Raw genomic sequence first — 54,590 nt, forward strand, 5'->3', positions numbered from 1 at the left:
ATATGAAATTTGAAGAAATGACAGTCGGCGCATTCATAGACGAACTTGCCTCAAATTCACCGGCCCCCGGCGGCGGCAGCGTCGCCGCGCTCTGCGGTTCGCTGGCATCAGCGCTCACCGTCATGGTCGGAAATCTGACGGTGGGAAAAACTAAATACCAGGACAGTTGGAACGCTGCGGAAAACATTATCTCCGAGGGCAAAAAATTAAATTTAGAATTCATCAGCCTGATGAATAAGGACACCGACGCCTTCAATGTTTTTATGGCGGCAATGAAGATGCCTAAGAATACCGACGAGGAAAAATCTGTTCGCCTGGAGGCAATGGAACACGCCGCAAAGACTGCGACGGAGACGCCTCTTTCAACACTTGAAACATGTGTGAAGCTGATGGATTTTGTTGTGTTGGCAGCGAAATATGGCAACCAAAACGCAATAAGCGACGCGGGGGTAGCCGCTCTCCTTGCAGAGGCAGCCGGGAAGGCTGCCGCTTATAATGTAAAAATCAATCTGCCGGGGATAAAAGACAAAATCTTCGCGGATAAATGTAAAGAGAGGATGTTTTCGGCTCTGAAAGCGATAGAGTCTGGCGCCTTAGAGACTGCCGACATCGTGAATGGCGTCATTTAGAAAATCTGACAGAAATAGCGGCGGCAGGGGTGATTACCGAACAACATGCCTCTGCCTTCGCCTAAAGATTATCGATAACCAACGCCGCCAGGAGTTCTTTCTAATCGTAACACCAGAGAATAAAATATAATATCGGTTATATTTAGAGGAGATAGGACAGAATTACGACACGTCTGCCGCAAAATGAAAACCACCGATTTATGATTGCTGACTTGCAAATTATTGACATTTAACCTATACTCCGAAAATTACCTAACTAAAGTATAATTGCTTTATGTAGAAACGAACGGAGAAGGGTGAGTTAATTGGACAATAATAATACGTCTTACAGCAAGGAGAATACGGGGAAACGCATAAAGAGTTTTCGGCTTGCTCAAAATATATCACTCAGCAAACTGGCGGTGGAAATCGGCGTATCAAAGAGCTTGATCAGCCAGGTAGAACGGGGAGAGGTCTATCCCTCAATTCAAACGCTTGAAAAAATGTCCGCCGCGTTGAATGTTCCGTTAAGCGAGTTTTTTCAGATAAAAGAGGACCAACCGGACGAACAGCTAAGCTCCATTGTAATGAACGGAAAGCATAAAATTATCTTGATGCCTGAGACAAATAACCGTTACTATGTTCTGACTCCCAACGTCAGCAATAACCCGTTCGAGTTCCTGCTGATAGAGTTCCCGCCGCATGAGGATAAGGCGCAGGTAGATAACTCCGTACACAAAGGAGAACAATGTTTCTATATACTGGAAGGTGCGTTAACACTTAATATCGATGATAAAACATACAAGGTTTCCGCAGGCGACAGCGGCTATATAGCGTCATACAGCAAGCACTCTTTTTTTAACAACAGTGGAAAGATCGCTAAGGCCATAATCGTCACAACAAATTCTATTCTTTAGAATAGCAGTTCATGGGGCTGCGGTGAGCCGCGCTTAGATTTTTGCGTTTGTCGTGCAGCCTCATTATTGAGTTTTAGGTACCTTTATCTCACAAATTTGTCAGCCCCAAACATGTCATTTCCGCAATATCAGGTGTTTAGTATCACCACCGACGATAGCTTTTAGTAATGTAAGCACGTCAGTTTTTATATAATCTTTTCTTAAAAAACTTAACAAAGATATAATGGAGGTCAAACATGAGTTATAAGATTCCAGCAGAGATCGCCTCTGCGGCTGTTGATTCAGCGATAAAGAAAAGCCGTCTTCCCTTATTGTCCATGGTTGTTCTGGGGTTTCTTGCCGGTTCATATATCGCTATGGGCGGATATTTTATGACGGTAGTTACACAGGACGCCTCCGGCTTTGTAGGGCTGGGTATCTCAAAATTATTGGGTGGCATAGTCTTCGCGCTCGGCCTTTTGCTTGTAATTGCTGCCGGCGGGGAGCTATTCACCGGAAATTGTATTATGCCTATCGCAATACTTTCCGGCAAGGTATCATGGGCGGCGGCCGCGCGTAACCTTATCGTCGTGTATATTTCAAACCTTGTCGGCGGTATTTTTTTTGCATGGATTCTATATCTCAGCGGCACGATAACACCCTCCTGCGCTCAGACGGCGCTTTCAATCGCCGTGGCCAAGGTCAATATTCCACTCGGAGAGATGATAATTCGCGGAATTCTCTGTAATTGGTTCGTGGCGCTCGCCGTATGGATCGCATTTGGCGCGCTTGACATGAGCGGAAAATATATCGCTTGTCTGATGCCAATTTCAGCCTTCGTGGCGATGGGTTTTGAACATTGCGTTGCAAACATGTACTTCATCTCGCTAGGCCTCTTCCTGAAAAACGACGCCGCCGTCATGACACAGTGTCAGCTGCCGGCTGAGAAACTGATGAATCTCACTCCGTTGGGATATTGGAGAAACCTTATTCCCGTTACATTCGGAAATATGATAGGCGCCGCCGTGCTGGTTGGCGTTCTTTATTACATCGTGTTCAAAAAAGGACTGTCAAAGGATATCTGACCGTTACGTTACGGTATTCAGAAAAAATCGTGGATATGTCAAAGAAATACCGCCGGAGACTGATCCACGCAACTGCACGCTTACCATAATAAGTGTTAAAGATGAAATAAAATAAATGCGTAAGCTGCCCAGGATGTTATTCTCTGCCCGTGCAGGTCAGTTTCATATAATAGATGTTTGACAAACCTGCACGTGCATTCGCCAACATAGAGAAGACCGCTTTTCCATATCGGCATTATGTGCTATGCTGTCCGAACTCTATAAAAAGAGGAGAAATGAAGAAATGAAAATTACTGAAATAACAAGAAAAGACGAAAACACCATACAGAAGGTATCATTCATCTGGGAAAAATCAGTGCGCGCGACGCACCTATTTCTCACAGAGGACGACATGGCCGACATCTCAAAAGATGTCGACGAGGCGCTGGCCTCCGTCCCTACACTGCTGACGGCGGAGAACGAAGACTCAGAATCTGTCGCCTTCATGGGGATAGACGGAGACCGGCTTGAAATGCTCTTCCTTCTGCCGGAGGAGCGCGGGCAGGGCATCGGCAAAAAACTCATGCGCCACGCCATCGATAAATACTCCGTAAAGCGGCTCTGCGTTAATGAGCAAAACACCGCGGCGCTCGGCTTTTACGAACACATGGGATTCAAGGTATATAAGCGCACGGAGCGCGACGAGCAGGGCAATCCATTCCCGCTGCTCTATATGAAGCTGAAATAGAGGGCAGAGAACCCTTTTGAAAGAAAATAAATACGACGATAAGCTCTTCTTTGAAAAATACGCCGGGATGAAACGCTCTGTTGAGGGGCTGGACGGCGCAGGAGAATGGGAGACGCTGAAGAGTCTGCTGCCGGATTTCAGGGGGAAACGCCTTCTGGACCTCGGCTGCGGGTACGGTTGGCACTGCATCTACGCGGTGGAACAGGGCGCGGCCTCGGCTACGGGAATAGACATCTCCGAAAAGATGCTTGCCGTGGCGAGGGAAAAGACACACTATCCGCAGGTGACATACAAACGTATGGCGCTTGAGGAGATGGATTTTCCCGATGGCTCCTTCGATATCGCCCTCAGCTCGCTGGCCCTGCATTATGTCAAATCTTTCGGCGATGTCGCAAGGAGGGTGAACCGTTTTCTCAGCGACGGCGGCTATTTCGTCTTCTCGGCGGAGCATCCGGTATTCACCGCCGAGGGCTCGCAGGACTGGTATCGCAACGATACTGGGAAGATACTGCACTTTCCCGTCGACAACTACTTCTGCGAGGGGCTGCGTCACGCGCGTTTCCTTGGCGAAGAGGTCGTCAAGTACCATAAAACACTGACGACCTACATCGACGGGCTGCTGACAAACGGCTTTGAGCTGCTGCGCCTAGTCGAGCCGCAGCCTCCCGAAAGGATGCTCGATATCGAGGGCATGAGGGACGAGATGCGCCGCCCAATGATGCTTATCGTGGCGGCAAGAAAGAAAAGCGGCGGCAGATAACGTCCGCTGTCATGCCGCGCTTTGAGCGGTCCGGCTTTTTAGAGCAATCCGTTCACGCCGCTGACAAACAACGCATAATAAAAATGGGCTGCCCTTGTAATTAAGGGCGGCCCATTTTTATGTCGGTATTTTCGTATCCTAGAAGAGTCCTGAGACCTTACCCTGAGCGTCGACGTCGATGTTGCAGGCGGCGGGACGCTTCGGCAGGCCGGGCATCGTCATGATCGCTCCCGTGATCGGGATGATGAATCCCGCGCCCGCGGAGAGGCGAACTTCGCGCACCGTAAGTTTGAATCCGGTCGGACGCCCCTTTTTGCTCGCGTCGTCGGAGATCGAGGCCTGCGTTTTCGCCATGCAGATGAGCAGTCCGTCTTTGCCGAGGTCGTGGATCTTCTTGAGGTCTTTTTCCGCCTTGTCGGTGAAGACCACTCCGTCCGCTCCGTATATTTTCGTCGCGATGGTCTCGATCTTCTCTTTCGGCGAGAGTTTCTCGTCGTAGAGGTAATGGAAGCTGTTTTCTTTGTCACAGGCCTTGATGACCTCTTCGGCCATCTTGATGCCGCCCTCGCCGCCCTTCGCCCAGATGTCGGACTCTACTACGGGAACGCCGAGCTTCGCGCACTTTTCCTGGATGAATTTGAGCTCTTCCTCCGTGTCTGTCGGGAAGGCGTTGAGCGCCACGACGACGGGCAGGCCGAAGGAGAGCATGTTCTCGACATGCTTCTCAAGGTTCGGGATTCCCGCCTCAAGGGCCGCCATGTTCACATTGCCGAGGTCCTCTTTGGCCACGCCGCCGTGCATTTTGAGGGCGCGTATGGTCGCCACGATGACGACGGCGTTCGGCTTGAGTCCCGCGAGGCGGCATTTGATGTCGAGGAATTTTTCCGCGCCAAGGTCGGCGGCGAAGCCAGCCTCGGTGACAAAGTAGTCGGCAAGCTTCAGACCGTATTTTGTCGCCATGACGCTGTTGCAGCCGTGGGCGATGTTAGCAAAGGGTCCGCCGTGGATGAAGGCGGGGACATGTTCGAGGGTCTGGACGAGATTCGGTTTGATGGCGTCTTTCAGCAGCATCGCCATCGCTCCCTGAGCCTCGAGCTCCTTCGCGGTCACCGGTTTGTCGTCGTAGGTATAGGCGATGATTATCTTCGAGAGGCATTCCTTGAGGTCCTCGATGCCCTGTGACAGGCAGAGGATCGCCATGATCTCGGAGGCGACGGTGATGTCGAAGCCGTCCTGGCGCGGAACGCCGTCGGGCTTGCCGCCGAGGCCGATGACGATGTTGCGCAGCGCGCGGTCATTCATGTCAAGCACGCGCTTAAAGACGATGCGGCGCGGGTCTATATTGAGGAGATTTCCCTGCTGGATGGAGTTGTCGAGCATCGCGGCCAGAAGGTTGTGCGCCGAGGTGATAGCGTGGAAGTCGCCGGTGAAGTGAATGTTGATATCCTCCATCGGGACGACCTGGCTGTAACCGCCGCCGGCGGCTCCGCCCTTCACTCCGAAGACTGGCCCCAGGGAGGGCTCGCGGAGCGCCAGGGTTACCTTTTTGCCGAGCTTTGCCAGCGCCTGCGCAAGGCCGACGGAGGTCGTAGTCTTGCCCTCCCCCGCAGGAGTCGGGGTTATCGCGGTGACAAGAATCAGCTTGCCGTCCTTGTTGTCCTTTACCTTCTCCCAAAGGTCAAAAGAAACCTTCGCCTTATACTTGCCGTAAAGCTCAAGATCATCCGCGTCAATGTCGAGTTTTTTCGCAACATCTACGATGGGCTCCATCGCAGCCTGCTGCGCTATCTCAATGTCGCTAAGAAATGCCATTCTGACCACTCCTGTTTTATATTAAATTCGGGTATGGGCCGCATAAAACCAAAACCGCCGTTACGCGGCAACATTAGTATATTCTATACTATTTTGCCGATTTTTTTAACCGAGGAAATACTATTCGCCCTCCTGCCGTCAAATATCCGTCGAAAAATTAAAAGCGCCCCATTTTTTCGTAACTATCAGCCTAACAGATGCGTCTCTATTATCTGCTCCATCTCAAAACGGCGCACCCGCAGACAATGACGTATCACCTCTTCCAGCGCTGCAAGCGGCAAAGGCCCCACAAGCTCGGCATCGGCGATCCCGACGCCGTAGCTGTCGGCGAGAGACTTGATAAGGTCGTATACGACAGGAATCGGCGTCTTCTCAAAGTTGGTCAGGTTCATCGACACCTGCACCATTCCCCGTTCCTCAAGCGCAAGACCTATCGCGCGGCAGAAGCGTAACCCGCCGCTTGAGAAGCGCATACGCTTCGCGATGGCCTTTGCTATTTCGAGATCATCCGTCCGCAGGTTCACGTTATACGCGACGAGCGGGAAACGAACACCCGTGACTGTTACTCCGGACTTTGGTACGAAAGCGAACGGCCCTTCGTCCGGCCGCCACTCCTCGTTCTGCATCTTTTCGGGCAAAGCCTCGTATTGCCCTTTGCGTATATCGACCAGATTCTGACGCGACGGCTTTGTGGCGGCATCCTCATAGTAATATACCGGAACGCCGAGTCCTCCGAGGAATTTCCCATAGCGCCGGGCAATATCAAGGGCCTCTTCTTTCTCTACGTTACGCACGGGGACGAACGGGACGACATCTACGGCCCCCTGGCGCGGGTGGCTGCCGTGGTGCATGGCCATGTCTATCTCTTCGACCGCCTGCGCCGTAATATTCATTGCTCCCGCAAGCACATCCTCCGGCTCCCCTATCCAGGTATAGACGGAACGGTTGTGGTCGGCGTCTGAGTCGATATCCATTATCGTAATATTCGGGGTGGCGGTCAGCGACTCCGTTATCCGTTTGATCTTCGCTTCGTCTCTTCCTTCGCTGACGTTCAATTCGCAGAGCAGTATCTTTTTTGACATCTTTCTCATATCCTCTCTTATTGTACCGCGGCTTTGAGCCCGCAGGCCGACCGTGCCAGCTCTTCGTTTATCTCCTGCGTCTTTATGAGTGAAAGATTAGCCTCCACGTTAAGCGCCGTATCTTTAACGGCCATCTCGGCGAGCAAAACTCCCGCCTCCATATCCGACGAGGCCGCGGGGTTAAATTTTCCGTCCATCTCGCGGCAGAACTCCAGTATACGCAGGGCGGCGCGGCCGTTTTCCAGCGGCACATTGGCGGCCCTTATTGCCGCGCTCTCAATCGCCGCGCGGCGCGTGGACTTCTGCTCATCGGTGGCTTTGGGAAGCGCAAAGGCGGCCTTTATTCCCAGATATGAGCGCGTATCCTCTACCGCGCCCTCTTTTAGCTGTACGGCAAGTTCGTCAAGCTCCTCCGCGATCTCAAGATATCTTTCATCGGGAAGGCCGTATTCCTTACCGACCGAAAGACGCGAAACCATCCCCACAAGCCCCGCGGCCATCGCTCCGGCGACAGCGGAGGCCGAGCCTCCGCCAACCGTAACGTCCCTGCTGTCCATTATCTTTTCTACTACTTCATAAAATATTTTCATTTATATCTCCTGTATGACAGCGCCGTTCTGAACGCTTATCTTTCCGTATCTTATGACCGTGTCCACCGGGTTTTCTCCAAGACGATAGGCGATATCTTCGTAGGTCGGGATATCAAGAATTAAAATATCGGCCTGTTTGCCCGCCTCTATGGAACCTATACGGTCCTCCCGTTTCAGCGCGCAGGCGCCTCCGTAAGTGGCGGCGCGCAGGGCACGGGCCGGCGGCATCCCGTGCTGTCTGCAGGCGAGAGAGATTATGAAGGGCATTGAAGTACACCAGCATCCGGGACAGCAGTTGGTAGCCATCCCAAGCTCAAGCCCCGCCTCAAACATCGGACGCGGATTAAAAAAGAGCGGATGATTCACGGCAAAATCTATCCTCGGAAGGACGACGCCGGTAACCCCGCTTTCGGCAAGCTTCTCCAGTGCCGATATCGGAGTATAGTTAAGATGGTCCGCGGAATACATCTTCATCTCGGCGGCAAGGTCCTCGCCGCCGACATACGAATAGGCTCCCGCATGTATCTTAGGCTCCATTCCGTGTTCGCGTCCCGCCTCAAGTATCTTCCGGCACTCTTCTTTTTCATAATGCCCGGAATCGCACCAGATATCGCAGGCCTCGGCCAGCCCGCTTCTCCCGACCTCCGGGATCATCTCTTTAATGAGCATATCCATGTACGCCTCTTTCGTCATATCGGGAGCCCAGCCGTGCGCGCCGAGAAATGTCGAAGATATATCTACCGGTAATTTTTCCGCGAGTATGCGGTTTATCTTAAGCTGGCGCATCTCCCCCTCGGTATTAAGGCTGTAGCCGCTCTTGCTCTCAAGCGTCGTCGTGCCGCTCAATATCATCCGGCGCACCCGCTCTGCGGACTGTTCGTAAAGCTCTTCCATCGGTAGGTCTCGTGTCGCGGACAATGTCACCATGATCCCCATCGGCACTCCCCGGCGTTTCAGCTCGTCAAGGTCGTCGGTCTCCAATCTGGCGCAATACTCCTCCACGCGCGTTCCTCCGAATACCACATGGGTGTGACAGTCGACGAAACCAGGCGTGACGACTTTGCCGGAGGCGTCGATGACCCTCGTCGCCGCGTCGATCAGCGGCGCGATCTCGCTCCGGCTGCCGACGGCCGTTATCTTACCCTCGCCTATCGCCACGGAACCGTTTTTGATAAGCCCTATATGGTCCGCGGCATCTTTTTCACAGGTCAGTATCTGAGCGGCGTTTTCAATGACTATATCCGCTGCCTTTTTCTTCAATTGGACCGCCTCCGTTCAAATCAAAGCCAGGGGAGCCGAAAAATGGCTCCCCCGCACTTTATCTTTCAGTTCACGCAGATTACGTGAGCAGCCAAACCGCACAGGTTCCGCTTATAGTTTATCGCTTCCGTCGGGGCCGAAGGTGACCTTGTCGGCCGGCTGCCACCAAAGGGGAACTTTGATTCCCTCCTTTGTGAGCTTGCCTTTGCCGTTCGCGACATCCTTCGCGGAGTCGTAACCGGCCTGGGCATGACGGATAACGCCGATTCCTGAGTCCACCGTCATTGCCACTTCAAGACGGATATCGGCGTCGGCGGTGCCGTCCGCGATCTGGGTAACGCCGGTGTGTACGGCTTCACCCATTGAGTAGTTGGCCTGAATGGCTATGAGGTCGCACATGCCGCAGGCGTTGAGCAGACCGTTGAGCATCGGCCAGTCGGAGATGAGGTCGCCGCCGTCCGGCATACGCTCGGATTCAAATGTCGGGTTGACGATCGAACCGGAGTCAAGGTTGTCGCGGGAGAAGGCCACGGGGCCCTTTATCTCACCCTTCTTAATCAGGTCGTTGACCGCGAGCGCGAACTTCTTTCTCTGGCCGAACCCCATGTAGCAGATACGGGCCGGCAGCGCCTCGATCGGAAGATGCTTGCTTGCGAGCGGAATCCAGCGACCGACGATCGGGTCGTCTCCGAAGAGCTCCATCGCCAGTTCGTCGGTTCTCTTGAGGTCCGCGGGATCGCCGGAGATGCAGGTCCAGCGGAAGGGGCCGCGGCCTTCGCAGAAGAGCGGACGTATATAGTCGGCGACAAAGGCCGGCAGTCTCATCGCCTCGGCTTCGGGGAATCCGGCGTCGCGGCACTCTTTACGGATGCTTGTGCCATATTCAAAGGTGGGAACGCCCTTATCGAGGTATTTAAGCATCACCGCGAGCTGGCGCTTCATTGTCGCGCGGGCCAGTTCGAGATATTTATCCATATCGGTGTTACGGAGCTCTCTCGCCTGCTCCGGCGTATATCCTGAGGGGATATATGACACCGGGTCGTGACAGGGGCACATCTCCGTCACCACGTCGGGCATGAATCCCTTATCAAAAGCCTCTTCAAAGAGGTCCGCAGCGTTGCCGACGACTCCGAATGAATGCGGCGTCTTTTCCGCAACACACTTCTTAGCCTTTTCGATGGCCTCGTCAAGCGAGCCCACGATCTCGTCGAGATAGTTCTTCGCGACGCGGCGCTCGAGCGTCTCAATGTCGGCGTCGATAACGATCGCCACACCGCCGTGCATCTTCATCGCCCAGGTCTGGTTTCCGCCCATTCCGCCGGCTCCCGCGGTGAGGAGTATGCGGTTTTCCATGCTGCCGTCATAGTGCTTGATACCGACCGCGGCGAGCGTTTCGAAAGTTCCTTCGATGACACCCTGCGTTCCGATGTACTCCCAGGGAGCCGCCGTATACTGCGCAAAGATTGTAAGGTTTTTAGCTTCGAGGTCATAGAAAGTCTCCCATGACGGACGCATAAAGTTTGTCGTCGCCATCACGACCACGGGGGCATATTTGTGAGTCTTGAATACCGCTACCGGCATACCTGACTGTACGACCAGGGTCTCGTCGTCTTCAAGTTCTTTAAGGCTCTTGACAATCGCGTGGTACGACTCCCAGTTGCGCGCGCATTTGCCGTTGCCGCCGTAGATTATCAGTTTTTCCGGGTGCTCCGCGTTCTCCATATTGTTTTCTAGCATGCGGAGGATCGTCTCCTGACGCCACCCCTTGCATCTCAGTGTATTCCCGCGCTGTGCCTTTACCTCGTAGAGTATCTGTGCGTTGCCTGCCATTAAGAACATCTCCTTTGTGTTATTAATTGCCTTGCGGCACGTTTTTCTTAACTTGACAGGTTAATGGTAAAACAACGCTATCAAAGAATCGTCAGGTCAAAAAATTTTTTCCCTACCGTTATTGATGGAGGGGCAGAACGTTTTGATAAAAAATTAATGGTAGATATCTATATTTTTGATATTGAGAAATTATTCAAATAACTTAATTAAGGAAGGGAACAACAATGACAAAACAGCTGCAGTACAGCCCGCTCAAGTTTTTGTTTTTCAGCGCAATCGGAATATTCATGTTTTTCATCCCGATAACATTCATGGGAAAAAACAGTATTCCCATCGACCATGTGATAACTTTGATAAGAAAAATACCGCACCTGGGGTCTCTCTATGTGGTCATCGTCACCATCTGGGGGGTCGCTCGCGCGGTGCGGCTGAAAAAATACGCCTCTTCGTTCACAGACGCGTTTTTCTTCGTAACAAACCTCATCGGCACGGCATTCTGCGCGATGGTCTATTTTAATATCGGACCGGAATGGTTCTTAGACAAAAATATCGCGCCATATATATTCAACGCCGTGGCGGTATCCGTTACGATGCTGATACCGATAGGCTCAATATTTCTCGCCTTTCTCGTCAATTACGGCCTTATGGAGTGTGTCGGAGAGCTGATGGTCCCGGTCATGCGCCCAATATTCCACACGCCGGGCAGAGCCGCGATAGACACCGTCGCCTCTTTCGTAGGCAGTTATTCGGTCGGGCTCATCATCACAAACAATGTTTACAGAAAGGGCGGCTATACCGCGCGTGAGGCGGCCATCATCGGAACCGGTTTTTCCACGGTATCCGCGACATTTATGATAATCGTCGCCAAGACACTCGGGATCATCGAGCACTGGAACATATATTTCTGGGTTACTCTGGTCGTCTGCTTTACCGTAACGGCAATCACCCTTCGCATTCCGCCGCTCTCCCGCGTGCCTGATACATTTTATCCCGGCGCGGTACCGGAGGGAGATATCATAGAGGAGAGCGGCGGCCGTTTCGAGCGCGCGTGGAAGATCGGGGTAAGAACGGGAGCGACCGCCCCGGGACTTTATGAGATCGCAAAAGACAACTTCACCTACGGCATCGTGATGGCCTCGGGAGTGGGCGCCGCGATAATGTTTTTCGGCGTGAGTGCGCTTCTCATCTCAAAATATACGACGCTCTTCGACTACACCGCCTGGATATACTATCCATTCTTTAAGGTCCTTGGAATGCCTGACGCCATGCTGGCCGCCAAGGCCGCGTCGACGTCGATCGCGGACATGTTCCTGCCCGCGATATTATGCAGGGATTCCGCTTTGACAACGCGCTTCGTCGTCGCCGTCATCTGTATCTCGGAGGTGCTCTTCTTTTCCGGAATGCTGCCCTGCCTCACGGGAACGGATATTCCGCTGAAGATGCGGGAAATTTTCATCATCTGGTTTGAGCGTGTGGTATTTTCAATACTGATCGCAACGCCAATCGTATATATACTCTTCTAAAGAGGGCAGACAAAGACATCCACCCCCGGTCGGAGGGTGGATGTTTCGTTTAGCCTTGCCTTATTGTCAAGCTCCCGCCAGCCGCAGGCGCATTCAAAATCAGAGGCCGAAGCGCTCCCGCAGCATTCTCACCCGATGCGGGACAGGGATCTTCGCGTAAATAGAGACGGCCTCTTCGGCGTACTCCTTCGAAGATTTTTTAAGTATTTTATTGAACTGCGGCGGCAGGCCGCCCTCCTCCAGCATTTTCGCAAGATAGGCCTTGGCCATCGCGTGAACCGATATCCATGAATGCTTTCTTATCGGCGCGGAGAGCAGCTCACCTATCTCAAGCGAACGATAGGCGTCTTCATAACGTTTCTGCTCGGCATCCGCGATCGACTTCAGGCTGTAGAGTATGGAGCCGCAGCGCCCGCCCTGACAGCGTTCAAAGACCTTCGTGCCACGGTAGATATTCTCGAACATCATCTCCATGTCCCCAAGGTCAAAGGCGACATCCGCAAGATGGGCACGGAAATGGCTGCTGCCCCAGAAAAGCCCCTTCTCTTCGCAGACACTTATACAGTGGTTGAAATGCTCCACCGCCTTCGCGAAATCACCCTGCCAGTGATAATTCTCTCCGATGTAGCACTCCGCCGCCAGCATGCTGAGCGTATAATTCTTGCCCAGCAGCGCCTGTTCCTCAAATATGGCGATCGAGCGGCGCAGCACCTTTTCCGATTTTTCATAATCCCCCATAATTTGGAAGGCGACGCCGATATAGCGCAGCGCGATACCCATATACTTCTCCCGTTCATCGTCGCGTGCCGCGTTAAGCATCTCCCGCGCCGTGCGCATCAGAGGCTCCGCGTTGTCCGTCTGTAGGAAATAATGCCCCATATTCGAAAGGGAATGGATGTATATCGTAGAGAAAGAATGTTCGCGCGCTATCTTCATCGCGCGGTTCAGGAGAACCCTGCCACGGTCATATTCTCCCCAGCAGATCAGGTACCCCCCGCACAGCTCCAGATAAGAGGCCTCCATCCGCAGTACCTCTTTCTCGTTATCGGCCCGCATATTATTTCTGATATCAGCCAGCAGGGCACTCATATCGTCCATTTTCTTCTCCGTATCCGAGCGGTCGTTATACGGGTGCGTACAGGAATAGAGCACATCGTCCTGGATGAGCGGAAAAAGGTCGTGGTTGAGGGTTATATCGAATATCATCTCGCGCAGATGCTGATTCAGGACATTCTCCGGCAGTCCTGCCTTAGTATAGTGGTAACAAAGCATCGAACTGAGCGCGGGGTCCCATTTCCTTGGTGAATACTGCCCGTTAAGCGTGTCCGCGACCTTTTTATGGTACTCGCTGAGTTTGAAGCCGGGAATTGCATCGTACACGCAGCTCCTTAGCTTGGCGTGGCTGAAATCGACGTGCACGCCAAAGTCTATCGTCTTTATCTCTTTGATCAGCATCTTGCGCAGAAGCTCTTCCGCCACCGCGGAGACTTCCTGGGGCGGTTCCCCCATTACTTTGGCAATCAACGAAATGCTGGCGCCGTTTGTAAATACAGACAGCACACGCAGAAATTCCCTCTGCTTTTCCGATATCTCGCCAAATCTGGCGAGCATGACGCCGCCCAGACCGCTGACGGTAAATTCCGCCTTTGAATTCGCCCTGAGCAGCTTTACCATCTCAGCTACCAGCAGCGGCATGCCCTCTGTCTCGTTATAGAAATAGTCTTTATCTTTTGATTCCAACAGCTCTTTATCAAGAAAATGGCTGCAAAAAGAGGCCGTTTCCGAGCGGTCGAACGGTTTGAGGGGAATATGAAGAAAATTGATCGCTCCAGCATCCTTAAGCCGCGTAAGCGTGCGCATTATGTAATCGCTCTTTTCCGGACGGCTTGTAATAAATATCGTGGCCGGTACGGAGAGGTTTTCGATAAACACTTCGAGCATATGGATAGACTGTTTGTCAAACCAATGCATATCCTCCAGGACGATAACGGGACGCCGGCCGCCGGCGGCACGGCAGACAAGGCGGCTGACGGCCCTTCCGATGATTATGGGGGTCCGCTCCAAAACAACGACGGAATCAGCGTTATAAGCTATCCGCCTGCCACTCATAAAATTGGGAAAAACCCCGGCAAGCAGCGAAAAATTTACCCCGCTGTCCTCCGACGATTCCTCCGTACAATACAGCGCCGCCTGCGATACGAGGTTATTCCATGACGAATATGGATAGTCCAGCCCCGCCTCGTAGGATCTCGTCGACAATATTATATGGCTCTCGCCGTCGAAAAACGACAACACCTTGTGGAGCAGCGACGTTTTGCCGATCCCCGCCTCGCCGTCTAAAAAAACCGCCACGGTGCCGTCGTTATTCTCCAGCCGTTCAAAGATCAGCGACTGTTCCCTCATTCTGCCGACAAAGAACGAATCCGGTGAAACATCTCCCATCCCGCCGTCATGCGTATCCAAAACTATCATGCGCTTAAAATATTCTTCCGCCCGTGCCGAGGGTGTGAGCGAAAGCTCTTCGGAGAGACGGCGCTTATACTCGCGGAAGAGAGTGCTTGCCTTTGCCGCCCCGCGTCTTTTGAAATAGAGATCCATAAGCTCCAGCGTGGAATCCTCGTCAAAGGGGTCGGCCGCGATGAGCATCTCAAGCGAGCTCTCAAGATTATCCTCATCCTGCGAATCATAACAGGCGGTAATGCGTATTTTCAGCTTTTCTGTCACGCGTGTCTTGAACTGCGATTTGGCGATGAGAAGCCAGTTGCCGAAATCAGCGCATTCGGGAATATCAAACCCCTTGAGCAGTTCGTCGGAAAGACACTGCGGCAGAGGCGCATCTACGTCACTTATTCTGTCTATGAGATCCAGGTCACAGGAGAAACCGGCCGCCGATACATAGCGGCGGTCGGCAATTATCGAATCTTTGGGGAAATATTGTTTCAGCAGATACAGAGCGTTTCTAAAATTATTGTAGGCCGAATTTTCGTCCTTCGTACCCCAAAAGATGGAGGCCAGCTTTTCACGGCTGGCGCGCCCCTCTATGGCAAGATAATAGACTATAGCCTCGGCTTTTTTGAGGGGGAGACGAAGCGCTTCTCCATTGATCTCTATTGACGGCGTACCTATTACCTTCACTTTTACATTCATTTCTCCCCATCCTTTTCTCCAAAATAAAAATACAGGGAGAGCTGTCTGCAATATTCTGTTTTGCAAATCCAGGCGCTCTCCCTGTATATATTATTTTAATACATATACCGCTATCGCCATACCGGCGGTTACAAGATGCTATCTCAACGTGCCGACCGCCTCTTCGACGGCCTTGACGAGCGTTCCGTCCGTGATAAGCTCTGCAGCCAGTTTTTGGTCTTTATAAAAGACCCTGTCCTCTTCCATAAACTCCACCGCGCCGCGTATCACCTTATATGCGGCCTCCGTACCAGCGCCAAGTTTCCTCTTTTCCTGAAGGTCAAGAGCCTGGGCGGCGCACATAAGCTCTATGCCGAGAACCATCCTGACATTTTCCAATATCTGCGCCGCTTTGCGTGCGCCTATCGTACCCATGCTGACATGATCCTCCTGTCCGGCAGATGTGGGTATCGAGTCGACGCTCGCAGGGTGGGCAAGCACCTTATTCTCCGAGACAAGAGCCGCGGCCGCGTACTGCGGAATCATGAAGCCGCAGTTTATGCCGCCGTGCTTAACGAGAAAGGCGGGAAGCCCGTGGTTAAGCGCCGGGTCTATCAGCTTTGCAATGCGACGTTCGGAGATATTACCAAGTTCTGAGAGCGCGATACCTAACGTATCAGCCGCTATCGCTACCGGCTGTCCATGGAAATTGCCTCCAGAAAAGACATCGCCGGTATCGACCAGGACTATCGGATTATCGGTGACGGCATTGATCTCGTTCTCCACGACGGAGGCGACATAATCTATGGCAAGACGGCTGGCTCCGTGTATCTGGGGAATACAGCGCAGCGAATACGAATCCTGCATACGCAGTTCGCCCTGCTCCGTAACATATTCACTGCCCTCAAGCAGACGGAGCATGTTTTCCGCGGCCTCTTTCTGCCCCGAATGCCGGCGCACATCCTGTATACGCGGGTCGTAGGCATTTTTGATTCCGCGAAGGGATTCGACTGTGAGCGCTCCGACGATGTCGGCGGTCTTTTTCAGCGTTATGGCGTCAGCCAGCGCATGGGCTGCGACTGAGGTCATACACTGCGTTCCGTTGATGAGGGCGAGCCCCTCTTTGGCCTTAAGCTCGATAAGCGGGATCTTCGCCTTGGCCATCGCCTCGGCCCCCTCCATTACGACGCCGTTATATTCGGCCTCGCCGAGCCCGATCATCGGCAGCACCATATGGGCGAGCGGACAGAGGTCTCCGCTTGAACCTACCGAGCCCTTCTCCGGCACCACGGGGTGAACGCCTCTATTGAGCATATCGAGTATGGTGTTGATGACTACCGGGCGTACGCCGGAAAATCCGTTAAGAAGTGAGTTCGCACGCATGACCAGCATCCCACGGACGACGTCGGCCGGAAGCGGCGCGCCGACCCCGGCGGCGTCCGCCAGTATAAGTTTTATCTGAAGAAGATTTATATCCTCCTCTGGTATCGCAACCTCAGAAAATCTGCCAAATCCGGTATTGATGCCGTACATTGGGCGTCCGCCCGCGACAAGCTCCTCCACCAGCGCCCGGGATTTTTTTACGTCCTCCATCGCCTCAAGGCTCGCGCATACCTGCGCGCCGTTTCTCGTTATGCGTATCAGACTCTCCAGCGTAAGATCTTTTCCATTCAATACGATTTCTTTCAAAGCACTCACTCCTTTTCGTCTATCCGCCTCCCCGCGAAACAGACAACGCAAAATCTTACCTCATGAGGGGTACCCTTAACTGCATCGTTTTGACCATCGGGTATATTGACAAACTAATGCAACTCTATTTAAAGATAATCCTACTAATTCATCAAATTATCATCAAACCATACTTATTGCTCAATTTAGTCTATTTAATACTTTGATAAAATAATTATATAGTAATGGTACTCTTCTTTCATCAAAGACCGTCTCCCTGAGAAATATTATTTGCCGTTTGTTGTTATTTCTACAAAAATTAATATATTGTGGAGGCAGAGAAAAATGATCTTGTTAAATCCAGTCGTCATTTCGGTCATCGTCATGATAGGCCTATGTCTGATCAACCTGAACATAGTGCTTGCGCTGCTCCTCGCCGCGCTTGCGGGAGGTCTGGCCGCCGGCATGTCCATCCCGGCGACGATGGGCGTTCTGATCAGCGGCATGGGAGGAAACGCCGAGACGGCGCTAGCCTATTTTCTTCTCGGGACATTCGCCATCGCGATAAACAAAACAGGCCTGGCCTCGATCGCATGTAAAAAAATCGCGTCGATGGTGGGAGAGCACAAGATTATGCTGATGTTTCTCATCGCCCTTATCGCGTGCATCTCGGGAACGGTGATTCCCGTCCATATCGCGTTCATCCCTATCCTCATCCCGCCGCTGCTCTTCCTGTTCAACAAACTCAAAGTCGACCGCCGTCAGGTTGCCTGCGCCCTCGCCTTCGGACTCAAATGCCCCTATATAACGCTGCCAATCGGATATGGGCTCATCTTCCAGGGGATCATCGCCGCGGAGATGGGACGCAACGGCATGGAAATAGCCAAGGGATCGGTCCCCGCCTATACATGGGTGATAGGCATAGGGATGATCATCGGTCTTCTCATCGCGGTATTCATAACCTATAACCGCCCGAGACACTACGAGGATAAACCGATAATCGGCGGTTCGGCGGAGGATATGCCAAGCACCTTTACAAAGACGCACTATCTGACGATGGTGGCGATAATTGCGGCCTTCGCCGCCCAGCTATGGTCAGGCTCAATGCCGCTGGGAGCGCTTGTGGCGCTCCTCGTCATGATCGTCACCGGGGTGTTGAAATTCAAAGATATTGACGAAAGTTTTCTCGGCGGGCTTGAAATAATGGGACTCATAGCCTTCGTAATGCTCATCGCCGCCGGTTACGGCACGGTCCTCAGAGAGACTAAATCCGTTGAGCACCTTGTAAACAGCGTTGTATCGCTGGTCGGCGGAAGCAAGTTCTGGGGGGCCTTCCTCATGCTGGCCGTTGGGCTGCTCGTTACGATGGGAATCGGGACCTCTTTCGGCACGGTCCCCGTAATCGCGGCCATCTACTGCCCGCTCGCAATGCAGCTCGGTTTCTCTGTCGGAGCGACAGCCTGTCTCATCGCCGCAGCCGGCGCGCTGGGAGACGCCGGTTCTCCCGCCTCCGATACGACGCTCGGCCCCACGGCGGGACTGAACGCGGACGGACAGCACAACCACATATGGGACACCTGCGTACCGACGTTCCTGCATTATAACATCCCGATATTCATCGCCGCGATGGTTGGAGCTTTGGTCCTTTATTAATCAATATAGTCTCTTCAGGCGGGTTTTGTTCCTCCCTGCCGCTGTATAGAGATGAAAGACACGGCCCCTTTTGCCGGAAAGAGGGCCGTGTCTTTCATTCTTTTTTCAAATCTATCCTGCGGTATCAAAATTACATCAATATCATATTCAAAATATCAGATTACTTTCAGTAAAATTTGATAAACCAATTACATTCACCTATTACTATCTATATATTGAAATATATTTTTAATTTTTTATTTTAACAAGAAATCATAATCTACCGAGAGAAAGCAGTGAGGATAATGGAGCTAACAAAGGATCAGCTTGGTATGCTGCACGGCGAACAGGGAGAGGCCGTAGCCTATGCGATAAGAATACAGGAGGGGCTTGGCCGGGTATTCGGAGCAAAACGCATGGTACCCATCACACGCGCACACGTAGCTCTCAGCGCACAGGACGCGGATCTATGGTTTGTAGAAAAGTTAGTCAATATGGGCGGAAAATGTAAAATCGCTCCCACCGTCAATCCAAGCATCGACATCGGCTATCTGAACAGGCACCTAGCGGAGGTACCCCAGGAAGGCAAGGATATCGTATCCAAAACAAACGATGCCTACCGAAAGATCGGAGCACAGCTAACCTTTAACTGTACGCCTTATCTGCAGCAAAACGTACCCGCATATGGGGAAATCATCGGCTTCTCCGAATCAAGCGCCACGCCCTTCGTTAATTCCGTAATAGGGGCCCGTACGAACAGAGAATCTTCACAGAGCGCTCTATGCGCCGCGATAACCGGTCTGGTTCCCGAATATGGGCTGCTGCTTGATAAAAACCGTAAGGCGGAAATACTCGTAGAGGTAAAAGCTGAAATAAAGGATGATTTTGATTACCAGCTGCTCGGCTGGTGCTATCCCCTCATCTATAACGGACCGGAGATCCCTGCATTTATTGGCATCAACGAACGCGCGACTCCTGAGGGGTTCATGAACTTCGGAGCACAGCTGAATACCTCTGGAGCGGTCGGCCTGTATCATATCGTCAGCATCACTCCGGAGGCACCCGACATTAAGACTGCGTTTGGAGGAAAAGAACCCAAAAAGCGGGTGGTCATCGAGCAGAAGGATCTAGAAATGGTACGGGAACGTATCTGCGGCAAACCTGGAAAGATAGACTTCGCCATGTTTGGCTGTCCGCACCTTTCTATCCGTCAGGTTGGAGATATCGCCCGCATATGCAACGGAAAACGCTTCGCTGTCGATGTATGGGTCCTCACAAGTTCTCTTACAAAAGAACTTGCCGCCCGTATGGGATTTATTGACATTATTAATCGAGCCGGCGGACATATCATTGCCGATACCTGCATCGACGTGCCGCCTTGTTGGTGGCCCTATTATGGAAAAAGCGCCGTTACCGATTCTCCAAAATGCGCCTATTACAACGAGATCAGAAAGATAGATTTCAAGATCCGCCCGCTTGAACAGGCGATAGAGGCGGCATTAACAGGGGAGGTACGGATATGATCACGAAAAACTTTAAATGCGAGGCCATCGCAGCCGGTAAAGCGGCGGGACCAGCCATCGTGTCGAACGAGGCTATCTGTTTTTACCTCGTGGAGCCGGAGAGCGGCGTGGTGATAGAACAAAAACATGTCCTTGAAGGAAGGTCTATGTCTGGGCACGTCCTGGTAGCACACGCCGGAAAAGGCAGCTCCGTCGTTCAGATGGACGGTCTATTCAAGATCGCGGCGAGGGGCAAGGGGCCAGTGGCCGTTGTCTTGAGGAATCCGGACCCCGTATTCGTCTCCGCCCTCCTTGTAATGGAACTTCCCTCGGTGTACAACGTTGAGGAAGACTTTTACTCCTACGTGCAGGACGGAGATATGGTTACCGTCGACGCAGACGGGGGCAATATAAAGGTTGAGAGACAGTAAGTCGCCGCTATGAGATACAGCATACCTTACGGTAAATCAAAATTAACATTCGAAGCCCCGGAAGAGCGGGTAATCTTTACCGGAGAAATGCGCGCCATTCCTAAATTAAACGACATCGAAGCGTCACTTATCCAGGCCATTGATAATCCCATTGGCGCTCAGCCGTTACGTATGCTGGCAAAGGATAAGAAAAACATCGTCTTCCTGATAGAGGACGGTACAAGGGACACACCACTGTCCATAATGATGCCGGTCATTACAGATTACCTGAACAGACACGGTGTTCCGGACTGCGCGATGAGTTTTCTGACCGCGCCTGGAACGCATCGGGTAATGACGGACGAAGAAATTATCGAAAAACTTGGCCCCGACATGGTCCGGCGCTTCACCATAAGACAGCATGACGCGAATATCGCATCTGATATGAAAGACCTTGGGACTGTCAGCACCGGGGATTACACGATACCGGTTCATGTAAATAAATATGCGCTTGAGGCCGACCTCCTAATCGGCCTGGGGAACATCGTGCCGCACAGCGACGCGGGGTTTTCCGGCGGCGCGAAGATTTTACAGCCCGGGGTATGCGACTTTGTGACAACGTCGGCAACACACGCGGCGGCCGGCTTCTGTCCGGATATCCCTCTGGGAATGGTCGAGGGGAATCCTTGCCGCAGAGGCATTGAAGAGGTCGCAAAAAAGGCGAATTTAGCTTTTATTATTAACGTAGTAAAAAATTATAATAATGAAGTTGCCGGAATATTTGCCGGAGATTTTTTAAGCGCGCACCGCGAGGGGGTTAAACTTGCGCGGGAATCATTCAAAGTATCCTTACCAAAGTTGGCCGATATAGTGATCGTGAGCTCATCTCCCGCCGACCTAGACTATTGGCAGGCGGAAAAAGGGGTCACAAGCGCCTATTTCGCCGTAAAGGAGGGCGGCATCATAATTTTTGTCTCCCCCTGCTTCGAGGGACTCGCACACAATCACCCGCGTTTCCGTGAATGGCTGTCACTGCCGCTTGAAGAGACTCTGAAAAGATTACGGCAGGCCTCTCCGGAGGATACAGAGGTGGACATCATTTCCACAGTACTTGCCGTGTGTAACAGCCGCGTGCGCAACAGAGCGCGTATATTCTCGGTAAGCGAGGGATTGCTTCCCGAAGACATCGAAGCGATGCAGTATACGCCTTTCCCAAACATCGAAGCGGCATTAAGCGAGGCTTTTGCGCAGATTCCGCAGGCAACCATAGGCATATTGCCCAAGGGAGGCATCTCTCTTCCAATACTTGAAAGCTGAGATATCCATTTTGACCACAGAAAGGGGGATTCCCTCAACGACTGTCCACTGTAAATCTTAAATAAAAACATTTTTATCTATCTGCGATGTATTTTTGTATGTTATCTGTCCATTTTAAAGGAGGAAACGGTAAAATGAAAAAACTGATAGCGATAGCGGCGTCTTTTGTAGTTATGACAGCAAGTACAGCCTTTGCTGCCCCGGAATATGTAATCAAAGTTGGATCTATCGTCTCTGAAACACATGCAGATATGCTTGCCATGAATAAAGTATTCAAACCACAGGTCGAAAAGTTATCCAACGGCAGAATCAAGGTCGAACTCTATCCAAATGCGCAGCTCGGCGGCGACCGCGAGCTCTGCGAGGGCGTGCAGATGGGTACGATACAGATGGCGCTGCCCGCAAGCTCAGCTCTCGCGGGATTTGACAAAAGAGTTCAGGTACTTGATCTGCCCTACCTTTTCACAAGCAGAAAAACCGCCTTTGAGGCTCTCGACGGTATTCTCGGCGACAAACTGGATCAGTATCTATTATCCAAGGGGTTTGTCGTACTCGGTTATCAGGAGAACGGCATGCGCCATGTGACGAACAGCAAGCGCCCCATCAAGACCCCCGCCGACCTTAAGGGGCTCAAGATCCGTACGATGGAAAACCCGATGCACATCGCCTTCTTCAAGGAACTCGGCGCCAATCCCACCCCGATGAGCTGGGGCGAGCTTTATACGGCTCTGCAGCAGGGTACCGTCGACGCGGAGGAAAACCCCTACGCGATGATTGACGACGGAAAATTCTATGAAGTACAGAAGTATGTATCGGAGACAGGTCACGTATTTTCGGTAACGATGCTTATTGCTAACAAGAAATTTATGGACAAACTCCCTCCCGATTTGCGCGAAATTATTGTAAAGGCCTCCCATGATTTCGCCATTGAGCAGCGCAAGACGATCGCGAGTATGGAAAATGATTTCAAGAATAACTGTATTAAAGCGGGAATGCAGGCCAACGAGCTGACGCCGGAACAGAAGAAGCCCTTCGTGGATGCGACCAAGAAGGTCTACGCCCAGTTTGAAAACGAGCTCGGCAAGGAGATCATGGATATCGCAAGAAAGGTTCAGAAGTAATCTTTTCGAAGCGTGAGCACCGTTTGCGCGTCCCTTGCATAAGGGACGCGCTTTATTACCATCGCAGGAGGTTGTTATCACGATGACCGTCAAAAAGTTTTTAGATAATTTCGAGGAGTATTTCTGCGTCTGGACTATGGCCATTATGACCATTCTCGTCTTTATCCAGGTTGTTATGAGGTATGTCTTCTCAAACTCTCTCTCTTGGAGCGAGGAGCTCGCCCGGTTTATTTTCCTCTGGCTTTCCTGGATCGGCGCAAGTTACGCCGTTAAGGAACGCAGCCATTTCCGCGTGGAGATGTTCACCAATATGATCAAGGGCAGCTGCCGCAGGTTTTTTGAGTATTTTGTTCTGGTGGTCTGGTTCGTATTCAGTTTTATTCTCACCTGGCTCGGGACTGAACTCGTCGTCTTTATTTATGACACAGGGCAGTCTTCCGCCGCCATGGATATCCCTATGACCTGGCCATACGCCTCCGTACCCGTCGGCTGCGGCCTGATGTGTATCCGCCTGCTTATTGAGATGTACAAGATTTATAAGGGCGAACCGGTGGGTTCGGAGAAGGAACAGGAAGAATTGGAGGAGATGATATAGATGGAAGCGGTTATTCTCTTCTCTCTGCTTATCGTAACGATCGGCCTGAGTATCCCGATCGGCATCACGCTCGGCCTCTCTACCGGCATCGCTATGTGGCTCACTTCGGATATCCCGATGGTGATGCTCGCGCAGAAGTCGGTGACGGGTCTCGATTCTTTCCCGCTGCTCGCCATCCCCTTTTTCATCCTCGCGGGGGCGCTGATGTGCAACGGCGGTATTTCGCGCCGTCTTGTGAATCTCGCCGAGAGCCTCGTCGGTTATATCACAGGCGGCCTGGCGATGGTCACGGTGCTCGCATGTATGTTTTTCGCCGCGATCTCCGGTTCGGGACCGGCCACTGTCTCGGCGATCGGCTCTTTTATGATCCCCTCGATGAAGGAGCGCAAGTATGACGCGGGCTTCGCGGCGGCGATAACCGCGGCTGCGGGAACTATCGGCGTCATCATCCCGCCCTCTATACCCTTTGTCATTTACTGTATTGTCGCGCAGTGTTCGATCGGCGATATGTTTATCGCCGGGATCGTCCCCGGCGTCATGATCGGCGTTGCGCTGATGCTGGTCTGTTACTGCACGGCGAAGAAGCGCCATTATGTAAGCGTTACGGAACGCCCGAAGTTCTCCACGGTGTGGAAGGCATTCAGAGAAGCCTTCTGGGCGCTGCTGGTGCCGGTCATCATCCTCGGCGGCATCTACGGCGGCATCTTCACGCCCACGGAGGCGGCGGTCGTCGCCGTCGTCTATTCGGTGCTCATCGGCAAGTTCGTCTATAAGGAGCTCGACGGCAAGACTCTCTATGAATGTCTGCGCACGACGGGGCTCATCAACGGCGCGACGGAGTTTATGATCGGTCTCTCAATGGCCTTCGCCAGTTACCTGGCGATGGCGCAGATACCGGCGCATATCGCCTCCTGGATGACGAGCCTCGCCCACAGCCCCTTCATCCTGCTGATGGTGATAAACGTCTTCCTGCTGGTGATCGGCTGCTTCGTGGACAACATCGCGGCGGTGATAATCCTCACGCCGATCCTGCTGCCGGTGGTAAAGACGATAGGGATAGACCCCATCCACTTCGGACTGATAATCACAGTCAACCTGGCCTGCGGCTTCATCTCGCCGCCCTACGGGATAAACCTCTTCGTCGCCTCCGCCATCTCCGGCGAGAGCATCGAGGATATCTCTAAGGCCATTCTGCCCTCGTTCTTCGCGATGGTCGTCTGTCTGCTCCTCTTCACCTACTTCCCCATTTTTACTATGGGGCTGCTTAATGTACTGAGATAAAAAAACATCATATAAAAGGTGGTAGTCAAAATGTCAAAACAGGCGTTCGAAAAGGCACATTGCTATCTTTCTCAAAAAAGGGCGGAGATGACGGCCTTCAGCGATTATCTCGCGGCCCATCCGGAGCTGTCACAGGAGGAGTATGAGTCCAGCAGATTGATGGCTGAAAAATTACTCGGCGCCGGATTTTCCGTAGAGTATCCCTATCTGGGGCTGCCTACCGCTTTCAAAGCCGTAAAGGCTTCGCCCGCCTGCACGCAAAAAAAGCCTGTGGTCGCAATTATGGCGGAGTACGACGCGCTGCCGGAAATCGGCCACGGCTGCGGGCATAATCTCCACGGCACGATGGCCCTCTACGCGGGGTTGGCCGTTGGGGAGGCGATCGGCGAAACAGCGGGAGAGATCCGCGTCATCGGTACGCCCGCTGAGGAGACTGACGGAGCAAAGGTTCAAATGGCGGACGCCGGAATCTTTGACGATGTCGACCTTGCCTTTATGTTTCATTCCTACGCCGGCGAGAGCTTCGCCGATTACAGGGCGCTTGGCATCGACGGGCTTGAATTTACATTTACCGGACAGACTTCCCACTCCGCGGCGTCGCCGTGGAAGGGGCGAAGCGCGCAGAACGGGATGCTTCTCTTTATGGACGGCCTCAATATGCTCCGGCTGCATATGCATGACTACTGCAGGATGCACGCCATAATAAAGGAGGTCAGAGGCGCCGTGAACATAATCCCGGACCTCGCAGTGTGCCAGGTCGAGACGCGGGCTCCTGACAAGGCGATGCTTGTCGGACTGACCGAGGCGGTGATCAACTGTGCGAAGGGCTGCGCCGCCGCTGTAAATACGGAGGTGTCGTGGAAGAAATTTATGAAAAGTTTTGACTCGATGCTGCCCAACCTCGCCGCGGAGCTGCTCGCAGAGAAGACTATGGCGGAATATGGCGTCATATGTACGAAAAACCACCTCCCCACGGGGTCGACAGACGTCGGTAACGTCTCCTACAGATGCCCGGCCATACAGCCTGAACTGGCGGTAACGGAAGAAAAGCTCGACCTCCATACGCGCGGGTTCGCTTTAGCGACGACCAGCGAAGATGGACATTCCGCCCTCGTCAAGGGCGCGGCCATAATGGCTGACATCGCCCTAAAGGTACTTACAGACAAAAGCTTGAGAGAAGATATCCGCGCGGAATTTGAGTCAAAGATCTCCGCATTGTAAGCCACAGAGGCCGGCACCGATAATTTATTCCGCCGTTTCCGTGCATAGTGAAGGAACATGTTTTTAGGAAAAGGAAAAATTTATTACAATGAGGGGTGTTTCTTATGACAAAATCATCAATGAAGTTAAAACTTAAGGTGCCTGACACATATGTATTGCTTTTCCTCATAATTTTAGTGGCGGCGCTGGCCTCGTGGCTCCTTCCGGCAGGAGAATTCCAGCGGGCGGAGAACGCCGCAGGGCGGCTTACAATAATACCGGGGACATATCACAACATCACGCAGACGCCTGTAATGCCGTTCGATACACTTATAGCCGTGGAAAAAGGGCTGATAAACGCCGCCAGCACCGTATTTTTCGTGTTTATCTCCTATGCCTCGCTGATGATAATCATCGCCTCCGGCGCCATCCACGCCGGGATCTCCAGAATGCTCCAGATGACGCGTGATAAATACCGTATTTTCATAATCCCTATATTTGTCTTTCTCTTCGCGTTTGCCGGTGGAACATACGGTATGTTTGAAGAGGCGCTCAGCTTCACCCCCATATTCGTGGGGCTCGCGATAGCCCTTGGCTATGACGCGGTGACGGGGATGGCGATCGTGGCGATGGGCGTCGGACTCGGTTACAGCGGTTCGTTCACCAACCCCTTCAATGTCGGCATCGCGCAGCAGTTTGCGGAGCTGCCGCTCTTCTCCGGCATCGCATACCGCTTATTCTGCTGGTTCGTAATGTGCGTGACAAGCATCGCCCTCATCATGCACTATGCCACAAAGGTAAAGAGGAATCCCCAGTCAAGCGCCGTATACGGCATCGAATGCGGCGACTTCGGATTGGACCAGTCCCACCTCGCGAATCTCGAAATGACTGGGCGTCACAAGCTGATACTCCTCACCGGAGGCGCCACGATCGTCATTATGGTCATCTCCGTCCTCAAATGGGGATGGTATCTTGATGAACTCGCGGGGCTTCTCCTGGGTATGGGAATATTATGCGGCTTCATAGCCGGCTGGGGACCGAACAAGATCGCTAAGACAATGGCGGCGGGATTCAAAGATATCGCCTACGGCGCGATGATGATAGGTATAGCGAGAGGAATACTGATCATCCTGCAGCAGGGAAATATCGTAGACACCGTCATCAACGGGATGTTCATCCCGCTTTCGACGATGCCTAAATGGCTCGCCGGAATCGGTATGCTCTTCGTACAGACTCTTATAAATTTCTTCATCCCCTCGGGATCGGGACAGGCCGCGACGACAATGCCGATCATGGCGCCTCTGTCGGACTTACTGGGAATATCACGTCAGGTCGCCGTACTCGCCTTCCAGTTTGGAGACGGCCTCTCAAATATTCTGTGGCCGACGGCGTTTGCCGCCGTATTCTGCGGCGTGGCAAATATCCCCTATGCCAAATGGATGAAATGGTTTATTCCAAGGTTCTGTATCATCTTTTGCATTCAAGCCGCTCTGATAGTTATCGCGATAATGATCGACTATCGGTAGCAAAAAGGAGGAGCAGAGGCTCCGGCTCCTATATAAAATTTGTTCCGTCTGAATATTCGGTTGTATCAGTCTTAATAATGGTAAAATAAGAAAAAATACTCATTAAGGTAGATGATACCGATGTCAAAAGAGGCATTCAGCCGGGCGCAAAGCTATATCACGGAGAAAGCCGGCGAGATGGCGGTTTTCTCCGATTATCTCGCAGCTCATCCCGAGCTGTCGGAAGAGGAGTATGAGACAAGCCGCATGATGGCGGACAAGCTCCGCGAGGCGGGATTCGCCGTCGAATACCCCTATATTGGGCTGCCCACCGCCTTTATCGGGAAGAAGATCTCTCCCGACGGAGAGTCCTCCGGCAGGCCGGTCGTCGCGGTGATGGTCGAGTACGACGCGCTGCCGGAGATCGGACACGCCTGCGGCCATAATCTGCACGGAACAATGGCGCTCTACGCCGGTATGGCAATAGGCGAAGCGATGGGGGACCTCGTCGGCGAGCTGCGCGTCGTCGGCACCCCGGCGGAGGAGACTGACGGCGCGAAGATACGTATGGCCGACGAGGGCGTATTTGACGACGTTGATTTCGCAATAATGTTCCACTCCTTCGCGGGAGAGAGTTTCGCCGACTACCGTTCTCTCGGCATCGACGGGCTGGATTTCACCTTTACGGGGCAGACCTCGCACTCGGCGGCCTCCCCCTGGCGCGGCCGAAGCGCCCAGAGCGGGATGCTGCTCTTCATCGACGCGCTGAATATGCTGCGCATCCACATGCACGACTACTGCCGTCTCGCCGCCTACATTACGGAGGTCAAGGGCGCGGTGAACATCATCCCTGACCGCGCCGTATGCCGCGTCGAGGCGCGCGCCCCGGAGCAGAGCATACAGCGCGAGCTGACCGCCGCCGTGCTGGAATGCGCGCGCGGCGCGGCGATCGCGACGCGCACCGAAGTAAGCTGGAAGAATTTCGAGGGCAGCTTCGCGCCGATGCTGCCGAACCTCACGGCAGAAAAGCTAGCAGAGGAGACGATGGTGGAGTATGGCGTCATCTGCACAAAGGGACACCCCGCAACCGGTTCTACCGACGTCGGCAACGTCTCATACCGCTGCCCCGCGATACAGCCGGAATTCGCGATAACGCCGCGCAGCCTTGATCTCCACACGCGGGAATTCGCCGCGGCGACCACCGCGGAGGAGGGACACGAGGCTCTCGTCAAAGGCGCACGCGTCATCGCCGATATCTGTCTGAAGGTATTCACCGACGATGACCTGAGAAAAAAGATAAAAGCGGAATTTGAGGCGGCGAAGAGATAACTTCAAAGCAGGCATATGAAAACGGAGCCGGTCCAGGCTGACGGCTCCGTCTCTCATGCTACAATATCAGCAGCCCTCCGCGAGCCTCAGCTGTTGGCGGCGCGGAGGGTTAGAGCAGACACGATGGAGGTAGAATAAATGATCAGATCATGGACCGGCGCATTTAAGTGCGCTCTGTTACTCGCCGCCGCGTTTTTCTGCGCTGCCGGCGGCGCGGAGGCGGCGTGGGTCAATTCGGACATCGCCGATTTTCCCGCCGGCGCGAAGGCGCCCGCATACCGCGACGATTTTCACCGCGCGGTGAACCACGACTGGCTTTCGAAGGTTAAGATACGCAAGGGAGAGGCCAGCGTCGACTCTTTTTCGGAGAGGTCGGACGAGGTGGAGGCGCAGATAAAGAAACTGTTCAAAGACCGTTCGCTGAACAGCCACGAGGCGGCGCTGGTGCAGAAATTTCACGGCATGCTGCGCGACTGGAAGAGCCGCGATCGTCTGGGGATAGAACCGGTGATGCCATACGTCAAACGCATCGAGGACATCAAAGATATGGAGGGGCTGACAGCCTACCTGACCGACAGCCGTGTTCCGCACTTTGGCTCACGGCTCTTCAACGTCGGAGTGACGGAGGACAACCGCGACGCGACAAACTACACGGTGGAGATCGCCCCGACGGAGCTGCTGCTGGCGGACGCCGACGAGTACCGGGCAAAGGTGCTGAGTCCATACGCAAAGCGCCGCAAGGCGGCTAACGATGAATACATCGTTAAGCTGCTGCAAAAGGCGGGATACGACAGAAACCGGGCCGAGGCGATGAACGAGGGGCTCTTCCGCGTCGAGAATAAACTCGCGGCGCAGGCTATGGGGCTTAAGGAGCTCTATTCGCCGGAGGCACTGGCCGCCATTTATAACGTGCGGACAAAGGAACAGCTGGCCAGGGCTTCGGGCAATTTTCCGCTTACGGCGGTAATCGACTCGCTGGGTTACGGTGACAGCCGCGAGTTCGTCCTCACGGAGCCAAAATGGCTCGACTCCATGAACGAACTCTACCGCCCGGAGAACCTTGAAGACATAAAAAGTTACCTCATCACCATGACACTGTTTTCAACGGCTAGGCTGCTGGACCATGAGGCATACGATTTGAGCGTGGAGCGTGGAAACGCAGTGATGGGCAGCAGCGGCGTGATCCCGGATGACAAGTACGCCTACAAAATGGTCTCAGCCTACCTCGGAGAACCGCTCGGCAGGCTATACGTGGGAAGATACGCCGACCCCAGGACAAAGGTCCGGATCGAAGAATTTATTGCGAAGGTGGTCGATTATTACCGGAACATGCTGCATGGCGAGAGCTGGCTGTCGGAGAGCACGCGAAACAAGGCAATAAGCAAGCTCGACAATCTTACGGTGCGCGTATCCCATCCCGATAAGTGGGAGGATTTTTCAGCGCTGGACTTTAAGGATACGAAAGATGGAGGCAATCTAGTGGAAGCTGTCGCCGCCATCGCCGATTTTGAACGTCTGCGTGACGTCAAGCGGGTAAATACAAAGGTGGATAAGAGCGAATGGCCCCTCAATCCGCAGGAGGTCAATGCTTGCTATTCGGCCAATGACAACTCGATCAACATCCCCATCGGCATTCTTGGCGGTGCCTTCTATTCGCCCAAGGGCGGCGAAGAGGAATTGCTCGGAGGTATCGGCATGATAATCGGGCACGAGATAACCCACGCCTTCGACACAAACGGCTCGCAGTTCGATGAGAACGGCAACTTCGTCAACTGGTGGACGGAGGCGGACCGCAAAGCCTTCGATAAACGCGCGAAGAAGATCAGCGACTACTTCTCCACGCTGGAGGTTCTGCCAGGAGTGAAGGCCGACGGCGAGCAGGTGCTCGGCGAGGCGATCGCCGACCTAGGCGGCCTCTCCTGCGTGACGGCAATCGGCCGCGGCGTGCCGGGATTTGATTTTTCAGAGTTTTTCAAAGCCTACGCCAAACTGTGGCGCAACCGCAAGACCAAGGAGGCGGAGGAACAACGTATAAAAGAGGACGTCCACCCGCTTTCCTATCTGCGCACAAATGTAAACGTCCAGCAGATACCGGAGTTTTACACCGCCTTCGGCGTCAAGCCCGGCGACGGCATGTACCTCGCGCCGGAAGAGAGGATCGCGCTCTGGTAGCGTCAAGCGGCAACTGACGGCAGCGCTCCCAAAAACAAAAGAACCTCCGCCGGTCACCGGCGGAGGTTCTTCTTTATGAAAAAATTATTGTCCGTCTATCCGCCTAGGTAGGCGCTGACGACGCGCGGGTCGCGTAGCAGCTCTTCGCCGGGCCCCTGAAGGGTGATCTCCCCCACCTCAAGAACATAGGCGTAGTCGGCGATCTTGAGCGCCGCGAAGGCGTTCTGCTCGACTAGCAGCACCGTCTTTCCCTCTTGGTTTATACGTTCGATAATGCCGAAGACCTCTTCGACGAGTATCGGCGCAAGCCCCATCGAGGGTTCGTCGAACATTATCAGCTCCGGGTCGCTCATCAGCGCGCGTCCGACGGCCAGCATCTGCTGTTCGCCGCCGGAGAGGGTACCGCCCTTCTGCCAGGAGCGTTCGCGCAGGCGCGGAAACAGAGAGAAGGCGCGTTCGATCCCGGCATCCTCCTCTTCCCTGTTCTTGCAGCTGTAGCCGCCGAGCTTGAGGTTCTCCAGCACGGTGAGATGCGGAAATATCCGGCGTCCCTCGGGACAGAGCGCGATGCCGCGTTCAAGGACATGTTCGGGGTTGAGCCCCAGCAGGTGCTTCTCCTTCCAGGTGACACTGCCGCTTTTGTTCCGCACCAGCCCCGCGATCGCGCGCAGCGTACTGCTCTTGCCCGCGCCGTTCGCGCCGATCAGCGTGACGATCCTGCCTACCGGCACGTCGAGGGATATGCCGCGCAGCGCCTGTATGCCGCCATAATTTACGGAGAGGTTTTCTACTTTAAGCATACTATTTTTCCTCCGTTTCGCCGTCAGGCGAAGTTTCCAGTTTACCTTCGGGGGCCGGCACGCGGATGCCTTCGCCACCCGCGACGGCCTCTTTACCGAGATAGGCCTCGATGACCTTCGGGTTGGCGCGGATCTCCGCCGGCGTCCCCTCGGCGATAAGCTGGCCGTAGTCAAGCACGCGTATCCACTCGGAGACGCCCATAACTACCTTCATGTCATGTTCTATCATTAGGATGGTAACCTTGAACCGGTCACGTATACTTCTTATAAAATCCATCAGCTCCTGACTCTCCTGCGGGTTCATGCCCGCCACTGGTTCGTCGAGCAGCAGCAGCTTAGGGCCGGTCGCGAGGGCGCGCGCTATCTCCAGCCGCCGCTGCGCGCCGTAGGGCAGCCCTGTGGCGATCTCGCCCGCAAGCTTGTCAAGCCCCACAGCCTCAAGCAACTCCATGGAGCGCCCGCGTATCTCGCGCTCCTCGCGGCGGAATATCGGCAGGTAAAGCGGCGCGCTCCACCAGGGAGCCTTCTGCCGCAACCAGCAGGCGGTCATGACATTCTGCAGCACGGTGCCGCCGGTGAAAAGGCGGATGTTCTGGAAGGTGCGCGCGATACCGGTCTTGCAGACAATATGCGGCTCCAGCGACGTGATATCCTCGCCGTCAAATATCACGCGTCCGGAGGTCGGCTTATAGAAACCGGTGATTATGTTAAAACAGGTGGTCTTTCCCGCGCCGTTGGGGCCGATCAGGCTCGTTATCGAGCCCCGCTCGACCTCTATCGTAAAGCCGCTGACGGCGGTGAGGCCGCCGAACTTGATCATGACGTCCTCGGTCTTCAGTATCGTATCAGCCATTCGCGCGCGCCCCCTTTCCCTTGAAGATACGCTTTGCGAGGCGAGAGGCGCTGTCCCAGCTGAATTCATAGCCGCCGATTATGCCCTCGCGGCGGTAGAGGATGATGAAGAGCAGGAGCAGTGAGAAAATCAGCATTCTCATGCCCGGTATCCCCGCGAACTCCCACGAACCGATCGTTATGGAATCTTCGACGAAACGCAGCCATTCAAGCAGCACGGTGATGACCACCGTGCCGATGATGGAACCCGTTATCGAGCCGAGGCCGCCGACGACGACGAACATCAGGATGTTGAAGGTCAGCTGGAAGTTGAACATCTTCGGGTCGATCGTAGTGATGAGGCTGCCCATCAGCGCGCCGCCCACGCCCGCGAAAAAGGCGCCGACGACGAAGGATATCGTCTTGGTGCGGAAGGTATTTATCCCCATCGCCTTCGCCGCGACCTCGTCGTCGCGTACGGCGCGCAGGGTGTTGCCGAAGTTGCTGGAGAGCAGCTTGATTATCACGTAGCAGGTGATGACGCACCAGAAGTAATTCCAGCCCAAATTGGCGTAGGCCGGGATGCCCTTGAGGCCAAGCGCGCCGTTGGTGACCGGCGTCATATTCGTGAAGAGGACGCGGATTATCTCACCGAAGCCGAGCGTCGCGATGCCGAGATAGTCGCCGCCGAGCTTAAGGCAGGGAAGCGCCATCAGCAGGCCGACAAAGGCCGCGACAAGGCCGCCCGCGATAACGGCGATAAAGAAGGGGGCGTGCATCACGGAGAAGGGCCACATCATCGGCTCCAGGATGTACATCATCTCCTTCTGCGCCGCGGGCAGGATGAGGATCGCCGTCACATAGGCGCCGATGGCCATGAAGCCCGCGTGGGCCAGCGAGAACATACCGGTGAAACCGTAGATGAGGTTAAGGCTGATCGCCAGTATCGCGTTGACGGCGATAAGGTTCAGCACCTGTATCTTGTAGCCGTCGAGGTTCCCCTGCGCCCACCAGAGAAAGAGGGCGAGGAGGCCGAGAGAGAGAGCATTAAGAATAAGCTTCTTTGAATTTTTCATCATATCTTATCCTCCAGCTTCTCGCCCATCAACCCGGTCGGCTTATAGAAGAGTATCAGGATGAGCAGGACGAAGGCGAAGGCGTCGCGGTAGCCGGAGAGCGCCGGGAAAAAGGCGACGAGCATAATCTCCATGAAGCCCAGCAGAAGGCCGCCGATCATCGCCCCCTGCACGGAACCGATGCCGCCGAGGACCGCGGCGATGAAGGCCTTGAGGCCGGGAAAGACTCCCATGAAGGGATGTATCTGTGGATAGCGCAGCGCCCACATGATGCCGGCGCAGGCCGCGAGCGCCGAGCCGATGGCAAAGGTGAGCGCGATGATGCGGTCGACCTTGACGCCCATGAGACGCGTCGTCTCAATGTCGCGCGAGATGGCGCGCATCGCGAGCCCCGGCTTCGTGCGGTAGAGCATCCAGAGCAGCGCGCCTACGAGGATGAAGGAGATTATCGGGACAAATATCGCTAGCGGCAGGATGCGGACGTTGCCCAGAGTCATGACGCGTACAAGCGGCTCAAAGCGCGGCATCGGCTTCGGCACACCCGTGAAGATGACCAGGCAGAGATTTTCAATGAAGAAGGAGACGCCGATCGCCGAGATGAGTGCCGAGATGCGCGGCGCGTTGCGCAGCGGCTGATAGGCGACGCGGTCGATCATGACGCCGAATACCGCGGTGGCCAGAATGGAGAGCAGCACCGCCGGTATCCAGGGCAGATGCATGACCGTAATGGCAAGAAAGACAAAATAGGTGCTGATCATAAAGATATCGCCGTGGGCGAAGTTGATGAGGCGCAGAATGCCGTAAACCATCGTATAACCGATGGCGATAAGGCCGTAAAGGCTGCCCAGCATCAGCGCGTTGAAAAAATGCTGGACCATCATATCAAAAGTCATCTTTTTCCCCTCTTACTTATCCTCCCGTTGTCAGAAAGGCATTTTTATTTGATTTTCAGAAAAAGCGGAACAGAACCGCGGCGCAGGCGTGCAAACCGCTGAATGGCTAGGCTCGGGCCTCCGGAAGCATATGCCCGTACGTAAGACCGCTGTCCGCCCTTTGAGGGGCGGACGCGGTATGATACCATTTGCAGCCAGACGTGCGGAAGCGTTTACCGCAGTGCCGGCCGGAGCAAGTCATGACGCGTGTCGTGAGCCCAGGCCGCAGCGTTGATATTACTTGGGGTTGACGATCGCGTGGAAGACCTGCCTGCCATTTTCGATCTTGATGATACCGACCGATTTTTCGGCGTCGTGCGTCTTGTTGATCGTCGTCGTTCCCGTTACGCCGGGCATATCCTTCGTGGAGGCGATGGCTGCCGTGATCTTTTCGGGATCGGTGCTCTTAGCGTTTTTGATCGCGTTGTAGATGAGCAGGTAGGCGTCATAGCCGCATCCGGTTAAGGCCGCGGGGTCTTTGCCGGGGAAGGCTTTGCGCCACTGTGCCGTGAACTGTTTCTGAATGGGGCTCATGAGCTTTTCGGCCATGTTGGGCGAGTAGGCGAAAGTCGTATAGCTGAAGCCCTCGACAGAGTCGCCGCCGATCTTGACCATTTCGGGGTTGTCCATCGCGTCGCCGCCAAGGATGCTGAACTTCGCGCCGAGTTCGCGCGCCTGGCGCATGATGATCGCGCCCTCCGCGAAGTTGGCGGGGATGTAAAGCACGTCGGGATTTTTGCTGATGATCTCCGTCAGCTGCGCGGTGAAGTCCTGGTCGCCCTTCTGGTAGTTCATCATGGAAACGATCTTGCCGCCGTTCTTCGTAAAGTTCTGCTTGAAGAAGTTGCCGAGTCCGACGCTGTAGTCCTCGGTGACCTCGATGAGCATCGCGGCGCTCTTCGCCTTCAGCTCCTTGAGCGCGTAGTCAGCGGCGCCTGCGCCCTGGAAGGGGTCGATAAAGCAGACGCGGAAGACATATTTTTTCCCCTGCGTTACGAGCGGGTTCGTGCATGAGGTACCGACCATCGGGATGCCGGCCTTCTCCGCCACTTCGCCGCCGGCCATCGCGAGGGACGATCCGTAGGTTCCGATTATCGCACGCACCTTGTCCTTCTCAATTAGGCGCTTGACTGCGTTCGCCGATTCTACCTTGTCGCTCTTGTTGTCGACGACGACAAGTTCGATCTTCTTGCCGTCCACCGTCGGGTACTGCTGATGCGCAAGCTTAACTCCGTCGAGCTCAAGCTGTCCGCCGATGGCGTTTCCGCCGGTAATAGGAAGATAGACGCCGATCTTCACCGTCTCCGCCGCCATCGCCATTCCTGCCGTGACGAGCACCAATGAAAAAGCCACTGCCAATTTCTTGGTTAACTTCATTCCACTACACCTCTTCTTATTTACTTTATTAAAATAAACGCTAAAAACATTATATCGTAAATTGAATCAAATATCAGTCACAAATATAAAAATGCGGCGACATTTTTCTTGATTTTAGGAATTGACGGCCGGTTTCCCCATAAACGGGGCAAAAGGCCTAAGCTTCCTGATGGACGGTGAACAGCCTTCACGCGGCAGGAGGTTTTCAAACCGCCTCAACCACAAAGCCCCCGGATTTGCACCGGAGGCTCTGTGGCTGAGAATTTCCAACGCGGCAAACATTTGCCGGCAGCTTATGAAAAGACCGGCACGGTAGTACCGTGCCGATCCCGGTTTATTTAGTGCATCATGCGCAGGATGATTTCGGCGATGACAGCCGAACCGACGAAAGTCCCTACAAAGACGAAAAGTCCAACTACGACGATCTTCCAGCCCTGCTTCCTAAGCTCTCCGAAGTCTTTGCCAACCGCGAGTCCGGCATAGGCAAGTATCGGCGTACAGAGACCAATGAAACTGACTTTAGACACCCAGGCGGTTATCTGCTCCGCGCCGGGGAAACCGGGAACTGTGACCAGGCATCCCAGGGTAACGATGTAGGCGACGGCAGGAAGCCCCTTCCATGGCATGAAATGGGCGATGATCACGCCGCCTGCGATAATCGCGAACAGGGAGAAAAATCCAGGCAGCGCCTCAACCATCGCTGAGATCGCCGAACCAGCTCCACCCTGATAGGCTCTCGCGGCGACCATGTTGCCGACAAGCGACAGGAAGCCGTATATTAATAAGAATGACACCATCTGACGATATTTCATAATATTATCCGAGCCTCCTTACGCATTCGTCTTTTTCTCCGGCGGCACGCTGGGAGGGTCGTTGACGCCGAGTTTTTTGACCAGCCAGTTCGACAGCGGCAGGCTCAGGAATACACACAGATAAACTCCGTCAAGACCTAAAAGCATATTGCTTGCTGCCGCGAGAGCCGTGAGCTCATCCTTGATATCCGGGTACATCTCAAGAAGAGGGGCGAGGGCGGCGGTCATCATGCCGGCGCTTCCGGTCCCAGTCGCCATCGCCAGCGCCTGGGGGCTGAAGAAGGATACGATCGAAGCAATCATAGAAGAGAGAAGGCTGCAAAATACCGCGCCGAAGATCGTTCCCGTGATATAGACACCCATAACGCCGCGCCCTTCGGGAGTGTCAAGGCCGTATTTTTCTCCGATGATGGCGATATTCGGTTCGCGTGCGTTAGAGAAGGCCGCACCGATCGCCTCGCGCCGGAGGCCAAGGAAAACAGCGAGCGGGACTCCGAAGAATACGGTCCCAATGTTGCCAAATTCCTGCAGGACAAGGGCGGGGCCGGTTTCCACAACCTTCCAAAAGTTCGGTCCGACAAGCGTGCCGTAGCGCGCCATCAGCAGAAAGAAGGTCACACCTACAAGCGAAGAGGCTTCGACCATGTCGTCGCGGGAGAGGATATTAAGCTTTTTGATTCCGCACAGCGCACCCAGGGCAAAAGAATAAAGCAGAGGAACAAGAACAATGAGCCCAGGGCCAAGCTGATACTTTTTCGCCCCTATGAGTTCGGCGATGATCACAAAGAGCAGCGCCAGCCCATGGAGCTTCCAGTTACGTATTGCCTTATCGACAATATCCATGACGAGAAAATTCCCTCCTTAAATATATTTTCTATTACTCGGAAAAGAATTTGCGGTTCAGCACCGCAAGGTACTCTTCCTTTGTATAGACGGGTTTGAAGTTCTCTGAGACCCTCTTCGCCAGCTTCGCGCCGTCGCATAAAAGGTCTGCCACGGTCATAAGCATGGCCTTGGCCGGGAGCAGGACGGCCGCGTCGAAATCAACGACTTTAAAGTCCTTTGAGTGCAGCGCTCCCACGGTTCCTCCTGCCATCGGCTGTATCGCCGGCAGCAGATGAGCCAGATCTCCCAAGTCAGTTGAGGCAGAGAAATAGGCTCCGCGGGTGACGTTGTCCGCGCCGACGAGGGCATCTGCATTTTCCGCGAATATCCCGTTCAGCTCTTTGGAGGTATCAAGGGGCATATATCCGGCGATACTCCTAACGTGGCACTTAGCGCCGAGCGCTTCGCCGCCCGCCCTGAAGGCGCGAATGACCTTGTCGAAGGTCTCGTCTATTTTGTCAGCATTGCCCGCACGGACATATCCTTCGAGACGGACGTCGTCCGGCACGCTGTTCACTGAATCGCCGCCCTTCGTGATGATGTAGTGAACGCGGATATGATCCTCGTCACGGAAGGTCTCACGCAAAGCGTTAACGGCGTTTATGCCCGCGACGGCCGCGTACAGCGCATTCACACCAAGATGCGGAGCCGCCGCCGCGTGCGCCTGCCGTCCCTCGTAGCGCAGCATGAAGATACGGAAGCCGTTGCCTCCCTCCGGTATTACGAACGAGGGGTTCGGCTGGTCGTCGCCGGCGTGAACCATCATCGCCATGTCCACGTCGTCAAAGACCCCAAGCCGCACGAGCTCCTGTTTGCCTCCGTAGTAGACGATCTCACCGCGCTCGCGCATCTCAGTACGCCGCCCGACTTCGATAAATTCTTCCGCCGGAACTCCGATAAGGGAGACGGAACCGGCGAGCTCCTTCATCAGCCCGCTCTTCACCAGCGCCGCCGCCGCCGCGTAGACCGCGGATATCTGCAAATTATGGCCACAGCTGTGGGAGGCCCCATCATCGGGATCAGCCTGAGGATGCTGGCGGCAGACGATACCGTCCAGCTCGCCGATCAGAGCCACGCGCGACCCCGGAGCGCCTCCGTCAAGATCAGCGCGCAGCCCGGTGAGAGCCAATCCCTCTTTCACATCAAGCCCCAGTCCACTCAGCGCTTCGCTCAGCTTCTGTGACGTACGCCTCTCAAAAAAGCCCAGCTCGGGGTGCGCCGCGATATCTTCCGCAAATGCCCCGACTTCGCATCTTACGGAGTCTACGGCGTCACAAAGCAATTTTTTCAATTCTGTTTTTTCCATCATAGCCTTCCCCAGCTGAAATAAAAATTATGTGTACGATTATATACTCTCACACTAATATTAACAGTTATTTATTATAAAAAACGCATAAACTAAAAATTTTAGCCGCGAATGCTTATACCAGGAAACAATCTCTCCAACTCAGCCGGATTGGCGGCGGTATATGATAGAAACCTCCCGTCAAGACAGCCGGTAGGCTTAAAGCACTGCACCACCCAATGGGCGTCGTCGTTTAGCTGTTCGCGTATCGCGGGCAGATCTTCCGGGCGGTGGAGCGCGGGCACAAAGGTGGTACGAAACTCATAGGAGCGGGCGCGCTCCTTGACGATCCGCACCGATTCCCGTATCTTCGCGATCTCCACCGGCACCGCCGCGAGCCGCGCGTACGACGCGGCGTCGAGCGGCGCCTTGATATCCATCGCGACGTGCTCCACAAGCCCTTCGTCGATCAGGACGCGCAGCTGCTCCGGGTCCGTGCCGTTCGTATCGAGTTTGACGGCGAGCCCCAGCTCCTTAAGCTCCGCCAGAAGCGGACGCAGTCCGGGCCATAGCGTCGGCTCGCCGCCGCTGACGACGACGCCGTCGAGAAACTTCGCGCGCCGCTTTACGTCGGCGATAATCTTTTTCACCGACAGCTCGCCCACGCCCGCCGTCACCAGTTCGCCGTTATGGCACCATGGACAGCGGAAATTGCAGCCGCAGGTGAAGATCACCGCCGCGACATGACCCTCCCAGTCTAAAAAAGAGGCGGGGAGATATCCCCCCGCCCTCGTCTCTTCCATTTGTTCCATCTATTACGCGGGCATTTCAACGGGGCGGCGCGCGCGGTCTTTAAGTTCGCCGCGCTTTCCGGCGTTCCACGAAGAGGTGCGCGTGAAATATCCCGTAACGCGCGTGATGCCGTCGACATCCTCGGAGCCGCAGAGTTCGCAGTGGTCCGAAAGGCCGCGCTCCATGTGGCTGCACTCGTTGCAGATCGTAAACTCGGGGCTGAACGCCACCTGCGCGTTTTCCGTATGCTTGAAGGTCTTCATCACGAAGGAGGCCAGCGCCTTCGGGTCCGGCTTATGCTCGCCCATCCAGACGTGCGTGATGGCTCCCGCCTTGATCATCGGATGAAGCTCGCCCTCGCGCGCCACCTTGTCGATGGGGTCCTGCACAAGCTTGTAGTTGAGGTGCGTGCTGTTCGTGTAGTATATCTCGCCGGTGTCGAAGCACCCCTTGATGTACTTCTTCGCGACGTCCGGATAGGCCCGCAGGTCAAGCTTCGCGAAACGCAGCGCCGTACTCTCCGCTGGCGTCTGCTCTAGCACGATCTTGAGGCCGTAACGCTCGGATAGCTGCTGGCACTTGAGGTCCATATACTGGATGACGGCGCGCCCGAGGGTCTCCGCCTCTTCGCTCTCGTGAAGCTGCGCCCCCGTCATCGCCTGCACCATCTCGTTGAGGCCGAGGATGCCGATGAGATGGCTCGCCTTGCGCATGCGCAGATAAGGTTCGTCGTCATGCGAGACGCAGAGCGCGGCAAGCGGCCCCTTCTCCCCGAGGTCGAGGATATTCTTTATAAAGGCGCGCTTCTGGAGGTGAGCCTTGGCGGCAAGCTCCATCTCCGCGTCAATGATGTCGAAGAGCATTTCGTCGTCGCCGTTGGCCTTATAGGCGGCGCGCGGCAGATTCAGCGTGACGTTTTGAAGGGCGCAGTAGCGCATCTTCCAGGGATGCTTCGCCTCGTTGAGGTCCTCCAGCGTAAGCTCGAAGGAAAGGCGGCAGCACTCGGAAAGCTTCGCCACGCCGCCGCGGTCAAAGACATAATAGGTGTTGCCCTTCTCGGAGGATAGGCGGCAGGCGTGGTCAAGACACTCCTCCCAGCCCTCTTCCTTAAAGAAGTAATCGGTGATATGAAGCAGCGGCTTCGGGAAGAAGAACGGCTGCCTGCGGCTGTCGCCCTTCATGTAGACGTCGAAGAGCGCCTTGAGGAACATCTTCGACTCCTTGTCATATTCGGCGTAGGTCTTGCCGGTAAACTTGCCGCCCGGCCCGATCGCGGGGACGTCGCGGAAGTGGTTCGGTATCTCGTAGTAGAGGTTAACGTCGGTGAAAGCCACCTGGCCGCCCCTGCCGCCGGCAAGCTGGTTGAACTCGAAGATCAGCTGCTGCGCGAGCTGGAGGTACCTATCGTAGTCCCAGCCGACAGTATAGGGGGCGAAGTACATATTCACCGCGTCCCAGCCGATGGCGCCTGCGAAATGGTTCTGCAGCACGGAGGTCATCTTCAGCATATGCGCGAGGAGAACGTCGGCGTGCTTCGCGGGGTTCGAGACACTCGTTATCGATGGGATGTTAAGGCCGTAACGCGCCGTGTAGGCGACGCTCTGCCCGGAACAGTAGGGGCGGTTCACCATGCCGAGGTCGTGAAGGTGGATGTCTCCATTAAGGTGCGCGTCGGCTACGTCTTTGGAGAAGACCTTCGTCAGCGCGTATTCCTTAAGCACCATCTCCGCGATCGACAGGTTGATCGATTCGGGGTTATGGCTTGTGTTGCTGTTCTCCTTGTTTTTATTGAACATCATCGTTTCTAAATCGTGGACAGGAAGGCCAATGCGCGAATGGTCCGCCAGCTTCGCTCCGAGTCCGCGCTGGAAAAGTTTGACGTTGACCATCTCACGGATGATCGAGGTCGTCACATTAGAGCGCCCGTATTTAAGAAGATCGTCCTCCACCTCGAGGGCGATGCCCTCCGCGGTGGCGGGGTCGGTCCCCGCCTCTATGATAAGTGCGTCGCGGATCCTGCTCGCGTCCCAGGGGGAGCGTTCCTCCTGCGCGAGCGCGTCGACCATCAGGGCCAAGTCCGTAGACTCTCCCCGATTTTCAAACAGATATCCCTGCCTGCCAAAATTATTAATAAGTTCCTCAGCCATTGCGGTGTGCCTCCTTGTCGTCCAAAAGCCTCGATATCTCGTTCGTGAAGCTTGATATATCCGTAAATTCCCTGTAAACCGAAGCGAATCGCACATAGGCGACCTTGTTTATCCCGCGCAGCTCTTCCGCCGCCATCTCTCCAAGCACCGTCGTCGATATCTCACCCTGCCCCGAGGCGCGTACCCGCTCCTCAATGCGCACGGCCGCGGCCTCGATCATCTCCAGCGCCACCGGCAATTTCTCGCAGGCGTGCTGAAAACCGCGGATGAGTTTATCCCTGTCGAATGATTCCCGTCTGCCGTCCTTCTTAACAACCCAGAGGTAACTTTTCTCCTCCAGCCGCTCGTACGTCGTGAAGCGGCTCTGGCATTCGGGGCATTCCCGCCGTCTGCGGTTGACACGCCCCTCATCGGAACTGCGTGTCTCTATCACTCTTGTCTCAGGGGCACCGCAAACGGGACATCTCATTATTTATTCCTCCAGCCGCTATATATGTTCAGCTAGAAGATTATAACACTAGATATGGTGTTACGGTAGGCAATTTTACTACCCACAATGGCAATGAGGCGTAAGGCTCATTTTTCTTCTCACCAGCGGCACAACAGGAGAAATTCACCCAATCGTTATTTGCGGTATAAAAAATTCCCCGCGATCCACGATGCGTGGAAAATAGGGCGGTGAAGGGCGCTAATGGAACAAATCTTGATTTCAATAATTGTAAAAATGTATAATTCTTATCATCTTCGCGCTATCATAGGCGGATCGAGGCAGACTTTTTATTCAAAGAAACAGATATATAAGAAAAGCGGAACCACCGGCAGAAAATAGGGGGACGTCGACATGCGGAACCTGGAGCTCTATAAAATAATGGAATATGCGAAATTGTCGGGGGCGTCTTATAAATCCGAGGCGGAGATGCGGGATTTTTTAAGCAGCGAACCCTGCCCTGGCAAAAAATACACGGTAATCAAATATCGGGACAATCCAAAAAGCGGATTCCAGGGTTATTTATTAAAAGACACGCTGAACGCCCGCTATGTTTTCGCCTTCAGAGGGACGGAATTCATCAGAGAACTGGTGAAGGATACGATACTGACGGACGCGCACATGATGCTTCTCGGAGCGCCCCGGCAAATGTATGACGCCTTGGAATTCGTCGCCGAAATGCAGAGAGAATACGGCCTCAGTGAAGACGACACGATTTTTACCGGTCATAGCCTCGGTGGTTCGCTGGCCGCGATGGCAGGCTACGTCTTTGGCTTTGAAGCATATGCCTATAATCCATATGGTATCGGAAAGCTGATCCGGTCCGCCGGCAGCGGAGGCGGTTTCAATATAAAAAAAACTATCGGCGAACACATGAAAGAACTGGGTGTCGACGTTAAAAAAAGCGAAAAATCCATCCACAGCTATGTCAACCTGGGGATGTTCGCCCCCGATTTCGTCGCCGGATTACTGACCTATATGACAGTATCATTTCACGTGGGAGAGGTCCAATACCTCAAAGACGCACCCGGCAACTGGCTCAGTATCATAGACAAGCATACCGTTGGAAAGACCCTGGAAAACCTCGGCAGTCAAAGATGGGCCGACGAAGCGGAGGCAAAGGGTTATTTTATTCGCTGCTGCGAAAAGATGCGTGAACGAAAAAATGCCGCCCCACCACGCCGCCGTCCGCTCTCAGCCGCGGGAGCGAAATATTCCGGCTGCCGCTCCTCGTTCCGCAGGCCGCGGATACGTAACAAAGAAAGGCCAGCGCGCCGCAAAACCTTGACGCAACAGCGCATTGCGTATATCTTTTTAAGATATTTTAAATTCCTCAAAGGAGGAAGGTAATTTGCAAATTGCAGTGCTGGTAAAACAGGTGCCCGCTGTGGACACGGTGAAAATAGACGAAACGACGGGCACGATGATACGCGACGGCGTCGAGGCAGAGCTTAATCCGCTCGACCTGCACGCGGTCGAGGCGGCGGTCAGGATCAAGGAATCCCGGCCGGGAGTTGAGATAACGGCGGTGACCATGGGACCGGCGGCGGCGCAGAAGGCCGTCAAATACGCCATTGCGATGGGCTGCGACAGGGGGCTGCTGCTCTCCGACAGAAAATTCGGCGGCGCGGACACCCTCGCCACGGCCCGCACCCTCTCACGGGCGCTGCTCAAGGCAGGTCCCTTCGACCTCCTCTTCGCGGGCGAGCGCGCGACCGACGGCGAAACCGGACAGGTCGGCCCGGCCTGCGCGGAATTGATGGGGATCAGCGTCCTCTCGTACGTCAGCGCCATCGAGGAGATCAGCGATGAAAAGATCCGCGTCGTGCGCGCCGTGGAGGGCGGCCACGAGACGGTCGAATCGCCGCTACCCGCGATGGTCATCCCCGTCAAAGAGATGAACATCCCGCGCCTCTGCACCCTGGGCGGCAAACTCTGCGCCAAGGCGGCCGAAGTGCCGCTGGAGACGGCGGAGGCCCTTTCGATGGACGCGGCGGAGACGGGGCTCACCGGCTCCGCGACCCAGGTCGTCAACGTGACATATCCAAAGGTGACGCGCCAGGGGCGCAAGATAATCGCCGCCGACGGCATCGGCACCGCGATAGAAGAAATCATGAATCTGCTGGAAGAAAAGAACTGTCTGGAAGAGACGGGAGGCGATACGAAATGAAGAATATTGCAGAGGTCTGGACACTCGCCGAAGTTCGCGGCGGCAGGGTCCACCCCGTATCGCGCGAACTGCTCGCCTGGGGACGCGAACTGGCGGACGCGCTCGGCGCGCCGCTGGCCAGCGTCGTGATCGGCAGCAACATCAAAGAACAGGCCGCGGCGCTCGCCGCCTACGGCGCGGACAAGATATACGTCGCGGAAGCCCCTGAATTTGAAAACTTCAAGGCAGACATCGAAGTTGCGACGCTTGCCGACCTCATCGAAACATACAAACCGACGATCCTCATCGCCTCCGCGACCACCCAGGGACGCACAGTGATGCCGATGCTCAGCGCCCGCCTCGGCTGCGGGCTGACGGCTGACTGCACGGAGATGGCGATCGACCCCGCCACCAAACGGCTCATCCAGACGCGGCCAGCGATCGGCGGCAACGTCATGGCCGACATCAAGACAAAAGGACGCGACCCGCAGATGTGCACCGTGCGCCCCAAGTCAAAGCGCCCCCTGCCAGCTGACGGCTCGCGCAAAGGCGAAGTGATAGAGTTCAGGCCAAGAGAAGACACCCTCGCCTCCCTCATCAAATTTATAAGATTCGCCCCCGAACAGTCGGTCGGACTGCCGCTGCAGGAGGCGGAGATCATCGTCGCCGGCGGAAAGGGTATGAAAAACGCGAAAAATTTCGCACGGCTGGATGAACTTGCCCGCCTTCTCGGCGGCTCGGTCGGCGCCTCGCGCATGGCCGTAGACCTCGGCTGGGCGCCCTATTCGGCGCAGGTGGGACTCTCAGGAAAATCGGTCACCCCGCGGCTCTACCTCGCCTTCGGGATATCGGGGGCCGTGCAGCACATCGCGGGAATGTCGGGCGCGGAGACGATCGTCGCCGTCAACCAGGATCCCGAGGCCCCCATCTTCCGCGTCGCGGACCTCAGCGTTCAGGGCGACGCGATGGAGGTGCTGAACGCCCTCATCGAGGCCGTCAAAAAATATAAGGAACATCATTGATGGAGCAGTACGGCGCAATAACTGAGGAAATATATCAAGAGCTGCTCGCGGCCGTCGGCCCCGGAGGCGTCATCATAAACGACTCCGAGGCCCTCGACAACTACGCCTGGGATCAGGCTGGGCGCATCTGGGGACACATGCCGGAGGCGGTCGTCAAACCGGCGGATACCGCGCAGGTATCGGCGGTTATGAAGATCGCCAGCCGTGAACATATCCCCGTAACGCCGCGCGGCGCGGGCAGCGGCCTTAACGGAGGGGCTGTGCCGCTCGCTGGCGGCATCGTCCTTTCGCTTGAGCGTATGAACAGGATACTGGAGATAGACAAAGTCAACCGCGTCACCGTCATCGAACCGGGGGTCGTCACCAACGACCTCTGCCGCGCCGCCGCGGAAGAGGGCTTCCTCTACGCGGGATATCCTATGAGCACCGAGACCAGCTTCATCGGCGGCAACTTTGCGACGAACGCCGGAGGCGGCAAGGTCATCCGCTACGGCAACACACGCCGCCACGTCCTCGGCGCCGAGGCCGTCCTGCCCTCCGGCGAGATAATCAATCTCGGAGGCCGTTTCCGTAAAGACACCTGGGGCTACAGCCTCATAAACCTGCTCGCCGGCAGCGAGGGAACCCTCGCCGTCGTCACCAAGCTCATCGTCAACCTGGAACCTAAGCCGGGCATGACGGTAAACCTGCTCGCCTGCTATCCGAGACTGGAAGAACTCGTAGAGAGCGTAGCCAAGGTTATCGGCTCGGGCAAACGCATCATCTCCTGCGAATTTATGGATAAAAACCTCGTTAAATACACGACCGAATACCTCGGCTGCACCCTGCCCGAACAGGACAGAAGCGAGGGGTACCTGCTGATACAGGTCGAGGGCGACACGGAGGCGCAGCTTGAAGAGGGGTACGAGACTGTCGGAAAGATCTGCCTCGACTGCGGCGCCTTCGAGGTCTTCGTCGCCGAGAGCCGCACCGACTCGGCGGCGATGTGGAACGTGCGCCAGAACGGGCTGGAGGGAATGCGCGCGCGCGATCCGCACGCCTGCGCCTCGGGCAACCTCATGGTGCCGCTCTCCTCAGTGCCCGAGATGATACGCAGGATAAAAGAGATAAGCGCCGAATGGAACATCGAGATCGGCATCATCTCGCACATCGGCGACGGCAACATCCACCCGATACCACTAAAACCGGCGGATATGACCCCCGAACGCTGGGCGCGGTACGCCGAGGAATTCTTCACCGCCCTCATTCGCGAAGCGATCGCCCTCGGCGGCGTCGGCAGCGGCAAGCACGGCGTCGGCCACGTCAAGCAAAAGGTGCTGATGGACAGCAAATCACCAGCGGAGATAGAACTCCTCCAGGGCATCAAACGTGCCTTTGACCCGCACAACATCATGAACCCCGGCAAGATGTTCTCTCCGCTTGACTGATTCTTAGACGCCGAAGCGCGCGCCTCCCCAAACGGGCGGCGCGCACTTTTTATTGACACGGCAAGGTTTCCGCGTCCACCGGCGGCAAACGCGGCGGCGCATATCCATCCTTCGGCTACAAATCTTTGACAAAAAAGATGTATACTTATCTAAATGAGGCTCGCGCCTCCGGCACTCCGGCAAATTGGACTTTGACCGAGAACCGGACGGCGGCGGAAAAGACGGCACAGAGATCCACTCCGCAGGAGCGAATCGGCAAAAACATGGCAGACGTGAACGTTACCGTCCTATCGTCCGCCAGATAATATGAAAAGAGGGAAAATCATAATGGCAGAGATCAGAATCGAAAAAACGGCGCATCCCAAGGAAAAGCCGGACAGCGGCAGCCTGTCCTTCGGAAAATACTTCACCGACCATATGTTTGTGATGAATTATGAAAAGGACAAGGGCTGGTTTGACCCGCGCATCGTTCCGTTCGCGCCCTTTGAGATATCGCCCGCGGCGATGGTCCTTCACTACGCGTCCGAGGTATTCGAGGGGCTGAAGGCATACAGGAGACCGGACGGATCGGTGCAGCTCTTCCGCCCGCAGGAGAACATCGCCCGCATGAACAGGTCGGCGGAGCGCATGTGCCTGCCGCAGATAGACCCGGAACTCTTCATGGAGGCGCTGCTGGCTCTTGTCAGGACCGACAGCGATTGGGTGCCGGCCGGTGAGGATACCACCCTTTACATCAGACCCTTCCTCTTCGCCACCGACCCCAAACTGGGCGTGCACGCGCCCTCGATGTGCACCTTCGCGATCATCCTCTCACCCGTCGGCCCCTACTTCCCCGAGGGTGTCAACCCCGTTAAGATATTCATCGAGAAAGAGGACGTGCGCGCGGTACGCGGCGGCACCGGATTCGCGAAGTGCGGCGGCAACTACGCCGGTTCTCTCCGCGCGGGCGAACGCGCCGAGGCCAACGGCTTCGCTCAGGTGCTCTGGCTCGACGGCGTGGAGAAAAAATATGTCGAAGAGGGCGGCGGCATGAACATCATGTTCAAGATCAAGGACAAGGTCGTGACCCCCGCGCTGCTGGGAACTGTGCTGCCGGGCATCACGAGAAAATCCGTCATTGAGATGCTCAAATCGTGGAACATCGAGGTCGAAGAGCGCCTCGTCACGCTTGAGGAGATCCTCACGGGGATCAAGAACGGCGACGTGGAAGAGGCCTGGTGCTGCGGCACCGCCGCCGTCATCTCGCCAATCGGCGAGTTCGCGACGGAGGACGAACAGTATACCATCGGCGGCTTCAAGAGCGGCCCGCTGGCCCTGAAACTTTATCACGCGCTCACAGACCTACAGTTCGGCCGCACAGAGGACAACTTCGGCTGGACGGTGCGCGTCGCGTAGAGCGGCACTGAAACAAACGTACGTCTTAAAGAGCCTGCCGCACGGCGGGCTCTTTTTTTGTTAACAGGCTTTTGAACAGATAAAGAACATATGAGCAGACGGCAGAGAAACGGCTTCACCGTTCTGGACGGCGCTCCTGAAGGGCTCTCTGCCGCGCCTCCGTAAGATTCACCTTTTGTGCGAAAGCAACAAACCTTTGCTGACACAATTCACTAAAAATCAAATTCCAGTCACCATTCACCCCTTTTGTTAGAACTTTAGCAAAACATTAGGAACTATAGTTTTTATATTAGTCTTATAAAAATAATAGTTGACACACAAAAATAGTAAATTTATAATAAGTGTGTTCTAAAATTATTTTGGTACTCCAAATTTTAAATTATGAAGGGAGAAGGCGATTTTGGAAGAAAAAAAAGCCTTTAGAGTTGGTTTGGTACAAATCCCCGTAATTATGGGAGACAGGAAGAAAAACATGGAGACCGTCGAGGATTGGATGAAAAGGTACTACACTCCCGACGAACTCACGACGGCTTTGGTTCTTCCCGAGCTGTGGGACACGGGATACGCCCTCGATTCCGTGGAGAAGCTGGCCGACGGCGAGGCCGCGGAGACTACGGAGTTTCTCTCCGGCCTGGCAAAGAGATACGGCTGCTGGTTCACCGGCGGCTCCGTGATGGCCAAGAGCGGCGGCAAATATTACAACCGGGCGCTCATCGTCAACCAACAGGGAGAGCTGGTCACCTTTTACGACAAGGTCCACCTCGTTCCCTTCATCACCGTCGAAGACGGCGTCTTCGACCACGGCGAAAAACCCTGTCTCTTTGAGATGGACGGCATCAAATGCGGCAGCATCATCTGCTACGACATCCGCTTCCCCGAATGGATAAGGATATACGCCCTTAAGGGCGCCGAGGTGTTATTTATCTGCAGCCAGTGGACGCGGGCGCGTATGGATCTCTACAGGACGATGATCAGGGCCCACGCGATCGAAAATATGTTCTATACCGTCGCCGTAAACAACTGCGATTATTCGGGAGATATCGATTTCGGCGGCGGCTCCTTCGTATCTTCGCCGACCGGCGACGTTCTGACGGAGTGCTCGGGAACGCTGGACGGCAAATTCTCCGAGATCGACGTCACCAACATCAATCAAAACCGCCAATTCCTCAAAGTATTTGAAAAAAGACTGCCTCACCTATACCACGACATCATCAAATAGATAAATTTCAGGACTTAATACAGAAAAACCGCTCAACAGCTCATGAAAGGGGAATGCAAATGAAGAGAAACCGAGAGCAAAACAAGGTCAGGGTGGGCGTCGTCCAGCTGGCTCCCGTACTGATGGACGCGGAGGCATGCCTGAAGAAGGCCCTGCTCTATATTGAGGAGGCGGCCTCAAAGGGCTGCGAGCTGGTGATGTTTCCCGAGGCGTATATCCCATGCTATCCAAAGGCGATCACCTTCGGCTCCGTGATCGGCTGGCGAACACCGGCGGGACGCCGCGACTGGCGGCGGTATTACGACAATTCGGTCGAGGTCGGCGGCCCCATTTTCAACGCCCTCGCGGAGGCGGCCGCGAAATATAAGGTCCATCTGGCAATGGGCTGCATCGAGCGCGAGCGCGGACACGGCACCCTATATTGTTCGATGCTCTTCTTCGGCCCGGACGGCGAATATCTTGGACGCCACCGCAAACTGAAGCCGACCGCGGGAGAGCGGGTGGTCTGGGGAGAGGGCGACGCCAGCGACCTCACCGTCATCGACGCCCCCTTCGGACGCTACGGCGCCGTCATCTGCTGGGAAAACTACATGCCGCTGCTGCGCACGGCGATGTACAGCAAAGGCATCGAGATATATCTGGCGCCCACCGCCGATTACCGCGAATCATGGCTCTGCACCGCGCGCCACATCGCCCGCGAGGGAGGATGCTTCGTTTTGAGCGCCAACCTCTGCTATAAACTCTCCGACTATTCCAGCGAGATCGAGACCAGGGTCGACGAGGCGGATATCCCCGCCGGCATCATCAATGAGGCCGGTTCGGTGACCAACGGCGGCAGCGCGATCATCAGTCCCTTCGGCGAGTATCTCGCGGGGCCGATATACGATTCGGAAGAGGTGCTCGTAGCGGACCTCGACATGAATATGCTCGCGGAGGCGAGGATAGATTTCGATCCCGTCGGCCATTACGCGAGACCGGACATCTTCAAACTTTATGTCAACGAAACGCCGCTGAACCACGTCGAGTTTTACTCTGAAAAAGAAAAAGACATCTAACATTCAACAATAAAATCAGGGAGGCAGCCTTATGAAGAAAATTTCCAGCATTTTTATTATGATAACGATACTCGTCCTCGCTCTCTCCGTAAGCGCCAACGCGGCGGTCGAAATAAAACTGAGCCACTTGGGACCGACTCCCGCGGTTGGAGCAACAAACGACGAAGGCTGTAAGGCCTTTAAGAAGTATGTCGAAGATAAGTCAAACGGCGAAATAAAGGTAAAGATATTCCCCAACAACCAGCTGGGAAATGAGAGGGAACAGTTTGAAGGCGTGCAGATGGGGACGATACAGATGTGCTCTATCAGCACCGGCACGCTCTCCACGGTGGACAAGCAGATGCTCGTGATGGACATCCCCTATCTTTTCGCCAACAAAAAGGCGGCCTACAGCTTCCTTGACGGCCCGATGGGCGTCCAGATCCGCGATGATTTCGGCGCCAAGACCGGCGCGGTGATGCTCGCCTACGGCGAAAACGGCTTCCGCCATTTCACGAACAGGGTCAGACCGATAAAGTCCCCCAAGGATATCTCCGGACTTAAAATACGCGTCCAGGAAAACCCGGCGCACATCGCGATGATAAAATCGATGGGCGCGACGCCGACGCCGATCCCCTTCGGCGAGCTTTACACCGCGCTCTCCCAGGGCGTCGTCGACGGACAGGAAAACCCCGTCTCTCTGACGGAGTCCAGCCGCCTCCACGAGGTGCAGAAGTACCTGACGCTTGACGGCCATTTTTACAGCCCCTTCGTCCTCATCGCCAACGGCGGCCTCTTCAAGAAACTTACGCCCGCGCAGCAGCAGATCGTCCGCGACGGCGCAAAGGCCTGGAGCGAGAGACAGCGTGTATTCAACACCGCAGACGAAAAGAGATCCCTCGAAGTCATGGCTAAGGACGGCGTACAGATCACGGAGCTGTCGCCGGCGGAGCTGGCGGAATTCCAGAAGGTCACCCAGGCCGGCTCTCTCCCGCTCATAGAGAAGGAGATCGGCAAGGATTTCCTTAAAAAGGTAATGAACGCTGCCTCCGAAGCGGGTAAATAAAAGAACAGGGGGCGGCGGGCCTTAAGCCGCCCCCTCTCTTATAGTAGTGAGAGGAGCGAAATTATATGGATTTTTTACGAAAGATCGATGAGAAGTTAATGAAGATAGAGGAATGTATCGTGGCTGTATTGCTCTTTATCATGACAATCGCGATATTTGTCGCCGTGGTGGAGCGCTTCGTCATCCAGCTAGGGCTTACGTGGGTCGAAGAGTTTGCCCGTTATCTGAGCGTCTGGGCCGCCTTTGTCGGCGCCGGCCTCGCGGTGAAAAAGGGCGCTCATATCGGCATAGAGGCCTTTGTGCAGATACTTCCCAAGAGGGCGCAGAAGATCGACACTCTCGCCGTCGACATCGTGGGCATCCTCTTTTCCGTGATCGTCACCTGGATAGGGGTCGGCTTCATCTTCAAGCTCTCCGCCGCGGGGACCGTCTCTCCGGCGCTGGGCGTGCCGATCACCTGGGCGTACGCCGCGGTCCCCTTCGGCTGCGCGCTGATGGCGGCGCATTACCTCATAAAGTTCCTGGTAGGCCTCTCTGACCTTATATCGGGACGCGGCGAAACAGAAACAGAGGCGGTGTGATCATGGTCGTACAGGTACTCTCCTTCGCTCTGGCAATACTCTGCATCATGAACGTCCCTATCGCCATCTGTCTCGGCGCGGCCTCCTTCCTCGCCCTCTATATGGACGGCAGCGTGCCGCTGCTTCTGCTGGTGCAGAGGATGTTCACCGGCACCGACTCCTTTACCCTTTTGGCGATCCCCCTGTTTATGATCGCCGGAAGGCTCATGGAATGGGGCGGAATATCGAAGAGGCTGATAGACCTCTCGATGAACGTCGTGGGCGGCATGTACGGCGGACTGGCAAACGTCTCGATCCTCGCCTGCATGTTTTTTGCCGCCATCTCCGGCTCCGCGCCGGCGACGGTGGTGGCGATAGGCTCCATCATGGTACCGGCGATGCTTAAAGAGGGTTACGGAAAGGCCTTCTCCGTCGCCATACTGGCCGCCGCGGGAATAATCGGCGTCATCATCCCGCCGAGCATCCTCTTTGTCTCATACGGGGTCTCTATCGGCGCCTCCATCGGCAAGCTCTTCATCGCGGGCATCATCCCCGGCGTCATAATGGGGCTCTCCCTGATGCTGTTCTGCTATATAGTGTCGAGGATAAACGGCTGGAAGAGCAGCGTGAAGCCCACCTTCCGCGGATTCCTCTCCTCTTTGAGAAAATCTATCTGGGGCCTTCTCATGCCGATAATAATTCTCGGCGGGATCTACGGCGGGATATTCACCCCCACGGAGTCGGCCGCCGTCGCCTGTATCTACAGCCTCTTCGTCGGCTTCTTCGTATACAAAGAACTTAACGTGAAAAATACCTACATCAGCTTCTATGAGGCCGGCACCACCTCGGCGATGGTACTGCTAATCATCGCCACCGCGACGGCGATGGGATGGATACTGACCACCGAGCAGGTGCCCCTGAGGATCGCAGAGGCGCTCTCCAGCCTGGCGCAGAGCCGCTATTCCCTGCTGCTTTTCCTGAATATAATGCTCCTGGTGACGGGATGTCTGATGGAGCCCAACGCCGCGATCATCATCCTCGGCCCGATATTTCTGCCGCTCCTGCAGCAGGCCAATATCGACCTCATTCATTTCGGCGTCGTAATGGTGGTCAACATGGCGATCGGTATGCTGACGCCTCCGCTGGGGGTCAACCTCTTCGTCGCCCAGAGCCTCCAGAAGGATATTCCCATAAAATCGATCATCTCCGCCGTCACGCCGATGATCATCGTGCTTTTGGTGAACCTGATGCTGTTCACATATATCCCCGCGATATCGACAGTACTTCTAAAGTACTTCGCCTAAAATAACTGAAAAGGTAGTGACTTACATGCAGAACGCAAAATATCTCGTTGGTATCTACAGTATGTTCAACAGAAACGGCGACTGGGAGATGGAAAAGCCGATCCTCCAGCCCTATGGATTTGACGCCGTCGTCATCGACGAAAAGGACAAAGAGGGGCTGTGGAATGTTCTGGACAAACTCGACGCGCTTCTCATCGCCAACAACGACCTCTCCGTCGAAGAGGTCGCGAAGATGAAGAAATGCAAGATCATCTCGCGCCAGGGGATCGGCCTCGACAACATCCCTGTGAAATACGCCGAGGATAACGGAATCATGGTCTGCAACGTCCCAGACTGCAGCACTCCGGAGGTGGCGGAGCACGCCGCCGCCCTGATGCTGACGGTGGCACGCAAGATCCCCTTCTACAACGATAAGATCAAGATTGAAAGGATATGGAACCATACAAGCTTTGAGCTGAGGCCCCTGCGCGAAATGACGGTATTTCTCGTCGGCTTCGGAAAGATAGCGCGCCTCACGGCCTCGCATATAAAGCCGCTGTTCGGCAGGGTCATCGCCTACGATCCCTACGCAGACCGGAAGGCCGCCGACGAACTGGGCGTCGAAATAGTGGACAGCCTCGAAGAGGGGCTGCGTCAGGCGGACATCGTGAGCCTTCACCTGCCGCTGACGGAGGATTCACGGCACATGATCAATAAAGAGACTCTCGCTATTATGAAGAGCGACGCCTATCTGATCAACCTCGCGCGCGGCCCCCATGTGGACCGGGACGCTCTGGAAGAGGCGCTGAACGACGGCGTGATCGCCGGCGCGGCTCTCGACGTAATCGAATATGAACTCGACGTGGAAAAGGGAGATTTTTCTCACCCGCTTTTCTCCAACCCCAAGGTGATCTTCACCCCTCATACTGGCTGGTATAGCACGGGCTCCAACCGAAAGGCGCGGACGGTCGCCGCGCAGG

The 54,590-nt window shown here is 54.9% G+C and carries 46 protein-coding genes; 28 read left to right on the top strand and 18 right to left on the bottom strand.

Translation table 11 applies throughout. From position 1 onward, the window contains the following. The 5 genes from LIO98_RS01950 to LIO98_RS01970 form a co-directional block, all read left to right on the top strand. Nucleotides 1–629: cyclodeaminase/cyclohydrolase family protein (locus tag LIO98_RS01950; protein ID WP_291952814.1), on the top strand; the 629-nt coding region annotated here is incomplete at its 5' end. Between the two features lie 305 nt (nucleotides 630–934). Continuing rightward, complete coding sequence (locus LIO98_RS01955) at nucleotides 935–1,525, top strand: helix-turn-helix domain-containing protein (protein ID WP_291952816.1); 591 nt, start codon at nucleotides 935–937, stop codon at nucleotides 1,523–1,525. A gap of 236 nt (nucleotides 1,526–1,761) precedes the next feature. Further along, nucleotides 1,762–2,589 (top strand): formate/nitrite transporter family protein, encoded by an 828-nt coding sequence (locus LIO98_RS01960; RefSeq protein ID WP_291952818.1) that lies wholly within the window; start codon nucleotides 1,762–1,764, stop codon nucleotides 2,587–2,589. Nucleotides 2,590–2,872: 283 nt separating this feature from the next. Next, entirely contained in the window at nucleotides 2,873–3,316 is a 444-nt protein-coding gene (locus tag LIO98_RS01965; RefSeq protein WP_291952820.1) for a GNAT family N-acetyltransferase, read from the top strand. A 16-nt stretch (nucleotides 3,317–3,332) separates the two neighbouring features. Continuing rightward, nucleotides 3,333–4,076: a class I SAM-dependent methyltransferase gene (locus LIO98_RS01970; RefSeq protein ID WP_291952822.1), complete on the top strand. Its 744-nt coding sequence runs from the start codon at nucleotides 3,333–3,335 to the stop codon at nucleotides 4,074–4,076. A gap of 138 nt (nucleotides 4,077–4,214) precedes the next feature. Here LIO98_RS01970 and LIO98_RS01975 read toward each other — a convergent pair whose 3' ends face one another. The 5 genes from LIO98_RS01975 to LIO98_RS01995 all read right to left on the bottom strand — a co-directional run bounded on the left by LIO98_RS01975 (nucleotide 4,215) and on the right by LIO98_RS01995 (nucleotide 10,650). After that, nucleotides 4,215–5,888: a formate--tetrahydrofolate ligase gene (locus LIO98_RS01975; RefSeq protein WP_291952824.1), complete on the bottom strand. Its 1,674-nt coding sequence runs from the start codon at nucleotides 5,886–5,888 to the stop codon at nucleotides 4,215–4,217. 185 nt (nucleotides 5,889–6,073) lie between these two features. Then, nucleotides 6,074–6,970, bottom strand: coding sequence for a glutamate formimidoyltransferase (gene ftcD, locus LIO98_RS01980; protein ID WP_288335315.1), 897 nt, complete (start codon nucleotides 6,968–6,970; stop codon nucleotides 6,074–6,076). A 17-nt stretch (nucleotides 6,971–6,987) separates the two neighbouring features. Continuing rightward, nucleotides 6,988–7,560: a cyclodeaminase/cyclohydrolase family protein gene (locus tag LIO98_RS01985; RefSeq protein ID WP_291952829.1), complete on the bottom strand. Its 573-nt coding sequence runs from the start codon at nucleotides 7,558–7,560 to the stop codon at nucleotides 6,988–6,990. Next, the gene (gene hutI, locus LIO98_RS01990) at nucleotides 7,561–8,820 is read right to left on the bottom strand and encodes an imidazolonepropionase (protein ID WP_291952831.1); all 1,260 of its coding nucleotides are present in this window, start codon (nucleotides 8,818–8,820) and stop codon (nucleotides 7,561–7,563) included. It abuts the gene before it with no gap. A gap of 111 nt (nucleotides 8,821–8,931) precedes the next feature. After that, entirely contained in the window at nucleotides 8,932–10,650 is a 1,719-nt protein-coding gene (locus LIO98_RS01995) for a urocanate hydratase (RefSeq protein WP_066743250.1), read from the bottom strand. Nucleotides 10,651–10,874: 224 nt separating this feature from the next. Between LIO98_RS01995 and LIO98_RS02000 the strand changes: the two genes are divergently transcribed. Then, nucleotides 10,875–12,173 (top strand): YjiH family protein, encoded by a 1,299-nt coding sequence (locus LIO98_RS02000; protein WP_291952834.1) that lies wholly within the window; start codon nucleotides 10,875–10,877, stop codon nucleotides 12,171–12,173. A 99-nt stretch (nucleotides 12,174–12,272) separates the two neighbouring features. Here LIO98_RS02000 and LIO98_RS02005 read toward each other — a convergent pair whose 3' ends face one another. After that, complete coding sequence (locus LIO98_RS02005; protein WP_291952836.1) at nucleotides 12,273–15,320, bottom strand: AAA family ATPase; 3,048 nt, start codon at nucleotides 15,318–15,320, stop codon at nucleotides 12,273–12,275. A 138-nt stretch (nucleotides 15,321–15,458) separates the two neighbouring features. Next, a complete protein-coding gene (gene hutH, locus LIO98_RS02010; protein WP_291952837.1) occupies nucleotides 15,459–16,988 on the bottom strand; it encodes a histidine ammonia-lyase in 1,530 nt (509 codons plus the stop codon). A gap of 324 nt (nucleotides 16,989–17,312) precedes the next feature. On the opposite strand from hutH, the gene LIO98_RS02015 reads away from it, so the two are divergent. The 11 genes from LIO98_RS02015 (at nucleotide 17,313) to LIO98_RS02065 (ending at nucleotide 31,031) form a co-directional block, all read left to right on the top strand. Then, nucleotides 17,313–18,620 carry an SLC13 family permease gene (locus LIO98_RS02015; RefSeq protein ID WP_066743243.1) on the top strand — a complete coding sequence of 436 codons (1,308 nt, stop codon included), beginning with the start codon at nucleotides 17,313–17,315 and terminating at the stop codon, nucleotides 18,618–18,620. A gap of 284 nt (nucleotides 18,621–18,904) precedes the next feature. Beyond that, a complete protein-coding gene (locus LIO98_RS02020; protein ID WP_291952840.1) occupies nucleotides 18,905–20,122 on the top strand; it encodes an aconitase X catalytic domain-containing protein in 1,218 nt (405 codons plus the stop codon). Next, on the top strand, nucleotides 20,119–20,532 hold the full coding sequence (locus LIO98_RS02025) for a DUF126 domain-containing protein (RefSeq protein WP_168952270.1): 414 nt from the start codon (nucleotides 20,119–20,121) through the stop codon (nucleotides 20,530–20,532). The genes LIO98_RS02020 and LIO98_RS02025 overlap by 4 nt, the downstream gene beginning before the upstream one ends. A gap of 9 nt (nucleotides 20,533–20,541) precedes the next feature. After that, nucleotides 20,542–21,828: a nickel-dependent lactate racemase gene (gene larA, locus LIO98_RS02030; protein ID WP_291952845.1), complete on the top strand. Its 1,287-nt coding sequence runs from the start codon at nucleotides 20,542–20,544 to the stop codon at nucleotides 21,826–21,828. A 134-nt stretch (nucleotides 21,829–21,962) separates the two neighbouring features. Then, on the top strand, nucleotides 21,963–22,949 hold the full coding sequence (locus LIO98_RS02035) for a TRAP transporter substrate-binding protein (protein WP_291952847.1): 987 nt from the start codon (nucleotides 21,963–21,965) through the stop codon (nucleotides 22,947–22,949). Nucleotides 22,950–23,031: 82 nt separating this feature from the next. Further along, entirely contained in the window at nucleotides 23,032–23,544 is a 513-nt protein-coding gene (locus LIO98_RS02040; RefSeq protein WP_291952849.1) for a TRAP transporter small permease, read from the top strand. Next, nucleotides 23,545–24,825 (top strand): TRAP transporter large permease, encoded by a 1,281-nt coding sequence (locus tag LIO98_RS02045; protein WP_066743266.1) that lies wholly within the window; start codon nucleotides 23,545–23,547, stop codon nucleotides 24,823–24,825. Nucleotides 24,826–24,855: 30 nt separating this feature from the next. After that, nucleotides 24,856–26,046 carry a M20 family metallopeptidase gene (locus tag LIO98_RS02050; protein WP_291952852.1) on the top strand — a complete coding sequence of 397 codons (1,191 nt, stop codon included), beginning with the start codon at nucleotides 24,856–24,858 and terminating at the stop codon, nucleotides 26,044–26,046. Nucleotides 26,047–26,165: 119 nt separating this feature from the next. Next, nucleotides 26,166–27,551, top strand: a complete 1,386-nt coding sequence (locus LIO98_RS02055; RefSeq protein WP_291952854.1) for a TIGR00366 family protein — start codon at nucleotides 26,166–26,168, stop codon at nucleotides 27,549–27,551. 120 nt (nucleotides 27,552–27,671) lie between these two features. Continuing rightward, nucleotides 27,672–28,859, top strand: a complete 1,188-nt coding sequence (locus LIO98_RS02060; RefSeq protein WP_291952856.1) for a M20 family metallopeptidase — start codon at nucleotides 27,672–27,674, stop codon at nucleotides 28,857–28,859. A 138-nt stretch (nucleotides 28,860–28,997) separates the two neighbouring features. Beyond that, nucleotides 28,998–31,031: a M13 family metallopeptidase gene (locus LIO98_RS02065; protein WP_291952858.1), complete on the top strand. Its 2,034-nt coding sequence runs from the start codon at nucleotides 28,998–29,000 to the stop codon at nucleotides 31,029–31,031. Nucleotides 31,032–31,126: 95 nt separating this feature from the next. On the opposite strand, the gene LIO98_RS02070 is transcribed toward LIO98_RS02065, so the two are convergent. From LIO98_RS02070 to nrdR, 11 genes are all read right to left on the bottom strand, one after another. Further along, nucleotides 31,127–31,831 (bottom strand): ABC transporter ATP-binding protein, encoded by a 705-nt coding sequence (locus LIO98_RS02070; RefSeq protein WP_291952859.1) that lies wholly within the window; start codon nucleotides 31,829–31,831, stop codon nucleotides 31,127–31,129. Between the two features lies 1 nt (nucleotide 31,832). Beyond that, nucleotides 31,833–32,684, bottom strand: a complete 852-nt coding sequence (locus LIO98_RS02075; protein WP_291952861.1) for an ABC transporter ATP-binding protein — start codon at nucleotides 32,682–32,684, stop codon at nucleotides 31,833–31,835. Then, nucleotides 32,677–33,741 (bottom strand): branched-chain amino acid ABC transporter permease, encoded by a 1,065-nt coding sequence (locus LIO98_RS02080; protein ID WP_291952863.1) that lies wholly within the window; start codon nucleotides 33,739–33,741, stop codon nucleotides 32,677–32,679. Before LIO98_RS02080 ends, LIO98_RS02075 begins: the two co-directional genes overlap by 8 nt. Beyond that, nucleotides 33,738–34,631, bottom strand: a complete 894-nt coding sequence (locus LIO98_RS02085; protein WP_277000068.1) for a branched-chain amino acid ABC transporter permease — start codon at nucleotides 34,629–34,631, stop codon at nucleotides 33,738–33,740. Before LIO98_RS02085 ends, LIO98_RS02080 begins: the two co-directional genes overlap by 4 nt. 276 nt (nucleotides 34,632–34,907) lie before the next feature. Then, nucleotides 34,908–36,047, bottom strand: coding sequence for an ABC transporter substrate-binding protein (locus LIO98_RS02090; protein ID WP_291952866.1), 1,140 nt, complete (start codon nucleotides 36,045–36,047; stop codon nucleotides 34,908–34,910). Nucleotides 36,048–36,385: 338 nt separating this feature from the next. After that, nucleotides 36,386–36,859: a DUF340 domain-containing protein gene (locus LIO98_RS02095; RefSeq protein ID WP_291952868.1), complete on the bottom strand. Its 474-nt coding sequence runs from the start codon at nucleotides 36,857–36,859 to the stop codon at nucleotides 36,386–36,388. An 18-nt stretch (nucleotides 36,860–36,877) separates the two neighbouring features. Then, a complete protein-coding gene (locus LIO98_RS02100) occupies nucleotides 36,878–37,702 on the bottom strand; it encodes a DUF3100 domain-containing protein (RefSeq protein ID WP_291952869.1) in 825 nt (274 codons plus the stop codon). Between the two features lie 34 nt (nucleotides 37,703–37,736). Continuing rightward, entirely contained in the window at nucleotides 37,737–39,053 is a 1,317-nt protein-coding gene (locus LIO98_RS02105; protein WP_291952870.1) for an amidohydrolase, read from the bottom strand. Between the two features lie 98 nt (nucleotides 39,054–39,151). Next, a complete protein-coding gene (locus LIO98_RS02110) occupies nucleotides 39,152–39,841 on the bottom strand; it encodes an anaerobic ribonucleoside-triphosphate reductase activating protein (RefSeq protein WP_291952871.1) in 690 nt (229 codons plus the stop codon). A 3-nt stretch (nucleotides 39,842–39,844) separates the two neighbouring features. Further along, a complete protein-coding gene (gene nrdD, locus LIO98_RS02115; protein WP_291952872.1) occupies nucleotides 39,845–41,968 on the bottom strand; it encodes an anaerobic ribonucleoside-triphosphate reductase in 2,124 nt (707 codons plus the stop codon). After that, nucleotides 41,961–42,437, bottom strand: coding sequence for a transcriptional regulator NrdR (gene nrdR, locus LIO98_RS02120; RefSeq protein ID WP_291952875.1), 477 nt, complete (start codon nucleotides 42,435–42,437; stop codon nucleotides 41,961–41,963). The genes nrdD and nrdR overlap by 8 nt, the downstream gene beginning before the upstream one ends. Before the next feature lie 372 nt (nucleotides 42,438–42,809). Here nrdR and LIO98_RS02125 point away from each other — a divergent pair, with 372 nt between their 5' ends. From LIO98_RS02125 to LIO98_RS02175, 11 genes are all read left to right on the top strand, one after another. Next, on the top strand, nucleotides 42,810–43,805 hold the full coding sequence (locus LIO98_RS02125) for a hypothetical protein (protein ID WP_291952877.1): 996 nt from the start codon (nucleotides 42,810–42,812) through the stop codon (nucleotides 43,803–43,805). 1 nt (nucleotide 43,806) lies between these two features. Further along, nucleotides 43,807–44,625, top strand: a complete 819-nt coding sequence (locus tag LIO98_RS02130; protein ID WP_291952879.1) for an electron transfer flavoprotein subunit beta/FixA family protein — start codon at nucleotides 43,807–43,809, stop codon at nucleotides 44,623–44,625. Further along, on the top strand, nucleotides 44,622–45,626 hold the full coding sequence (locus LIO98_RS02135) for an electron transfer flavoprotein subunit alpha/FixB family protein (RefSeq protein ID WP_291952881.1): 1,005 nt from the start codon (nucleotides 44,622–44,624) through the stop codon (nucleotides 45,624–45,626). Before LIO98_RS02130 ends, LIO98_RS02135 begins: the two co-directional genes overlap by 4 nt. Further along, the gene (locus LIO98_RS02140) at nucleotides 45,626–47,053 is read left to right on the top strand and encodes an FAD-binding oxidoreductase (protein WP_291952883.1); all 1,428 of its coding nucleotides are present in this window, start codon (nucleotides 45,626–45,628) and stop codon (nucleotides 47,051–47,053) included. The genes LIO98_RS02135 and LIO98_RS02140 overlap by 1 nt, the downstream gene beginning before the upstream one ends. Before the next feature lie 327 nt (nucleotides 47,054–47,380). Beyond that, nucleotides 47,381–48,448: a branched-chain amino acid aminotransferase gene (locus LIO98_RS02145; RefSeq protein ID WP_291952885.1), complete on the top strand. Its 1,068-nt coding sequence runs from the start codon at nucleotides 47,381–47,383 to the stop codon at nucleotides 48,446–48,448. Nucleotides 48,449–48,848: 400 nt separating this feature from the next. Further along, complete coding sequence (locus tag LIO98_RS02150; protein WP_291952887.1) at nucleotides 48,849–49,667, top strand: nitrilase-related carbon-nitrogen hydrolase; 819 nt, start codon at nucleotides 48,849–48,851, stop codon at nucleotides 49,665–49,667. A 59-nt stretch (nucleotides 49,668–49,726) separates the two neighbouring features. Then, the gene (locus LIO98_RS02155) at nucleotides 49,727–50,722 is read left to right on the top strand and encodes a carbon-nitrogen hydrolase family protein (RefSeq protein WP_277004045.1); all 996 of its coding nucleotides are present in this window, start codon (nucleotides 49,727–49,729) and stop codon (nucleotides 50,720–50,722) included. A gap of 31 nt (nucleotides 50,723–50,753) precedes the next feature. Next, the gene (locus LIO98_RS02160) at nucleotides 50,754–51,767 is read left to right on the top strand and encodes a DctP family TRAP transporter solute-binding subunit (protein ID WP_291952891.1); all 1,014 of its coding nucleotides are present in this window, start codon (nucleotides 50,754–50,756) and stop codon (nucleotides 51,765–51,767) included. A gap of 65 nt (nucleotides 51,768–51,832) precedes the next feature. Beyond that, nucleotides 51,833–52,348 (top strand): TRAP transporter small permease, encoded by a 516-nt coding sequence (locus LIO98_RS02165; protein ID WP_277004041.1) that lies wholly within the window; start codon nucleotides 51,833–51,835, stop codon nucleotides 52,346–52,348. 2 nt (nucleotides 52,349–52,350) lie between these two features. Beyond that, entirely contained in the window at nucleotides 52,351–53,631 is a 1,281-nt protein-coding gene (locus LIO98_RS02170) for a TRAP transporter large permease (protein WP_291952894.1), read from the top strand. 25 nt (nucleotides 53,632–53,656) lie between these two features. Beyond that, a partial coding sequence (locus LIO98_RS02175; protein WP_291952896.1) for a C-terminal binding protein occupies nucleotides 53,657–54,590 on the top strand: 934 nt, incomplete at its 3' end.

The sequence above is a fragment of the Cloacibacillus sp. genome (genome assembly GCF_020860125.1).
Classification (GTDB): domain Bacteria; phylum Synergistota; class Synergistia; order Synergistales; family Synergistaceae; genus Cloacibacillus.

What these genes read in the sequence shown, in the direction of transcription:
- LIO98_RS02140 (WP_291952883.1), top strand. Translation starts at nt 45,626, where the DNA reads ATGGAGCAGTACGGCGCAATAACTGAGGAAATATATCAAGAGCTGCTC.
- LIO98_RS02100 (WP_291952869.1), bottom strand. Translation starts at nt 37,702, where the DNA reads ATGGATATTGTCGATAAGGCAATACGTAACTGGAAGCTCCATGGGCTG.
- LIO98_RS02155 (WP_277004045.1), top strand. Translation starts at nt 49,727, where the DNA reads ATGAAGAGAAACCGAGAGCAAAACAAGGTCAGGGTGGGCGTCGTCCAG.
- LIO98_RS02080 (WP_291952863.1), bottom strand. Translation starts at nt 33,741, where the DNA reads ATGATGAAAAATTCAAAGAAGCTTATTCTTAATGCTCTCTCTCTCGGC.
- LIO98_RS02165 (WP_277004041.1), top strand. Translation starts at nt 51,833, where the DNA reads ATGGATTTTTTACGAAAGATCGATGAGAAGTTAATGAAGATAGAGGAA.
- larA (WP_291952845.1), top strand. Translation starts at nt 20,542, where the DNA reads ATGAGATACAGCATACCTTACGGTAAATCAAAATTAACATTCGAAGCC.
- LIO98_RS02160 (WP_291952891.1), top strand. Translation starts at nt 50,754, where the DNA reads ATGAAGAAAATTTCCAGCATTTTTATTATGATAACGATACTCGTCCTC.
- LIO98_RS02095 (WP_291952868.1), bottom strand. Translation starts at nt 36,859, where the DNA reads ATGAAATATCGTCAGATGGTGTCATTCTTATTAATATACGGCTTCCTG.
- LIO98_RS02025 (WP_168952270.1), top strand. Translation starts at nt 20,119, where the DNA reads ATGATCACGAAAAACTTTAAATGCGAGGCCATCGCAGCCGGTAAAGCG.
- LIO98_RS02000 (WP_291952834.1), top strand. Translation starts at nt 10,875, where the DNA reads ATGACAAAACAGCTGCAGTACAGCCCGCTCAAGTTTTTGTTTTTCAGC.
- LIO98_RS02170 (WP_291952894.1), top strand. Translation starts at nt 52,351, where the DNA reads ATGGTCGTACAGGTACTCTCCTTCGCTCTGGCAATACTCTGCATCATG.
- LIO98_RS02060 (WP_291952856.1), top strand. Translation starts at nt 27,672, where the DNA reads ATGTCAAAAGAGGCATTCAGCCGGGCGCAAAGCTATATCACGGAGAAA.
- LIO98_RS02015 (WP_066743243.1), top strand. Translation starts at nt 17,313, where the DNA reads ATGATCTTGTTAAATCCAGTCGTCATTTCGGTCATCGTCATGATAGGC.
- LIO98_RS02085 (WP_277000068.1), bottom strand. Translation starts at nt 34,631, where the DNA reads ATGACTTTTGATATGATGGTCCAGCATTTTTTCAACGCGCTGATGCTG.
- LIO98_RS02055 (WP_291952854.1), top strand. Translation starts at nt 26,166, where the DNA reads ATGAAGTTAAAACTTAAGGTGCCTGACACATATGTATTGCTTTTCCTC.
- nrdD (WP_291952872.1), bottom strand. Translation starts at nt 41,968, where the DNA reads ATGGCTGAGGAACTTATTAATAATTTTGGCAGGCAGGGATATCTGTTT.
- LIO98_RS02135 (WP_291952881.1), top strand. Translation starts at nt 44,622, where the DNA reads ATGAAGAATATTGCAGAGGTCTGGACACTCGCCGAAGTTCGCGGCGGC.
- LIO98_RS02105 (WP_291952870.1), bottom strand. Translation starts at nt 39,053, where the DNA reads ATGATGGAAAAAACAGAATTGAAAAAATTGCTTTGTGACGCCGTAGAC.
- LIO98_RS01995 (WP_066743250.1), bottom strand. Translation starts at nt 10,650, where the DNA reads ATGGCAGGCAACGCACAGATACTCTACGAGGTAAAGGCACAGCGCGGG.
- LIO98_RS02045 (WP_066743266.1), top strand. Translation starts at nt 23,545, where the DNA reads ATGGAAGCGGTTATTCTCTTCTCTCTGCTTATCGTAACGATCGGCCTG.
- LIO98_RS02145 (WP_291952885.1), top strand. Translation starts at nt 47,381, where the DNA reads ATGGCAGAGATCAGAATCGAAAAAACGGCGCATCCCAAGGAAAAGCCG.
- LIO98_RS02110 (WP_291952871.1), bottom strand. Translation starts at nt 39,841, where the DNA reads ATGGAACAAATGGAAGAGACGAGGGCGGGGGGATATCTCCCCGCCTCT.
- LIO98_RS01975 (WP_291952824.1), bottom strand. Translation starts at nt 5,888, where the DNA reads ATGGCATTTCTTAGCGACATTGAGATAGCGCAGCAGGCTGCGATGGAG.
- LIO98_RS02075 (WP_291952861.1), bottom strand. Translation starts at nt 32,684, where the DNA reads ATGGCTGATACGATACTGAAGACCGAGGACGTCATGATCAAGTTCGGC.
- LIO98_RS01960 (WP_291952818.1), top strand. Translation starts at nt 1,762, where the DNA reads ATGAGTTATAAGATTCCAGCAGAGATCGCCTCTGCGGCTGTTGATTCA.
- LIO98_RS01965 (WP_291952820.1), top strand. Translation starts at nt 2,873, where the DNA reads ATGAAAATTACTGAAATAACAAGAAAAGACGAAAACACCATACAGAAG.
- LIO98_RS02070 (WP_291952859.1), bottom strand. Translation starts at nt 31,831, where the DNA reads ATGCTTAAAGTAGAAAACCTCTCCGTAAATTATGGCGGCATACAGGCG.
- LIO98_RS02020 (WP_291952840.1), top strand. Translation starts at nt 18,905, where the DNA reads ATGGAGCTAACAAAGGATCAGCTTGGTATGCTGCACGGCGAACAGGGA.
- LIO98_RS02065 (WP_291952858.1), top strand. Translation starts at nt 28,998, where the DNA reads ATGATCAGATCATGGACCGGCGCATTTAAGTGCGCTCTGTTACTCGCC.
- LIO98_RS01985 (WP_291952829.1), bottom strand. Translation starts at nt 7,560, where the DNA reads ATGAAAATATTTTATGAAGTAGTAGAAAAGATAATGGACAGCAGGGAC.
- LIO98_RS02125 (WP_291952877.1), top strand. Translation starts at nt 42,810, where the DNA reads ATGCGGAACCTGGAGCTCTATAAAATAATGGAATATGCGAAATTGTCG.
- nrdR (WP_291952875.1), bottom strand. Translation starts at nt 42,437, where the DNA reads ATGAGATGTCCCGTTTGCGGTGCCCCTGAGACAAGAGTGATAGAGACA.
- LIO98_RS02035 (WP_291952847.1), top strand. Translation starts at nt 21,963, where the DNA reads ATGAAAAAACTGATAGCGATAGCGGCGTCTTTTGTAGTTATGACAGCA.
- LIO98_RS02005 (WP_291952836.1), bottom strand. Translation starts at nt 15,320, where the DNA reads ATGAATGTAAAAGTGAAGGTAATAGGTACGCCGTCAATAGAGATCAAT.
- LIO98_RS02050 (WP_291952852.1), top strand. Translation starts at nt 24,856, where the DNA reads ATGTCAAAACAGGCGTTCGAAAAGGCACATTGCTATCTTTCTCAAAAA.
- LIO98_RS02090 (WP_291952866.1), bottom strand. Translation starts at nt 36,047, where the DNA reads ATGAAGTTAACCAAGAAATTGGCAGTGGCTTTTTCATTGGTGCTCGTC.
- ftcD (WP_288335315.1), bottom strand. Translation starts at nt 6,970, where the DNA reads ATGTCAAAAAAGATACTGCTCTGCGAATTGAACGTCAGCGAAGGAAGA.
- LIO98_RS02040 (WP_291952849.1), top strand. Translation starts at nt 23,032, where the DNA reads ATGACCGTCAAAAAGTTTTTAGATAATTTCGAGGAGTATTTCTGCGTC.